At 33.0% G+C, this 49,944-nt stretch carries 44 protein-coding genes and 2 pseudogenes; 34 read left to right on the forward strand and 12 right to left on the reverse strand.

The window, feature by feature from the left end:
• Window positions 1–440 precede the first annotated feature (440 nt).
• Window positions 441–728 (reverse strand): hypothetical protein, encoded by a 288-nt coding sequence (locus ACZDYH_RS28265; protein ID WP_474887721.1) that lies wholly within the window; start codon window positions 726–728, stop codon window positions 441–443.
• Between the two features lie 315 nt (window positions 729–1,043).
• Between ACZDYH_RS28265 and ACZDYH_RS28270 the strand changes: the two genes are divergently transcribed.
• Complete coding sequence (locus ACZDYH_RS28270) at window positions 1,044–2,435, forward strand: ATP-binding protein (protein ID WP_474887723.1); 1,392 nt, start codon at window positions 1,044–1,046, stop codon at window positions 2,433–2,435.
• 67 nt (window positions 2,436–2,502) lie between these two features.
• Here ACZDYH_RS28270 and ACZDYH_RS28275 read toward each other — a convergent pair whose 3' ends face one another.
• From ACZDYH_RS28275 to ACZDYH_RS28305, 7 genes are all read right to left on the reverse strand, one after another.
• Window positions 2,503–3,429 (reverse strand): hypothetical protein, encoded by a 927-nt coding sequence (locus tag ACZDYH_RS28275; protein ID WP_474887725.1) that lies wholly within the window; start codon window positions 3,427–3,429, stop codon window positions 2,503–2,505.
• A gap of 9 nt (window positions 3,430–3,438) precedes the next feature.
• A complete protein-coding gene (locus ACZDYH_RS28280; protein WP_474887727.1) occupies window positions 3,439–4,422 on the reverse strand; it encodes an RNA-binding protein in 984 nt (327 codons plus the stop codon).
• 366 nt (window positions 4,423–4,788) lie between these two features.
• Window positions 4,789–8,118 (reverse strand): DNA translocase FtsK, encoded by a 3,330-nt coding sequence (locus ACZDYH_RS28285; protein ID WP_474887729.1) that lies wholly within the window; start codon window positions 8,116–8,118, stop codon window positions 4,789–4,791.
• 17 nt (window positions 8,119–8,135) lie between these two features.
• Complete coding sequence (locus ACZDYH_RS28290) at window positions 8,136–8,522, reverse strand: hypothetical protein (protein WP_474887731.1); 387 nt, start codon at window positions 8,520–8,522, stop codon at window positions 8,136–8,138.
• A 190-nt stretch (window positions 8,523–8,712) separates the two neighbouring features.
• Window positions 8,713–9,999, reverse strand: coding sequence for a replication-relaxation family protein (locus ACZDYH_RS28295; protein ID WP_474887733.1), 1,287 nt, complete (start codon window positions 9,997–9,999; stop codon window positions 8,713–8,715).
• Between the two features lie 437 nt (window positions 10,000–10,436).
• A complete protein-coding gene (gene repX / locus ACZDYH_RS28300) occupies window positions 10,437–11,744 on the reverse strand; it encodes a plasmid replication protein RepX (protein WP_016126060.1) in 1,308 nt (435 codons plus the stop codon).
• A gap of 40 nt (window positions 11,745–11,784) precedes the next feature.
• Complete coding sequence (locus tag ACZDYH_RS28305; protein WP_033689979.1) at window positions 11,785–12,114, reverse strand: hypothetical protein; 330 nt, start codon at window positions 12,112–12,114, stop codon at window positions 11,785–11,787.
• Between the two features lie 612 nt (window positions 12,115–12,726).
• Here ACZDYH_RS28305 and ACZDYH_RS28310 point away from each other — a divergent pair.
• A complete protein-coding gene (locus ACZDYH_RS28310; RefSeq protein ID WP_000564666.1) occupies window positions 12,727–13,332 on the forward strand; it encodes a MerR family transcriptional regulator in 606 nt (201 codons plus the stop codon).
• Window positions 13,333–13,505: 173 nt separating this feature from the next.
• Here the strand turns inward: ACZDYH_RS28310 and ACZDYH_RS28315 are convergent.
• Window positions 13,506–13,813: pseudogene (locus ACZDYH_RS28315) on the reverse strand (hypothetical protein).
• A gap of 1,049 nt (window positions 13,814–14,862) precedes the next feature.
• Here ACZDYH_RS28315 and ACZDYH_RS28320 point away from each other — a divergent pair.
• From ACZDYH_RS28320 to ACZDYH_RS28355, 8 genes are all read left to right on the forward strand, one after another.
• Window positions 14,863–15,978, forward strand: coding sequence for an RNA-guided endonuclease InsQ/TnpB family protein (locus tag ACZDYH_RS28320; RefSeq protein ID WP_033673640.1), 1,116 nt, complete (start codon window positions 14,863–14,865; stop codon window positions 15,976–15,978).
• Window positions 15,979–16,936: 958 nt separating this feature from the next.
• A complete protein-coding gene (locus ACZDYH_RS28325; RefSeq protein ID WP_001002944.1) occupies window positions 16,937–17,890 on the forward strand; it encodes a hypothetical protein in 954 nt (317 codons plus the stop codon).
• 19 nt (window positions 17,891–17,909) lie between these two features.
• Window positions 17,910–19,409, forward strand: coding sequence for a hypothetical protein (locus ACZDYH_RS28330; protein ID WP_474887736.1), 1,500 nt, complete (start codon window positions 17,910–17,912; stop codon window positions 19,407–19,409).
• A 16-nt stretch (window positions 19,410–19,425) separates the two neighbouring features.
• Window positions 19,426–19,875 carry a DUF5411 family protein gene (locus ACZDYH_RS28335; RefSeq protein ID WP_474887737.1) on the forward strand — a complete coding sequence of 150 codons (450 nt, stop codon included), beginning with the start codon at window positions 19,426–19,428 and terminating at the stop codon, window positions 19,873–19,875.
• Between the two features lie 24 nt (window positions 19,876–19,899).
• Window positions 19,900–20,295 carry a DUF4320 family protein gene (locus ACZDYH_RS28340; protein ID WP_044798381.1) on the forward strand — a complete coding sequence of 132 codons (396 nt, stop codon included), beginning with the start codon at window positions 19,900–19,902 and terminating at the stop codon, window positions 20,293–20,295.
• Window positions 20,296–20,549: 254 nt separating this feature from the next.
• Window positions 20,550–21,947, forward strand: a complete 1,398-nt coding sequence (locus ACZDYH_RS28345) for an S-layer homology domain-containing protein (protein ID WP_474887740.1) — start codon at window positions 20,550–20,552, stop codon at window positions 21,945–21,947.
• A gap of 137 nt (window positions 21,948–22,084) precedes the next feature.
• Window positions 22,085–24,436 carry a hypothetical protein gene (locus ACZDYH_RS28350; RefSeq protein ID WP_474887742.1) on the forward strand — a complete coding sequence of 784 codons (2,352 nt, stop codon included), beginning with the start codon at window positions 22,085–22,087 and terminating at the stop codon, window positions 24,434–24,436.
• 130 nt (window positions 24,437–24,566) lie between these two features.
• Window positions 24,567–24,728 (forward strand): hypothetical protein, encoded by a 162-nt coding sequence (locus ACZDYH_RS28355; protein ID WP_000358430.1) that lies wholly within the window; start codon window positions 24,567–24,569, stop codon window positions 24,726–24,728.
• Between the two features lie 186 nt (window positions 24,729–24,914).
• Here the strand turns inward: ACZDYH_RS28355 and ACZDYH_RS28360 are convergent, their stop codons facing one another.
• Window positions 24,915–25,100, reverse strand: a complete 186-nt coding sequence (locus tag ACZDYH_RS28360) for a hypothetical protein (protein WP_000353169.1) — start codon at window positions 25,098–25,100, stop codon at window positions 24,915–24,917.
• A 374-nt stretch (window positions 25,101–25,474) separates the two neighbouring features.
• Here ACZDYH_RS28360 and cpaB point away from each other — a divergent pair, with 374 nt between their 5' ends.
• From cpaB to ACZDYH_RS28440, 16 genes and pseudogenes are all read left to right on the forward strand, one after another.
• Window positions 25,475–26,335: a Flp pilus assembly protein CpaB gene (gene cpaB, locus ACZDYH_RS28365; RefSeq protein WP_474887744.1), complete on the forward strand. Its 861-nt coding sequence runs from the start codon at window positions 25,475–25,477 to the stop codon at window positions 26,333–26,335.
• A gap of 16 nt (window positions 26,336–26,351) precedes the next feature.
• Window positions 26,352–27,170: an AAA family ATPase gene (locus tag ACZDYH_RS28370; RefSeq protein WP_172852332.1), complete on the forward strand. Its 819-nt coding sequence runs from the start codon at window positions 26,352–26,354 to the stop codon at window positions 27,168–27,170.
• A 16-nt stretch (window positions 27,171–27,186) separates the two neighbouring features.
• The gene (locus ACZDYH_RS28375; RefSeq protein ID WP_000264602.1) at window positions 27,187–28,620 is read left to right on the forward strand and encodes a TadA family conjugal transfer-associated ATPase; all 1,434 of its coding nucleotides are present in this window, start codon (window positions 27,187–27,189) and stop codon (window positions 28,618–28,620) included.
• Window positions 28,613–29,545, forward strand: coding sequence for a type II secretion system F family protein (locus tag ACZDYH_RS28380; protein ID WP_474887747.1), 933 nt, complete (start codon window positions 28,613–28,615; stop codon window positions 29,543–29,545). Before ACZDYH_RS28375 ends, ACZDYH_RS28380 begins: the two co-directional genes overlap by 8 nt.
• A gap of 1 nt (window position 29,546) precedes the next feature.
• Window positions 29,547–30,413 (forward strand): hypothetical protein, encoded by an 867-nt coding sequence (locus ACZDYH_RS28385; RefSeq protein ID WP_016083178.1) that lies wholly within the window; start codon window positions 29,547–29,549, stop codon window positions 30,411–30,413.
• A 41-nt stretch (window positions 30,414–30,454) separates the two neighbouring features.
• Window positions 30,455–30,658 carry a hypothetical protein gene (locus tag ACZDYH_RS28390; protein ID WP_086405623.1) on the forward strand — a complete coding sequence of 68 codons (204 nt, stop codon included), beginning with the start codon at window positions 30,455–30,457 and terminating at the stop codon, window positions 30,656–30,658.
• Window positions 30,659–30,724: 66 nt separating this feature from the next.
• Window positions 30,725–30,928, forward strand: coding sequence for a hypothetical protein (locus tag ACZDYH_RS28395; RefSeq protein WP_000879962.1), 204 nt, complete (start codon window positions 30,725–30,727; stop codon window positions 30,926–30,928).
• Window positions 30,929–31,000: 72 nt separating this feature from the next.
• The gene (locus ACZDYH_RS28400) at window positions 31,001–31,207 is read left to right on the forward strand and encodes a hypothetical protein (RefSeq protein ID WP_017762535.1); all 207 of its coding nucleotides are present in this window, start codon (window positions 31,001–31,003) and stop codon (window positions 31,205–31,207) included.
• Window positions 31,208–31,279: 72 nt separating this feature from the next.
• Window positions 31,280–31,885, forward strand: a complete 606-nt coding sequence (locus tag ACZDYH_RS28405) for a WxL domain-containing protein (RefSeq protein WP_088021305.1) — start codon at window positions 31,280–31,282, stop codon at window positions 31,883–31,885.
• A 70-nt stretch (window positions 31,886–31,955) separates the two neighbouring features.
• Window positions 31,956–33,041: pseudogene (locus tag ACZDYH_RS28410) on the forward strand (DUF916 domain-containing protein).
• A 31-nt stretch (window positions 33,042–33,072) separates the two neighbouring features.
• Complete coding sequence (locus tag ACZDYH_RS28415) at window positions 33,073–34,998, forward strand: WxL domain-containing protein (protein ID WP_474887749.1); 1,926 nt, start codon at window positions 33,073–33,075, stop codon at window positions 34,996–34,998.
• Window positions 34,999–35,033: 35 nt separating this feature from the next.
• The gene (locus ACZDYH_RS28420) at window positions 35,034–35,579 is read left to right on the forward strand and encodes a hypothetical protein (protein ID WP_474887751.1); all 546 of its coding nucleotides are present in this window, start codon (window positions 35,034–35,036) and stop codon (window positions 35,577–35,579) included.
• Entirely contained in the window at window positions 35,576–36,199 is a 624-nt protein-coding gene (locus ACZDYH_RS28425) for a hypothetical protein (protein WP_474887753.1), read from the forward strand. The genes ACZDYH_RS28420 and ACZDYH_RS28425 overlap by 4 nt, the downstream gene beginning before the upstream one ends.
• Window positions 36,200–36,315: 116 nt before the next feature.
• Entirely contained in the window at window positions 36,316–36,477 is a 162-nt protein-coding gene (locus ACZDYH_RS28430) for a hypothetical protein (protein ID WP_176522195.1), read from the forward strand.
• Window positions 36,478–37,207: 730 nt separating this feature from the next.
• Window positions 37,208–40,168, forward strand: coding sequence for an SIR2 family protein (locus tag ACZDYH_RS28435; RefSeq protein ID WP_474887755.1), 2,961 nt, complete (start codon window positions 37,208–37,210; stop codon window positions 40,166–40,168).
• Window positions 40,169–40,878: 710 nt separating this feature from the next.
• Window positions 40,879–41,367, forward strand: a complete 489-nt coding sequence (locus ACZDYH_RS28440) for a hypothetical protein (protein ID WP_474887757.1) — start codon at window positions 40,879–40,881, stop codon at window positions 41,365–41,367.
• Window positions 41,368–41,486: 119 nt separating this feature from the next.
• On the opposite strand, the gene ACZDYH_RS28445 is transcribed toward ACZDYH_RS28440, so the two are convergent.
• Both ACZDYH_RS28445 and ACZDYH_RS28450 read right to left on the reverse strand, forming a co-directional pair.
• Window positions 41,487–42,701 carry an abortive infection system toxin AbiGii family protein gene (locus ACZDYH_RS28445; RefSeq protein ID WP_474887759.1) on the reverse strand — a complete coding sequence of 405 codons (1,215 nt, stop codon included), beginning with the start codon at window positions 42,699–42,701 and terminating at the stop codon, window positions 41,487–41,489.
• Between the two features lies 1 nt (window position 42,702).
• Window positions 42,703–43,548: an abortive infection system antitoxin AbiGi family protein gene (locus tag ACZDYH_RS28450; RefSeq protein ID WP_474887761.1), complete on the reverse strand. Its 846-nt coding sequence runs from the start codon at window positions 43,546–43,548 to the stop codon at window positions 42,703–42,705.
• Window positions 43,549–43,983: 435 nt separating this feature from the next.
• On the opposite strand from ACZDYH_RS28450, the gene ACZDYH_RS28455 reads away from it, so the two are divergent.
• The 8 genes from ACZDYH_RS28455 to ACZDYH_RS28490 all read left to right on the forward strand — a co-directional run bounded on the left by ACZDYH_RS28455 (window position 43,984) and on the right by ACZDYH_RS28490 (window position 49,780).
• Window positions 43,984–44,694, forward strand: a complete 711-nt coding sequence (locus ACZDYH_RS28455; RefSeq protein ID WP_017762542.1) for a hypothetical protein — start codon at window positions 43,984–43,986, stop codon at window positions 44,692–44,694.
• Between the two features lie 53 nt (window positions 44,695–44,747).
• Window positions 44,748–45,299 (forward strand): hypothetical protein, encoded by a 552-nt coding sequence (locus ACZDYH_RS28460; RefSeq protein WP_474887763.1) that lies wholly within the window; start codon window positions 44,748–44,750, stop codon window positions 45,297–45,299.
• Window positions 45,300–45,491: 192 nt separating this feature from the next.
• On the forward strand, window positions 45,492–46,805 hold the full coding sequence (locus tag ACZDYH_RS28465; RefSeq protein WP_474887765.1) for a DUF3854 domain-containing protein: 1,314 nt from the start codon (window positions 45,492–45,494) through the stop codon (window positions 46,803–46,805).
• Between the two features lie 111 nt (window positions 46,806–46,916).
• Window positions 46,917–47,828, forward strand: a complete 912-nt coding sequence (locus ACZDYH_RS28470; protein WP_474887767.1) for an Rpn family recombination-promoting nuclease/putative transposase — start codon at window positions 46,917–46,919, stop codon at window positions 47,826–47,828.
• A gap of 186 nt (window positions 47,829–48,014) precedes the next feature.
• Entirely contained in the window at window positions 48,015–48,179 is a 165-nt protein-coding gene (locus tag ACZDYH_RS28475) for a hypothetical protein (RefSeq protein WP_333724845.1), read from the forward strand.
• Window positions 48,180–48,641: 462 nt separating this feature from the next.
• Window positions 48,642–48,827, forward strand: a complete 186-nt coding sequence (locus ACZDYH_RS28480; protein WP_050822506.1) for a hypothetical protein — start codon at window positions 48,642–48,644, stop codon at window positions 48,825–48,827.
• 200 nt (window positions 48,828–49,027) lie between these two features.
• On the forward strand, window positions 49,028–49,363 hold the full coding sequence (locus ACZDYH_RS28485) for a hypothetical protein (RefSeq protein WP_000935868.1): 336 nt from the start codon (window positions 49,028–49,030) through the stop codon (window positions 49,361–49,363).
• 66 nt (window positions 49,364–49,429) lie between these two features.
• Complete coding sequence (locus ACZDYH_RS28490; protein ID WP_001233532.1) at window positions 49,430–49,780, forward strand: PrgI family protein; 351 nt, start codon at window positions 49,430–49,432, stop codon at window positions 49,778–49,780.
• Window positions 49,781–49,944 lie beyond the last annotated feature (164 nt).

The raw sequence follows: 49,944 nt of genomic DNA on the forward strand, positions 1-49,944 counted from the left end.
TCATATAATCTCTCCTCTAAATGAAACAAAAAAACACAATAGGTGTACTTTTTTATTTCGCATATTATTAGCCCCGAAGGTCTACGTACAAGTGATTCCTAACTTAAAGACAACACAAAAAGGGCTTCTTTAAGTCGATTAAAAACGTGCATAGCAAAATAAGCTATATATACACTAATCGGCTCAAAGAAGCCCTTTCACAATTGAAACAAGACACAAAACTTGCTTCTACAACTCAACCACAACACAATAAGGTGTGGGAATAAACGGAATCAATTAAACAATAAATATACGTTTATATTAATCTATTTTTATGTGATATTCAATTGTTTTTAATAGAATGAAGATAAGAAGGGACCTTCTATGCGGTTGTTATATGTATAATAATAGCTCCCTTGTTTCTCCTGCTGAAAATCCCCTCTTATTTTCAGTTCTTGGTATTAGTCCATGTACTGCATTTCAAAATAAAGTTTTTTTGGCTTTTGATTTTGATCTAGATAACAAAGTATTTCTTGAATAGTTTCCTTTCCAACTGCAACACTTTCCATGTAGGACATATTTTCGTTTTCCTGGATTTTTTGCAAAATAACGCTAGGTAGTTTGCCAGCGTCAAATACACCCATTTTACTTCCTAGTTTTTGTTCGGAAACAGCATCGTAGAAAATTTCGTTCACAATTACCTCGTTATCATCTGGATCGTACATGTAACCTCTTTGTATACGTAGCAATGTCTTACTCCTTTTCTATATATTCTTTTCCATAAATAATGTATATTTATATATATTATTTATGGGAGATGTATCGATAAATATTATTTCGCAAAATCGCTACTTTGTATAGGGGGGCGCTACGCGATATTTATCTTTGTTTGCCAAGACATTCTTAATAAAATTTGATGAATGTCTCCTATAGTTTTGATTTTTGGAACTTTTATAATGATATTCCATAAAATTCATGTGAAAATAAATAATTGAGATTTTTTTTATAAAATTGCAATTAAAGTGTATCTATTAAAATGTTGAGAATAAAAAAGGGAGGATACTATGCATATAAATTCTGTACAAGTAATTAATTATGGACCACTCGAAAACTTTAAAGTTAATTTTAAACCAAACTGTTTAAATATTATCCAAGGATTAGCTGCACGTGGAAAAACTCAATTATTTGGTGCTCTATTGATACCATTATTAGGTGAAAAAGTAGTGCTGAAATTTAGAAGTCCACATGTTCCTAATGCTACTATTTCTATTACAACTACACACAAAAATGTTACGCAAACAAACGAATTAAATTATATTGAAGACAATTTCTTGTATAAATTCAGTAGTGTTGGTGCCTTTAATAAAAATCCCATGGAACATCAAAAAGATATTTCTTACTATCATACCTTTGCTCCTTTATTTTTAAGTCCTGAAGAAACAAAGGTAAATTTATCTATTGATGAAAATGATATTGAATTAATCACTGATCTTATAATAAACGATACTGAAGCATTAAAAATGTGGAATGATATTGTTAATACTTTCCTCACTAAATATCTAAATGAAAAAGATAAAACCTTTTTACATATTTCACATGGTCTAGAGCAAATTTTAAAATTAATTAAGGTAGTATGCATTCATGCTAAGAATAAACTAAATTCACCTATTATAATTGATGGTGCATTTATGGCGTTAAGTAGTGATGCATCGAAGGTTATTTTTTCAATACTATCTGCTTATTCAAAAAGCACACAAATAATACTTTTTACCCAATCATCGATAGAAATAGCTAATAGTTATTTAGTTGCAAAGCTTCCTGAAGGTAGGAGGAAATTTCACTCTTCAATTTCTTATGATACTCGATATAATAGTAGATCTTTGATATTACCTAGTAAAAAATCTGCAGAGGATAATTTAAATGATGAAGGCCCTGTAATTGTAAGATATATTAAAAATTCAACATTAGATGCAGAAGAATATCGATATATGGAGTTTAAAGAAGTTAAAGGTGATAATCCTATAAGATCTATCTTAAGCGTTGTTGATCAATATGTTGTTGCATATTTAAATGAACGTAAAAAACAATTCCCAGGAAGAATCATCTGGGGGATAACGGATGAAGAAAGAAAAGTAGTTGGTACCAAATTAGCTTATAAAGAACGCGATGAGTTGAGGAGGGGTATTGTGGAACGCCTTGATCAAATTCAACCACCCATTCCCCCAAGTTCTTATAAAATAGATATAAAAGAAGTTTACGACTCTACCCTAAAACATGTAGAAGATACCTATGTTGTAGAGGTAATTGTAGAGACGGTTACTAGTAATGATTTATTTGCAACGGCTAAAAATGAAGTGTATATCAAAACTGATGGTGGTAAGAAAAAGTTAAACCATATTCAAATTCAGCAAGAAATTTTATTACGTAATCAGCATAAAAGATTTAATCTTAAGTAACCTTTCATAATCTGTTGAAGACAAACTAAGCCACCCTTTAGAGGAAGCGATAGCTTGCAAGGGTGGCTTAGTTTGTTGTAAATAACTTTGTATTTAATTGTTTGATTTTCCCTTCTGCAAGGGGCTGGTAAAATGCATGCTGTAATCCTTCTAAATGTAAGGTTTCTCCTATACATAGCAATACTTTACCAGGAATTAAATCGAGTAGTAGTTCATTATTAATTTGTTTTGCTTGTTTTTTAGTAGAAACATAAATAACTAGGATTGTAGGGTTATTCCCTAAATCTTTTATAACAACATCTTTTCCTGACTCTACGAAATCTTTCCAGCTGGCAATGATACGTTTTAAGCGTCCTTTATTATCTGTTAATAGAGTGGAGTATACAACGAAATTACACACTTGATCTGCTCCGCCTTGCACTGCAAAACTTAAAGGAGGGGTAAAAATTCCTTTACTAATAGATGGGTGCATAATATGTCCTAAAAATGATGGAGCGTAACGTAAATGACAAAGTAAGTCTATATCGTGCCAATAACGCAGGTGAATATATTTACCATGATTATCAATTCGCTCTGGAGCAAAGAAAAACATATTTCCTTGCCAGTACTTTAAGAGTTTATAACCATTATCGGATAACGTATATGTTTCTTCAAAGACCTCCATATCAAAAATCTCTACTTGCCATTTCTCAATTAGACGATAGTAAAGTAATCCTTGAAGTGCATCATTTATTTTCTTACGTGAATACTTACTTTTGAATAAATATAATAAATGATTGAATCGAACAGACATATGCACACCAATGAAAGTGAGTAATGCATATTGTTCTTCTGTTAAACGCTGCTTAAACTTAACTAATTCGTCATAAGAATGGAATACATAGGTTTTATCTAGTTTATGTATTCGATATATTTGAAGTCCCTGTACATCCTCATTTGATAAATGAGGAATTGAAGGAATATAAGTAGACAATTGTTTCTCTATTGTACGCATAATCATCCATTAAAATTGGTAAATTGACGAATTAGATTTTTTACTTTGACCTTGCGGATAATTTAGGATACGTACAGTTCCTCTTCTATTTTTAGCATCAATATTAAGCAGCTCACATGTAACGATTGTTTGATTAATCGCATCTTCTGGAGTTGGATTAGCTAGATTACGGCTCTTTAGTCCTTTAAACTGAATACCTGGTGCAACCTCAACGAAAATCCCAGCAATTGCATCTACACCTACAATTTTACCTATAAAGCGGTCACGGCGTTTGTTTAGTTCTAATAGCTTCTCCATTGGATCTGTTTCTAATATCTTTTTATTCCCTCTAAACTCATAGCGGCCATTCTTTTCTACTACTTTATCGATGACAAGTTCTACAATATCACCAATTACAATATCCTCAGAGCGAACGAATGAATGAGACCATTGTGAATACCTTACTCCTACTGTTACACCATGAACTTCAACTAGAACAGTTTGTGCAGATGGGATATGTCCCGAAACGGTTCCTGTGTATACTTTATTTCCTTCTTGTGTATCTACTTCTTCATATAGTCTTTTTTGAAGTGCTAGTTCTCCTGCTGTGATAGATACAACTGCAAAGTTGCCTTCTTCAGTTTTTTGGAAGTGTTCAATAATAACAGGCTTTGTTCTACCTACTAACCATTGAGGATTTTTAGGAATGTTTATACCTGCCTCTGTAATTGGACAATATGCTGTTGTATGAGAACCAATTTGCATTGTAAGCACTTGTATACGCTCAGACTTTCCGTTTTTAGTCGGGAATAGCTTTTCGGATACGACTGTAATTAAGCCTTTTCCTACAGTACGCTCACGTTTCATACGGGCTAATTCCTCTAGTTCATGTTCACGTACTCGCTCAAATTGATTAAAGTTTGTTTCTAACAGTGTTTCACCTTGTGGGTTCTCTGATTCAAAAGCCATTCCAAGTTCTTCTACAGTTTGAGTGTTTGTTTTTTCTTCTGCCATTACATTTTCCTCCTAGAACGTAAAAAAGGACACACCTGTACCGTTGGGATGGTACGTAAGGTGTGTCCTTCACGTAAATTATGTTTTATTTATATAGTTGTTAATACAAATATAATGGTATTTTTACTCAAATGCAAGAGTAATTTTTAAATCATAAATTTACTATAGGTTCATACCAGTTCTAGAATTACACCAATTTTGTCTAGATCCTTTCCCTACTTGGATAATAGCAGTAGAAAATTCCTTTCAAAAGGAAATCTAGAATACTTTTTCTAAGCATATTCCTCAATCTGATGTGTATTTACCAACCTCAAATTAAAATCTAGAATGCAGTCTTTCTAGATTTAATTTGAGGTTTGCAAACTATTAATCAAAGAGATTGTTTAATTCCTTACTCATTACGTTCGACGTTTTTTGCTTTGGCTTCTCAATTTTATTAAGCAGCGACTGCGTAGTGTTATTCTTATTTTTTTGCTGAGATTTTAAGTGCTCTTGGCGTTCTTTGTAGCTCATACGTTTATATTCTGGTTGCTTCCCATCATTTCTCGAAGAATCTTCCCTATTTTTTTCTAAGTTTTCATGAACTGTAATACTAATAGATTCATATACTTTTGCTACATCTTCATCAAGCTTATTTTCTTCCGTATGATTAAGCGTTTCTGCGATTGGGATCGTGTTGATTTCTACATATGTTTCGTCTGACTCTGTTTTTGTAACTGGAATTGAAGTAGATTCTATATTTATTTCTGCAGTTTCTATTATTGGAACGGGAAGTCTATCTGATCGGAATTCTTCTAGCAGTGGTTCAGTCTCATCGGGAATCCCGGAATAAATGATGGAATCCGTATTCCAATCTTGCTCTAGCATAGTAATAGATAATTCTTTGTTTAGTTCTGATATCTCCACGTTTATTTCATGGTATTCATCCATTAGAGGTGATTCTATATCTATGACTTCCTCTATTTCTTCGTTTATGACTGGTTCTGTTATTGCAGTGCTTATACTTTCTATATGTGTTTCCTCTTGTACGGTTCCTTTGTCTTCGCTTGGAATTGCTACTTTCTGTGAAATAGTATTGTCTGAAGTATGAGTATTATTAACACTTGGTTCTTCTGGAATACTACTACTATTTGAAATTAACACTTTACGAGGACCATCCCCTGTGTAAGAACTTACAACTAGATTTTGTTCTAACTTCTCAATACATTGCATAGCTTTCATATAGCCGATCTTGAATTTTCTTTGCAGAATAGATGGCGAGACTTGCTGTGATTCAATAATAAATTCCTTAATATCTTCATACAACTTATTTTCAGCTTCATCATCAACATCTCCCTGCTGATCCATAGTTGCAGGTTCATTAGATAAGGTTTCATTATGAGACTTGTGTTCCTTATAATCTTCCAATGATACAATGTGCTGTTGCTCTTCGGTTGTTTCTACAGAGCTATTTTGTTTCATCTCATCCTCTTGTATAGGCGGCAAAGGTTGTATTTTTTTCATGTTCTCTGCGTCTACATGCTTCATAGGATTTGCTTTTGCAATAGATTCATTAATAAGACGAAGACGTTCATTTTCCCAATATTGGCCTGTTCGCTCCTCTACCTGTATGAGTGCATGCACGAATTCTTCTTTAGGTACAAAGTTACTCGTAATTTGTTGGACAGGTTGCACATGGTTGTCTTGTACAATACGAGCTGCACAGATGAATGCACCTTGGCCCATGATATCTCCTGGTGACATAACAACTTCTTTTGCTTTCTGATAGGTTGATCCTAATCGACTAACAGGGTTGTCTTGCATAGGTGAAATACCTTGTTCAGATTCAGCCTCTTTAAATTCTTCTTTCTCACCAAACATATCCGAAAAGATTTTTGCATCATATGGTGTTACATCTCCAAATATCATTTTGTTACGGAATGAGCCTAGCAAGGTAAACATGTATTGCTCTGTGAAGTCGAGAGCTAATTGAGATAGTGTTTGGCTAGCAATTGTGAGAATTACTTTATATTTACGAGATTGTGCAGGGAATTCTTTAAACGGCCGTACAACAAAGTCCGGGAACTCATCGACAATAATATGATGGTAAGGTGAGACGTTTGGTTTCCTACGGAATACGGCATTCTGCATACTAAGTAGAACGAATTTCCCTAATACATTAGAAAGTTCTGCTAATTCTCCTTTCGCAGTATTCACAAGTAAAATACCACCTTGCTCCAAATGTATATCGAAATCAAAATCGGATTTCCCAAACAAAACACGCCGTATTAAAACGTTTGAAGCTAAATCTTTTAAGATATTTCGCAAGCCCTTTACATATTCCTCTTCTCTATCATAATGCATCGGTTGTCCGCGATATTTTCCTGATTTATAAACGGCCGGTTCTCCTTGGAAATCTGTTTTTTCACAGATGGTATTATTAAACCATTCATCAATACCTTTTATAATTTGATATTCGTTTTTTTGGTCACGTGAAGCTGCTCCACTTTGAACAAAATCATATAACTTTTCTACCTGTATTTTTAATAGTTTGTGCATACGGTGGACACGCTCTACATCGTCATACATGCTTATTAAATCATCAAAGGTGACATCTTTTTGTGGATTATGCAGTTTTAATAAGTAGATATGTTGCTTAAGGTGGTTACGCTGCGCTTGTTCAAAGAATGCATTGTTAGATTCAGACAAACCTTGAATAACCATCGCGAAAACTTCTGCTACTTTATCAACCGGTCCACGCAGAATGTTTATATTCTTGGTATCAGGATTGGTTGGATCAATGTAGTAAACCGAGCTTGCTGGAATCTTGTGTGCTTGCACCAGTTTATATACCTTTTGACATAAATCATTACTCGGTTCAATAACAGTTACCCCATTTAAAAAGGTCCCTTTTACTTCTTCTGTATCATAATCATTCTTTTTATACGCTGTTTCAAACTTATTTATAAAACGTACCATCCAGTGTAAATCTTGATTAATCATGGGAATAATTAAACTTGATGTTTTACCAGAACCGATTGGACCAATAATGATTCCATTTAGCGTTCTATCTTTCCCCTTAATACGAACCATCTCTTTATGCTCAATATGCGGTCCAATTTCTACGTCAGGGTATATTTGTTTTTCTTGGCTATTAAACCATTTTTGTAACTTGTGATTTTTATATTCGTATTTTTGTACCCACTTTAATATTTCTTCCCGGTAACGAACAATATGGCCACTATACCAAAGTGTAAATAAAATCATAAATACTGTAGGTAAAAATACAAAAATCATAGTGAGTGTATGGAAATTGCCTGTTAAGACATGACCTATGGCTTCATACTCACCAAAGTTAACATGTTTTGATTTATCCGTAAGATAAGGAATAACCTTTGCATGGATCGGAGCGGTTGCAAACCATAAAAATTGAATATCAACTGCAATATGAGAAGCAATTAAAATTATTAACTTCCCGTTCTTCACCTGTAAAGCAGGAATACGGCTGTAAAACCTAAAACTAAATTCTCCTAATAGTAAAGAGAAGAACATTAAAATGAGCGGTACATATGTAATTTCTATAGGATAAGACGGTGGTTCAAATGCATAGTAAAGTAGTTTTATGTAGTTTACTAAACCGAATCCAAACGAAAGAATAAACCCACTAATTAAACCAATTGTAGTAAATAGAGGTAATCGTTGTTTAAATGTCTCCATAATGGATCACCTACTTCTTATAGATATAGTTGAGCTTTATGTTTAAACTTAAATCGGTCATTGAATTCTGGTTTAAATTGTTCCTTTGATTTTTCAAAAAAGAATTTCGCTGCGTCTTCAGTTTGTTTTAAATATAAATCAATACTATCTCTTTCACAGAGCTGGTTATATTCTTCCTGAGAAAGTACCGCAATATTGACTTCTATTTTTTTATTCGTTGCTGTTTCAATGATTACATCATACCAGTAGTAATTTGGTTTTCCTGGGATTTGGATATCTTGCAGAGAAACACTAAACGTTGCCCCCTCTTCCGTCATATGGTTGAGGACTAGTTCAGGATTTTTAAACGCTTCTCTAGCAGAGAGCACTCTCCCAGTAGTAGTAGTTGCATATTGTAAATCCATGTTGATTTTCCACCTTTCTCCATATAAAAAAAGACAAGCGACACCCACTGTAAAAACAGCGGGTGTCGCTTGCCTTAATTCATATGCTCTGATTTGATTGTAGTTTTGAGTGTTTAGTTCAATTATTATTCTATCACCTTAAACAATAAAAATCAATAAAATTGTATAAAAGTATATAAAAAATAAACGATTAGAATAATTCAACAAGCTTGCGTCTTTTCGGATGTATGTTATTTGCAGTACGTGCCATGATCTGTTCATCCGCGTCGATAGTAACACTTTCATTTTGGAGGGATAGAAGTAGTACATTGTCATAAGTGTCCATTAAAAGTATATCTCTAGCCTTTTTGCGCTTTGGATAGATTACAACAAGTGGCACCCCCTCATCACCTTCCCTTCTTGAAAATACAACATCGTCTAATCTAGCAATCATTCGGTAATCATTTTCATTGCCAAAAATAAAGAAGAAATCTTGCATAGCATCTTTATCTCTTCTATACGTCCGTCTAAGACCACCATCTATGGTTTCCTTAAATGTTTGAACTTTTTCAACAAATGCGTAGCGCCAATCGGCATCTCCTACTGTACGTTGAGATAAAGGTAAAAGAATATCTTGTTCAAAGTTTTGATTATCATCTATTCCTAGAATGATATCTGAAATAACATCTCCAGCTTCTTTCAAAGAGCAGATGTACATATTTAGATTTGGTAGATTCATTAAAAGTTCATGATACTCTCGCATAGAAAATAAAAGATTTTTCATGCGTACGTATGGTGGTTCTGCATCTTCCGCAAGGAACATCGATTTATCATACATAACAAAAACAACAGTTATATTTTTAGTGTTTTTTTGTGCATATTCAATATATTTCCCCACCTTTTCAACTAAGGTAGCATTGGTTTCTTTGCACATATCCATTTCAATGTAAATATTTTTGTCTTGATATGAAATATGTTCATCGGGAATTAAGAGTAAACCTGCATCTTCAATTTCTGTTTTCTTTTGTTTTTGATGATATGAGCGAATATCTAGCTCACATAATATCTTATTCGTATTGGTCTTTTTCGACACTTCTAAAAGTGTGCGTACTAATATCTCTCGTGAGCAGAGTGTATGTAGTGAGAGTGAAGAAGAATATCTACGTTTTGATGATCCTACAGGAATCCTTCCTATTTCTTGAAGGTAATCAACCATTCTATCTTTTAAGGAGAATGTCGCACGTCTGGTTATACTATCATCTCTTTTATCAATTTTTTTGGTCAGGATAGCACCATATTTTGAGAAACGATTTAGTTTTGTAAACACACTATCCTCAGAAAAATCCCTATCTTCAAATGCACTATAAAGTTGAGTAATTTGTCGTGTAGTAAGTTGTCTTTTGTAATATAAAAATGTAAATACAAATATATCAGCTTCTTTTAAACGAAAAGATTTCTGTGTGCCTTTGCTTGTATATTTATACGTTTTACTTTTCATTATATGCAACTCCATAATTCGAATTTATTTTCAATAAATAACAACCATTTCTATATATCTTATTACAGCAAAATTTAGTTGTAAATTATTAAAAGTTTAAACTGAATTTGCGCTAATATAGATACTAAAACTCGTACGCTGAAGTTTGGATTACTTCTCTTGCTAAAAATACGCTAGAAATATTGATTTATATAGTCTTTTAGTTCTTTTAAAATTGTTCGGACGAAAGACATGTTTTAACCGAACAATTTATTAAAGGATAAAGTATACGAATACAATTGTTAGGACGGCCTAACAAATTATTTAAACTATCAAATTATGTAAAGCCGTATTACACATACAGAAAATATAATAGATATCATACTTATTCCTTGTAGTTTTTTATTGCTTTTGAAATAGAAAAAGACCGACAAAAATTATATTTGTCGGTCTTTTGTTTAGAATGATAATTTCTTCTTTGCTGGTTGTGAATCGTCAGCAATTTCGACTTCAGGTTCAGCACCAAAATTCAATTTTTTCTTTTTAGGTTTTTCTTCTTGTACTGAATCATCAAATGCAAAAAGTTTATTTAAAACAGCATTTGATTTCTTAGAATTAGCTTGTTCACGTTCTTCTTTAATTCTCGTAATCTCATCAATAATATCACTCACACGTTTTGGCAATGGTAGTCCTGCAACAACTGAATAGAATTTTACTATATCCTCTTCTTTTTTCGCTGTATGTTTATTAACATATGGAGCTATAGGACGTTCATCTACATATGGAGTTCTTTCTTTTAAGAAGTTTTCCATTTGGTTAAGGAAAGAGAAGTTATATAATCGACCTGCTCGTAGCGGTGATGTAACGATAGATAGAGCGCTCTTTTTAGCACTTTCTAGTTCTTCTCTTTCTGTATCGTATAAAACGCCTTTTTCTAGTGCGTTCCCTAATTGAGTCAAGTAACCTAGCGGGTTTTCAGTGTCTAATTGATTTGATTTTAGTTCTAGTTTTGCTAATGATAAAACGCCAGGTGTATTAATTACTTGAGCAAATTCACTCGCATCAAAATGTGTATCTGAAAACGGTGTAAATGATGAAGTTACTAAGTTAATCTCATGTAATGCATCAGCAATATATTTGTTACTATAGCTAGTATATTCGTTTGCTAAAGCACTTGGATTTTCCTCTTCAAATTTTCTATATAGTTTAGCGTTATCTATTAATACAATTGAACCAAAAGCTTCTTGGTTCATAGCAATACTACGAATGCGTGAAGTTGCATTTTCTAATACTTTTAAAGCCTCTGCATCACGCGGTAAAGTCAGTAATAAACCAAAATTGTAATCATGTTCATATAGCATTTCAATTGCCTTTAATAGAGCTCCAGTTCCTGTTCCTCCACCAAGGCCACAAGTAATCCAAATGAAATCACGATCTTCAAATTCCTGCTTAACTGCTTCGAAAATCTTTGTTTCATGCTTTACAAATGCTTCCTCACCAACCTGTGGATTACGAGCTGCACCCTGCTCATATCCTTCTAACTGTATTTTACGTACATTTCCCCCATTTTTAATCTCAATTTTGTTAAAATCTTGACTATTTGTATTAACAAGAATCGCACGATATGGGTATTTGTTATTTTTAATTTGAGTTTCTTTATTTGCACACTCCGCTGCGATTGCGCATCCACCCATACCTAGTCCTAAGAATCCAAATTTTAAACTAATATTTCCTTGGCTTTCGATTTCTGAAAAATTGCCTGCCATATGTATATCCTCCCTCAAGTATATATTTTAGTTGTTTTTCTCAACTCTTTTTTCTTTTTTCTAGTTCTTTGATCAAAACATTACCTAGATCTGTTACTTCGTAAACTCGAACGCGTCCAAATGGTTTAAAAGATATCAACCCTGCCCCTTCAAGTCGTGCAGTCATAATATCCAAAGAATATCGCGATGGAAGTATCTTTTTTCCTTCATAATCTTTTTCATTCTCAATTTGATATTCTTTATGATACTGATTGATACAATCCCAAAGTTTTTCCTTGTGCATTGCTCCCTCAGCATATAGGACACGTAGAGCCCAAATACCGTCATTTAAATTCTCACAGAGTACATCAATAATTTCATTGCTGTTCATTGATATATTAGACACTAATTTCACACCACCTTTAATAAAAAGCAAAATTTATGTATAGACACAAAAAGCAATAAAAATATTAAGGGATTTACTCCCGATATATTCACCGTAGATACTTCGGAATATACTTCCGAAGTATCGTATGTATTAACTATAATATATCTCTGCGTTTTTATCAAGAACCTTTTAATATCAACACTTTAAATACTTCCGTAATATTAACCGTAATATTACCTGGAGTATCCCCCGTAATAATAACAGGTTAAATTAACGTAATAATTACGATAATAAATTACTTTGTTTTTACCTAATAACTCTTATTTGTATTTAAAAATATGCAAAAATTAAGTGGCATAAGAGTAGATTAATTGCTTCTATGATGTGCTGATTTTGTAAATATTGAGTAATAAAACACGCTCACCCAACTAATCACTGCTCAATAACATAGGGATTTTGATATAAAACTCAATGAATGAGCAATGAATGATTGAGTGATCAAACGTTAAAAAAACCATGATATTTTATGTAATCTACAAAGGTGTTCTTTTCGTTTCTATAGAATTTTTATATAATGTATATAGGACAAGCATCATATAGTTAGGTGGTGAGCAAATGATTGATGAACAGTTAAGCGATGGTTATTATCGCGTATCTGAAGTAGCAACCATGCTTGATATTCCTGAAAGTACTCTTCGTAGATGGTTGAACGATTTTGATGAGTACTTGAACATAAAAAAAGAACGCCAACTTAAATATGTTCATGAGGATAGTATTGATACAGTAAAAAAGATTAAACATTATTATTCTGAGTCAAAGAAAAAGCACGAAATTGTTGGGCTTTTAGATATGGATCCGACGGTTATTCGAAATGTTTATGCTGAAGATGTTGACGGTGATGGTGAACCAAAAGAAACTTCATTAGTTAAAGCGCAACAGGTCAATCCAGACTTTATAGAAGCTTTGACTGAAAAAATTACTGAGGAAGTTACAGCTAAAGTGACTGAAGAATTAACAAAACAAAATATGGAATTCTTCGCTGCGGTGGCTAAACAAAGTCAGGATAATTTCGATAGAATCAATAAGCGCTTAGAGGAACGTGACGAAAAGTTAATGAGTACGATACGATTAATTCAAGAACAAAAAAGTGCTAATGCTCAGAGACAAGAAAATACTGAACAAAAAGGCGGATTTTTCTCAAAGCTTTTTGGAAAAAAATAAAAAGACTATCTTTTGATAGTCTTTTTATTTTGATTATCTTTAATATCATTTATAAAGCTTATTTCATTGATAAAAAATATGATTCTTTCAAAACTATTGTTTTAAACGGTAATAATCATGGCACTTAAGTATAGTTTACTTTGTTATTTTACAATACAAAGAGTTTGCTAATTTTATTTCTTCCAATCTTTAAAATCAGCATACTTTTTATATTCTTTTTCAATTACCCCCTTATACCATTTATTATTACTTTCAGGTCTAGATGATTTATTGTTATATTCATTAATGTCTCCGTCTGCATTTAGCCATTGAGGATTATTATAAGTATATTTATAGATGAATTGTCTAGCTTCTTTTAATAAATGAAACTCACCTAAATATAACTTAGGTTGCGCAACTCTGTACCCATATACGAAATAAGTTGTACCATGTTCTCCTAAAGTCTCAAAAAAGGTTTTTGCATCGAATCAATTTTCTCCATGTATACCCTCCTATATAATAATAGTTTCATTCTATTTAATTAGTAGAATCAAACTATTATTATGCGAAGTTTTTACATTAATCCTTAAAAGATAGTTTACCAACCAATCAGCTTTATTAGAAATTCATACTTTGTTTTTCTTTAAAACTCGCATACATAAACAACCACTCAATCATTCACTGATCAATCATCTTAAAATAACGAATTGATTGACTGGCGATTAATCAACTGGTTGTGAATTCGTTTAATATAATAAAATCAACCACTCAATCACCGCTCAATCTATTTGAAACAATATCAGTTTTCTTATATAAGTGAGTGGTGATTAATTGAGTGGTTTTGTGTGAGAACAATAAAAAACACCATTTACACACTTTAATTGCTATGTTTTCGTTAATTGAGCGGTAATCAGGCGGTTGGTCAGTGGATATTCAAGTTATTCTCACTTGTATTGGGTTGACTTTTGATTGAGCGTCGCTCAATGGGGTGTTTGAGTGGTAGTTTTCATTAATAATCATTTAACAAAGGTCATACTTTTAGAAAATCACCTTGCAACGATGAAAAAAACTATATATGATGTAGTTACTTTAATAATTTTACACTTTTCTAGATATAGATTTATTAATGATTAAATATTTGTAAAATTAAATAATATAATATAATAAAGCGAAAAAGGTTCATTAGCCTAATGAAATATCGCCAACTACTTCATTGTGGTAAACCGCACAAAATCCCAAAAGAAATTTCTAAACGACAGCGGTAAACAAAGTCAATAAAAAGGGGATTTCTTGCGTGTTTTTAGGCATTGTTTACCGTGATAATACATATACTACTTTTTTATGAGTAATATTTTGTATCCGTGGTATGACAGTGCCTTTTTCTGCTCTTTTGAAAGGAGTCAGCAACATTATGCATAGGCAAATGGCTTTTCCCAACAGAACTTTAAAGTTCATCTGAAACTTCCACCTTGCCTTCTCCTTTCTCTGTTTTGATTATTCACTTTCACTAAAAAATGATATAGTTAATTTAGGGAAAAGGTGGTGAATATAATCACTACAATCACTGCAAAAATACAAATCTATGTTTCTGATAAGCAAGCTGAAAGTCTAAAGATAACAGCTAGCGCTTATCGTAAGGCTTGTAACTGGTTATCCAAATATATATTTGAAACAAAAACTCTAAATCAAGTAAAACTTAACAATTTGTACTATAAACAATTACGCAGTCTATTCGGATTAAAAAGCCAAATGGCTCAATCTGTGATGAAAACCGTAACTTCTCGTTATAAATCGGCAAGGTCAAATGGAAATGAATGGTCCTTAATTGAATTTAAATTTCCAGAATACGACCTTGTATGGAACCGCGACTACTCTCTAACCCAAAATCAATTTAGCTTGAATACACTGGATGGTCGTCTAAGGCTAAATTATGAGCGTAAAGCCATGAAAAAGTATTTCAATGGCACTTGGAAATTTGGTACTGCTAAATTAGTTAATAAGTATAATAAGTGGTTCTTACACATTCCAATGACAAAAGACTTCCCCGAACCTGATCATATTAATGTTAACAACATTGTCGGCATTGATTTAGGAATCAATTTTCTTGCAACTACCTATGATAGTCAAGGTAAAACTACGTTTTACAGCGGGAAAATCGTAAAGCATAAACGTGGTGCATTTAAAGCTACTCGTAAACAATTACAAAAGAAACAAACGCCATCTGCTCGTAAAAAACTAAAACAAATTGGTTCAAGAGAAAACTGTTATGTAACTGATGTAAACCATCGAATTACAAAGGCACTCATTGATAAATACCCTAGAGGGACGATATTTGTTTTAGAAGATTTAAAGGGCGTTCGTTCTGCAACTGAAAAAGTGCGAGTAAAAAATCGCTATATCTCTGTTTCTTGGGCTTTCTATCAATTCCGTCAAATGCTTGAATACAAAGCCAAAATGAATGGACAGAAGGTAATTATTGTAGATCCAAAATATACTTCTCAAACTTGTCCTAAATGTGGACACGTAGAGAAAGCGAATCGAAATAAGAAACTGCACACGTTTAAGTGTAAAAATTGTCAATATCAATCAAATGATGACCGTATTGGTGCAATGAATCTACACCGAAAAGGGATTGAATATATTGGTGCAGTTACCACAGGAGTATAACTCTTGTGGTAGGGGCGAAGTCAACCGTCCTTATGTTCCACCACACAAAGGCAGGAGGGCTATGCTTGTTCGCACTGCTGGGTAGGAACAAGCGTAGTTGTGCTCTATGAGAGTAGAGACACTGTCGAACTTTGACAGACGCAAGCCCCCACTTCAAACGGATCGAAAGGACGTTAAGTGGGGGGGTGTTGACGGACGGATTTTAAAGAAAAAAGCTTATCTGTAGAAGAAAGACACGATGCAAGGATAAATTATTATAAGCAAAATGGTGTTTATCCTGACTTTATGTAATTTCAAAAAATAAATACAGCAGCCCTTGTTAAAAAATCACTTAAAAGCAAGGGTTATTTGGCATGTTCTTTATTTTGAAGACATGCTTTTTTATTTAGGAAAATATTTCTACGATCATTTTTACGCAAGTATATAAGCTGCTAACGCTACGTTTAAATACGATTCAGTGTGTTTATAATTCAATTCAATACTTGTGAATATCTTAATTATTTTATTATAGACTTGTGAATTATATGATGGGAGGCTTGTTTGTATTGGGGATATTACGATAGGGAATTTATCTTAATAGCAAGGAACGTATGTAATACAAGGCTTTAGAGGTATTTGCTAAATCCCTTTATAATTAATAATTGAGTTTAGTTATATATATTTCTTATTGTTTGTATATAAAATACTTGTCATTATTTATATTTAATTACTTGTATTTTCTTAGATTAGATACATAGAAAAATAGAAAGAAGGAATAAATATAAGTTTCCAAGGGGGGAATTAATCTATTGACTTTTAAAATTCATAGAGGTATTCTTATACGTGAACAACAATTAACTAAGAGAAATATACAAATTAATAGATTTAATTTCTAGCTAAACGGACACACCGAAGGCACATAACCTGCCATCGGTGTGTCTTTTTTTGTATAAATATCAAAAAAGGGAGAATTTGAACTATGAATGAAATTGTAAACATGAGTAAAGAGAGATTTACAAAGTATTGTGAGGGCAATGCAGCATTTGAGGAGAATATTAGTTGCATTATTAATCACTACTTTTTATTACTAGGAAATAAAGCAAATATATTACAAGAAAGAGAATTTAATAACGAAATTGAAGAAAAAACGTTTAAAAATAATGTAAAGCGTTTTGAAACTCTATTCCCTGCAGCTGTTAAGAATGCATTTTTAAAAGGGTATCAATTATGTCTAGAGTTTATACATCATCCTGAAACACAAATACCTGAGAATTTATATACTGATCCGAATTTTATAAAGGACATTCCTTTTGCCCTAGCAAATGCATCCGAATATGAATTGTACGAAATCATTCGAACAGATGAAACACAGGAATTTAGTGTGTTTGCTATACGAACATATGAGGGAATTCGTCCATTATTAGAACAAGTATTTTGTGAAGTTGCATATAGTGGTGCTGAATATGCTTTTGAACATGAACGATTAGAAAGAGGATTTGAATTAGTGAAAGGTGATACCACTTTATTAACCAAAGTTCCTGTAGATCGTTTCTTCTCAATTACGCCTTCTGTAAACGGAGTTGTTGTGCATGCGGAAGAGCATTGTGAGATTTGGACTTTAAATTGGAATAGCAAAGTAACCATTGATAATCCTTTTATTGAGGTTGCTGAGGTTACATTTATTCATCAAACAAAGGATATGATTCAAAAAAATATTGAAGATGGTGTTCTATACCACAGCTTTCTTTATCTTGATACACCTTTACATGAGATACAAGATCGATTAGAAATACGACTAAAACTAAATTCTGATTTTGGGGCTCCACGTTCAATGGAACAAGTCGAAATGGAGTATATTCTGAATGAGATTATTGGGAAGGTTCATCTTCAGACGCAAATTCCAATCGAAAACATGATTTTAATCCAACGTTAGAGTTTGTAGGAGGTTCACTATGGTAAAAAAAATCGTTTTAGCTATTAGCGATACTGTATATACGGCATATTTACGTGAGGATTTTATTGGTGCGGGATTTGAAGTAGCTGATAGTGATGTGATGCACATCAAGTATCTAGATGAAATTCTAGATACGGAACAGCCCAATATTCTATGTATTAATGACAAACGATTAAATATTGATGCGGGACATGAAGAGAAACGTGAATTGATTATCTTACAGAAATTAAGGGATATTCGCTTTAATCGGGATATTCGTATTGTGGTATTTACAGAGCGTGAAAATGATGATGAGTTTTTGGCGAAACTGATTTATTTAGGTATTTATGACATTTTTAACTCTCGTAAAATTGATATTGATAATAAAGTAATCCCGCAGCTGTTACAGGAATCGGATATTAAAAATGTAGCGGAAATTGTAGGAGCAAGTCAGGCACCACAACAAACAAAGTTGCCTGAGGTTCCTGTTGATGAGGAAGAAGAGGAAGCATCAAGTGAATTAGGGGAAGGCGGCAACAGTGAACCTGCCTCTAATTCCAACAAACTATTTAAAAACAAACAAAAGCGTAAGTCTGTTCCAGATGAGATGCCAAAATCACCTATTATAAAAAAACAGTATAAATTTGCTTTTGAGCCGGTATATGAAAAACAAATCGGTATTGCTATTCCGAGAAGAACAATTGTTGTGGCCAGCATGAACAGGAGAAGTGGTGCAACTTTTGTTTCACATCTTTTAGCAGCTTACTTAAATGAACTACAGATTGATGTGAATTATATAGAGAATCTATATGATGATGGATATACGTATCCTTTATTAAAGGGATATACAGAAGCACCAGAAAATTATCGAAGTGAATTTATGTTGCAGCGGTATAAAGAGATGCTACAGAAGGAATCTGATATATTATCAATTCCAAAATGGAAGCAAGGAAGAATAAATTATATCGTAAAGAATCCTATAGTGGACCAAGAGCTGAAAAACGAGACAGAGCAAGACTTTGATCATTTTATTAAGGTTTTATTGGCCAACCAAGAAGCACCTATATCTATTATTGATGCAGGGAGCGATTGGGATAAAGATTTATACCATGAGATATGTGAAATGGCAGATTACATATTCTTTGTAGTGGAACCAGATTTGCATCAATTGCTAAAGATTGCGCATCCTCTTACACAAAAAGAAAGAAAGTTAGTTTCTTATTTAGCTTTAGAGAAAGCGAGGATCATTGGGAATAAGTTTTCTCCTGCACTTTTAAGGCATGAAGTAGTAGAGGAATGTTTTGGAGATAAGGTATTAACTGCTTTACCACCATATGATGTTGAGGATGTGTTTGAATCTCAACTGAATAGCAGTGCGTTACTATCTAGTCGGAATTATTATAAAGAGCTAGAAGGAATACTGAAGGGAATAGCTGAGCTACTGCTACCAAATCAATTATTGAACCAAAAGAAAAGTTCCATTTTAAGTGGATTTCGATTTCGAAAGTCTGAAAGTTAAAGGAGGATGAAGAGGGATGCAAAAGTTTATTATTGCAGCAAGTATGTTGTTGTTATTTGTAGGTTGTCTATTCTTTGTAACTGATATGGTGATTGGAGGTACAACACATACTGATAATAAATCGTCTTTAGAAAGGGGAGGCGAGATAGCTTTGGCTAAGTCTGTAAAAGTAGGTACTCTGCGTGCAGAAGAAGAAATAGCTATTGATCCAGAAAAAGCGAAAAAAGAGTTTGAAAAAGCGTATAACGATAATGCGGATTTTAAAGATCCTGCTTCAAAACGTAACTTTACTGTCCATGATGTACAGGAGAAACCAGCAATGATTGCTGTCGAAGGTGATGCAGAAGCTGCTAGCTATTTTAAGCAATTTGATGAGAAAAAAGAAACAATAAAGAGTAAAGCAAGAAGTATTATTATCTACGATGCAAATGCAAAAGAAGAACAATTAGGTGGTAACGTAAAATAAAGAAAAAGAGTAGGTGCATTAAGAATGCAAAATACAGTAACTACAGCTCTATTCCTTACACTTTCTTTATTATTAATCAGCCTTTTACCCGAAGGTGTTTTGTATGGAATACAGTTAGTGAAAGCACATAACTTTGCTTCTGATATGGTTGAAATCGCAGAGAATAAGGGTGGATTTCAATATGATTACAATGGAAAAAGGGTGGATTTAGTCCCTGGGATAGAGAAAAGAATGAAAGAAGAAAAGATGGATGGCTGGAAGTATGAGTATACAAAGGGACGCATTGATCATAGTCAACCTCTTTCTTTTAAGGTGAAAGCAGAACACCATTTCTTCATATTTAAGCTGATTGGGGTAGATGGCATAAAGGCTCCGATATGGGCGAGTAAAGATGGATTGGGACAAGTGTATTTTAAATAATGAAAATTCTAAGACTTGTACTATAAAAGACTATGCTGAAAAGTATAGTTTTTTTGCTAGAAAAATATATTTATAAATAAAAATATAAAAATACTTTACAAGCTTATTTCTATATGGTTATATTTCCCATTTGGAAAAGCGGTTATAAAAAAGTTAATTAATAAATTTATATGTTAAATTATCTGGATTTTATGTTTAAATTAGGTACAATAAAGGAATCTATGAAAAAACTAATATATTTGGAGGAACAAACAATGGCAAACAAATTTTTAAAAACAGCAACAGCATTAACAATTATGGGTACATCATTACTAGGAGCAGGAGCATTTACCGCTAAGGCTGATAAAACAGATTCACTAAAATTCAGTGATGTTCCAGCAAATCACTGGTCTACGAAAGCAATTTATGATTTAACAAATCGTAAAGTAGTACAAGGTTACGGAAATAATATCTTTGGTTTTGGTGACAATGTAACTCGTGGGCAAGTTGCTCGTATGATTTATATGTACGTTAAACCCGCAGATGCAGATGCTAGTTTCAAAAATCCATTTACAGATATTAAAGGACACTTGTTTGAAAAAGAAATCTTAGCACTTGCTAAAGCAGGACTTGTCAATGGATTTGGTGATGGGAAGTATGGTCCAGATGATATTTTAACTCGTGAACAAATGGCACAAGTGCTTACAAATGCTTTTAAATTTAAGGCAACGAAAACAACAAAATTTGCAGATGTTGATAAAAATTCTTGGTCTTACGGTGCAATTAGTGCATTAGAGGAAAATGGGGTTACAATTGGTACAGGAGATAATATGTATTCTCCAAAAATGTTTGTAACACGTGAAGCGTATAGTCAGTTCTTATATAACTCTATTAATGCAGTAGAAAAAGAGACTAAACCAGAAGTGAAGCCAGATCCAAAACCTGAAACAAAACCAGAAGAAAAGCCAGAAGTGAAGCCAGATCCAAAACCTGAAACGAAACCAGAAGAAAAACCAGAAGTGAAGCCAGATCCAAAACCAGAAACAAAACCAGAAGAAAAGCCAGAAGTGAAGCCGGATCCAAAACCTGAAACGAAACCAGAAGAAAAACCAGAAGTGAAGCCAGATCCAAAACCTGAAACAAAACCAGAGGAAAAACCAGAAGTGAAGCCAGATCCAAAACCAGAAACAAAACCAGAAACTAATTTACCAACGAGTTTAGACAAAGTTTTAACTACAGATGATGTAGTTTATAATCCGATTGCTATGGATAATCCAATTTCTCAAAAATCCATTTCTACACAAGCGCAAAACATTATTAAGAGTGTAAATAGTAAATTTGGTACTAACCTTAAATATGCAGATTTAAATGGAACTATTAGAATCCTTGATAAAAATATGTACTTGCCAGCAGGTACAATTGGTGCGCAAGTTTATATTGATGCAAATAATGAAAACGATTTTAAAATTATTTTCTTAGATAATAATGAAGCCACTATTGAGTTAACTAAAAAATGGGTTACCATGTTAAATTCTGATTTAGTTTTAGATAAAGAAATTCAGGAAAGTGTAGATGCTCAATCAATTAATAACTATGAAAAAGGTAAATATAAAATTCGTGTAGGCCATTCTACAGCAGATCACATGATGTATGTAGAAGTAGAGCCTAAATAATCATTTAGTATTTACAGGTCGAGTTGAATATTGTATAATTATATAAGTTTAATATAATAATAAATACGTAAAGGACAAACCTTACGTACCTTACCAAGGTACAGGTTTGTCCTTTTTTTGCGTTTAAGGAGGATTTTATGAAAATGAGAAAAGGATTATTATTGACTTGCGCATCATTAATGTTGGCATTACCATCAGTTGCAAGTGCGGCGAATAATGACATACCATTTTTTGATGGCAGTAAAAATTCGATTTTAAAATCTGATGAATTGCAATTAAGCGGTAATTTGCTTAGACCGGGTAGTGGCTATAAATCAAAAGAGTTCAATTATAAAGCTGACTTACATTTTCCTGCCGTTTACAATGGCTCTTTCAATTGGGGAAATCCATGGGAAAATCTAGTCCAAAATGAAGATACATCGGATCCTTATGTTCGAATTTCAAATGATGGGTACATTAACAGTGCAGTTGTTGTTGGGGATCGAATGGTAACAGAAGTTGAACAAGTTACGAAAACTGTTATTAAAGATAAGTATTGGGGAGAACCCAATTTTGTTTTGGGGAATTTGAAGAAACATGATATTAAAAAATTTAATGGTCCTAATGTTACATTAGGAAAGTTTTATTGGATTAGGGATATAGCTTACCTTTCTGGTGGTTATGCAGGAGCTGGTGGTGTAGATAGTGTGAATAGGTATAGCTTGTGGTATGTACGTACAAGTAAGCCTAAGATAATTGATTTTAAAGTTATGAGTGGAAAAAAAGATGTACCTGTGAAATTTGCGTTTAACGGTTTTGAATATGTCAGCAAGGGAAAAGGATATAACGATAGAGATCCGAATGGGACAACAGTAAATCCATATCAATCAGCTGCTGGAGAACGGAACCGAGTTAAATGGCTGTTAGATATTACAAAAGATGGCGAAACTGTGCATCATCAAGAAAATTATTTACGTTCAAATCCACAAAAAGATAATCAAAAACCAAATGAAGGTGATGCAGGGGAATTTAAGTCAGAAGAATTAAAGTGGCAGCCACAAATGTGTGGCCGATATACTGCGAAAATTAAAGTTCTTGATGCTGTTCAGAGGGAATCAAACGAGAAAACTGTTGATTTCACTATAGATGATAACTGTGGTACTGAAGTAACACCTAACCCAGATCCAGGCGATGAAGAAGACTTTAAATATAAAATTGATTTTTCTAGTGACAGAATCGAAGGAGAAACAGCAAGAGAAGGAAAGAATATAAAAACAAGAATAGATGTATCACGTGACAATTTTAAACCAGAACGTGACCAATATAGAGAAAAGGTAAACAACAATATTAATAAGTCTCAACAAGAAGTAAATAGCTCTGAATCGGAAAGAGATAGCGCTCAATCTAGTCTAAGTTATTGTCGCCGTAATCCAATTCATGAAGTAGATGCCGAGGGAAAGGATCACTTTTATGATAGAGACTGCTCTTGGGAAGAAAATAAACTAGATAGTGCGGCAAGTAAGCTAGATAATGCAAGACAGAAGTTAGAAAAAGAGAAGAATAAAATTAAAAAGTTAGATGTATTAGAAGAAAAATATACGAATCCTGAAACAGTAGTTGTGTTAAAACATAACGGACAACAAGTAGCTTTACAAAAGGTAAGATTAACTGAGGGAGAAAAGAAAACCCTGAACCTTGAATGGCAACATAAAGGTAAAGGAACAATTCAAGCGGAAATTAACCCTGCTGGTAATCGTATAGACATCGAAGAAATTACGTACAAAAATAATCCTATTAAAACAGCAATCTATGAGCCTTCAAAAGAAAAGGCAATGTGTGGTGTAACGAGTGTAAAAGGTGTAGTAGAAACAGTAAGTGAACGTGTATCAAAAGAAGATATAGTTGGGAAAATGTATTATGAAACTTTGACAGGGAGTATTGATAATTTAGCTCCTTCTAAGCTGCATTCTGGTTATGGATTTTCGTATGAAGTAAACGGAAAATATAAAAATGAATGGAATGCAAATTACCCTGGTGTATTTGCTGCTGCTAAGGCACAATATCCATTTGCAGACGAAGGATTAAAGGATACTCAAGATTTAGAGAAGATAGAACTTAAAGATAATACAGCGAAGTTCCTACCTAAAAATATGTATTTATCTGAAGCAACAGGACATGTTTTTGATAGTAAAAGACCTACTAAGTCTTTATATTGGGATGGACAAGAGAAAATCATTGATGGTGGCCAAAAATGGTATTCACCACTAAAGACAAAAGACGGTGTATATACCTTTAATGTAGAAACAGCTCCAGCAGGTATCAATGAAATGAGTTTATGTTTAACTGGGCAAGTAGAGATTAAGGGTGTTGCGTACGATGATTTCATAAAAAGAAGAGTATTTCCTGATGATCCATTCCCTGGAGGAAGTGGAGTAGGATGGAACTGGGTAGGGAAAGAGGAACTACTTCATAAACTGACGGATTGGTATTACATGAAGACTGGGAAATAAACATAAAATATAGTATAATTAGGTGAGTCGACACAATAATATATCCATCTTAACTAGTAGCTGAATGGATAAACCAAAGGCACATCCCTTAATGGGATGTGCCTTTTTTTCATAGAAAGGGGAAATTAGAGTGGATAAAAAGAAAAAACAACGTGTTAGACGTGTGATTATTATGGGGGTTGTCGCAATAATTGTATCGCTATACATTGGAAGCGAATTTCAGGATCGGAATGGGAAGAGTTATGCTCCTGCAAAGTATTTTGAAACAGGAACGAAGTTGATTTCGTTTTAATAATAATCTTGTCTCTTTTACTTACTATCGTGGATAAATCTGCATGACATGTACTATAGTTGATGTTATAATATGTGTAGAAGTATTATAATAATAGTTTTTGCATAAACTAAAGAAGACGAAGTGCTGGTAACACTTCGCCATATGTAACTGCTACCGCAAGGTGGTTGGTTACTAAAAATTTAGTTATTTTTTATTGAACCACCAAGTACGTTTGCGGCGTTGGGTGGTTCTTTTCGTTTTTCGTCGCTTTTTTTGTCTTTTTTTCCAAAACGTTGATAGGTATTTTCCTATATGTTTTGCAAAAAACACAGCGACTTCTCTAGCAATTACTTTCAGAATTTCAATTGCTATCATGAAAAGAATGTCCATATTGTCACCTCCTTTCTCCATAAAATAAAAGAGAAAGGAAAGCAACCGACCACCCTAAAATATTCAGTTACATTATATTCATTATACCATATTTGAGTGTGGGTTAATAGCTTAAAAACCTTGATATGACAACGTTTTTAAGGATTTTTGAGTTTTCGTGTCAGAGTTTTGAAATGGCAAAAATAATATTTTTTTTAGAAATGATTGACATGAAACTCCATATATCATAATATTGAAATTGTAATATTAAAGAAACCAAATCCAACATTTTCATATAGACTTTAGATTAGCTAAAAGGACACACCTAAGGCGCATTATGCCATAGGTGTGTCCTTTTTTTGCGTTTAAAGGCTACATAAGGAGGAATATAAACATTGAAGCCATCTAAGTTTCAAAAGAAGCAGATTGCTGCGGTAGGTTTAGCTGCTGCAACAGTAGCGGGTATCTATGGGTACAATCATTTCGCAGTCGAAAATGCAGTAAAACCAACGAAAGTTGTGGTAGCAGCAAAGGATATACCTGCGCATACAGAGATTAAAGAAGAAATGCTAGTGGAACGAACATTACCTGGTGATGGGATTCCTCCAAATGCATTACACTTAAGTAAAAAAGAGGTTATAGGTAAGTGGACAAATGATGGGCAGCCCATCACCGAAAATAGCTATCTTTTTAAAAATAAAGTAGTAAAGAAAGAGGAATTAGCTGACTCTGCAATTTTAAATTTGAAAGATGGAGAAGTTGCATTCCCGTTACTCGTTGATTTGGAAACAAGTTCAGGTAATAGTATCATTCCTAATACCTATGTGGACTTGTATTTCAAACAAGTTGTGAAAGACGGAGAGAATGAGAAGGTTGTATTCGGTGGTCTTTTCCAACGTGTACGTGTGACTGCTGCAAAAGATAGCAATACAGAAGATGCATTTGTATTAGAAAAGAAAGAATCAAAAGAGGAACAAGAAGGAAAACAAAAGCCAAAGGTAACGCGATTATATACACTGGCTGTTTCACCTGAACAGCTTCAATACTTAAATCGTGCAAAAACACTTGGAGATGTAATTCCTGTTGCAGTCGGACAAAAAGTAGAACAAACAGGGAAAGAACTAGAACCAGCTGAAGGATTCTCGCAAATATCTGATCAAAAGAACATTTTAGACTATATAGAGAAGCATTCGACCAATCCAATTTCTAAAAATGTAAAAGAGTATGTAGCGCAGTATCTGAACGAATCTAAGTAAGAAAGGAGTTTTTAGGATGGATCGGCAGGTAAAAATCATTGCCTTTTATGCCACAAATGAGAACGTAGGAAAAAGTACGTTAAGTATTACGATGGCAAATGAGTTAGCTCATCTAGAGAAAAAGGTGCTTTATGTAGAAGCGGACCAAGTAAGACCAAGTTTTGCGGTTGGAACTGGTCTTAGCCATGAGAGTAAAAACATGCTAGAGCTCGTAAGAAAAGAAAATGAATATAATCTTTCGCAGTATATTTGTACCAAGCAAGATTTGTTAGAGAAAAAAGTGAATCCAAGATTGATGCAAAAATTGCACGATAAGATGGATTTTCTGGTATTTCCATCAGGTTATAGTTTGGCTCAATTCCCAGAGATTCAAAACAAAGAATTGTTTGTAACGACATTTATCGAATCACTTGTAGATACAGAATATGACTACATCATTCTATCGGTACCAACTGAATTATCCGAGGTGCTAAGTTATCCGATCCTATATCAATCAGACCTTGTTGTTCATGTGCTAAATGGCAACCCTCGTGGTGCAATAGCAATTAAGCGAGAATTACAATTAATAGAAAATGCAAAGCTAACATTACCTCGAATGATTCATGTGCTAAATATGGCAGATGAGAATTATGTAGAAGATATTGAAAAGCTTTCTTCTCAAAAAATTGCGGTGACAATTCCGTATGACAGAGATCGTACGAGTTACGAATGGGGGATGCAATTTGGTTCCCCGCAAATTAATACAAAGGTCCATCACATTATGGAAGCAGCTGGTCTTGGTATTCCATCCCAGCAATCCTCTATGAAAAAGGGTCTCTTTGGTTTACGAAATTAAAAGGGGGTCAAGGAGTATGTGGGGCTATTTACAGGAAAAACAAATCGCCTTAAAGCGAAATCGAGTGGATTTATATCACTTTGGTTACATGATTCGTTCTAAATCAGCTCGAAAGTTAGGAACAACTACAGCTCAACAAATTAAAGATATAACAGATGAAATTCGTGCATTTTTAGTAAAAGACCATCGTGATATCCTAAGTGAATCCTTTATGAATAAAGAAAAGAGAGCAGCTGTAGAACAAATCATTAAAAGCTTTTTATTGAGTAATCAGGTTGTCATTTCAGAGGTACCTTCTGAACAGTTACTAAATATGGTGTGTGACGAAATTGTGGGGTTTGGGATTATAGAACCTTTAAAAGAAGATAAGGATGTAACGGATATTTATATCAATGGCACAAAAGAAATCATTTACGAAAAAATTGGAGAGGGAGAATGTACATTTCCTTACCGATTTGAGACGGAAGAAGAAGTAAAAGCTCTAGCTTATAAGATGGTAAACAGTACATCAGAGTCATTAAATACAGCAAAGCCGTATGTGGACTGTGTATTTCCATATATACGTATCAATATTGCGTTAGATGAACTTGGGGGACTCGGAACAACAATAACGATTCGTAAGAATGCGGATCACCTTCGTGCTTCTGAAGAGCGGATGTTATCTACCAATCAAGCGTCAAAAGAGATGTTGGACTTTTTGGCTGCCGCCGTGAAAGCCAAAATGAATATTTTAGTTGCTGGAGCTACAGGTACCGGAAAATCAGAGTTTATGAAATATCTTGCTTCTCACATTCCGAAAGGAAAGAAAAAAGAACGTACTCTTGTAGTAGAAGATAACCCTGAATTATATTTGCATCGCATTTTTCCGGAACATCATTTTGTTCCGATGCAATGTAGGGCATCGGAAGTAGAAGAAAATGCAATCGACTTTGATAGATTGTTAACAAATGCTTTACGTCAAGGACCAAAGCGATTAATTGTAGGGGAATCGAGGGGGAAAGAAGCGTTAAAAATGATTAACTTCTTCCAAACAGGACATCCTGGTTTCACCTCTGTCCATGCAAGAAGTGCAAAAGAAGCAGTTAGACGTTTAATGCTCATGTGTCTGCAAAGTGGTGCGAATATCGATGCCCAGTATTTATATGAATTAATCTCACAGACATTTGATGTGATTGTCTTTTTAGAAAAGAAAGATGATGGAAATCGCTATATTACAGAGATGATTGAGTTATTGGATTATCAAGATGATATACAGTTCAATCAGCTTTCTCAATTTATCCCTTCGGGTGAGGAATATGATGAAATGAATGAAAGAGTAGGAAAGATTCATGGAGATCATATCATTACAGCCAAGATGTCAGCTGAAATGGAGAAGAAATTCCGTTCTTCTACTGTAAATCCAGCTCTTTATGCATCATTCCTTTCACAACAGGAGGTGCAGTATGCATAGTTTATTGGCTTATGGATGTATATTTTTAATCTTTATTAGTGTTGGATTGCTCGTTTTACTTTTTACAAAATCTAAGGGTTCTGCTCTCTCTCAATTTGTACAAGAAAACGAGAAAGAAGAAAGGCGCTTGGAATTAAGAAATATTAAAGGGATACGAATGTATCTACCACAATCCGTTATCCAAGAAGCTCAAAAGTACGAATGGAAATTGACAAAGAGTATGTACTGGATATATACGATTCTTTCTGGGATGAGTATTGCAGCAGTATTCTATTTTTCTTTTGGTAGAGATCCTTTTACGCTGATTACCGTTTTATCTGGGTTTTTAGTTCCAAGGTTTCTTCTCTATCGAAGAAAAAAACGTTACTACTTGGTTGTCATTGACCGTCTTTCTATCTATATGAAAGCAGTAGCAAATGCACTTCAAATTAGTAACAATGCAAAACGGGTGTTAGTTCAGGTGAAACCAATGATGCATGAAAGCATTCAAGAAGAAATAGAAAAAGTTTCTCTTTTATTAGAAGGTGGAACCACAATGCATCGTGCATTTAGAGGATTCAATGAAACGTTTAGCTTTAGAGAATTGGTTTTCTTCCATGAAATGTTGGAAGTGTGCAGTCGAGAAGGTGGAACAAATTCAGTACAAGTCCTACTAGATATTGCAGAAGATTTTGAAAAACAAAAACTATACCTGGCAAGATTGCGTTCTAGTTTGTCGCAAGCACAACGTGCTTTTGTACAGAACTGCTTAATCGTTATCGCCATGCCAATTGTTATTATGTTGATGTCAAAAGAAGCATATGGATTTTTAGCAGGTTCTATGATGGGGAAAATCGCGTTAGCGGTAAATATGTTCATTGTCTTTTTCTTAGCAACCCGTGTAGAAAAGATTGCAAATTATAACCCAACAGAAAGAGGGGAATAAGGTGGCTACGATTTTAGCTGTAGTGGTATTCGTTGTCATGTATTGGGTATTCTCTACCTTTCTACAAAGTAAAAAAGACAGCGGTAGCTTACTTGCAAACTATGTAGAAAATGCAAAACGAATTGAAAAGAAGAATTTAAATCAAATGATGCTCGCTCCCTTCCAGTCGTTATCACATAAGTACCTGACAGAAGAAAAGAAAGAGCAGATTCAGAAAAAATTAGAAGAAGCTGGCCTGGATACGAAACCTGAAGAATATTTAAAAATGAAGGTTGCATATCCCATCATTTTCACCTCTGTTTTCTTGATATGTACGGTGTTCCATGATTACTACTTATTTAAAGTGGGTGTTTTAATTTCACCGCTGCTTTATTTCTATCCTGATTATCTATTAAAGAGAAGAATCAAGCAGGCGATAGAAGCTAGGAAGTTCGAATTACCAGAGTATCTAATTCCTATGCTGCAGTTGTTAAAAACACATACAACATTAGAAGCAGTAAAAAAGGCGCAAATATATGCCGGAAGACATCTTCGTCCGTATGTATCTACACTTACAGCGGAATTAGAAATGTATGCAGGATCGGATCAACCATTTCGAAACTTTGCAGCAGCCTTAAATAGTCCAGAAGTAAATACCTTTACGATTGCATTGCAACAAGCACAAAAAACGGACAAGGTACAGAGTCTTCGTATTATGGACGCACAGATTAAAATGATGCGTGAGTTAAAACATGAGAACTATAACCGTCTCATTCAAAATAAACCAATGGAAATGAATAAATTTAATGTCGCAGTTATTGGATGTATTGTGATTTATCCAATGGTGATTGTTATTCAATCTTTAATGCAAGGATTTGCAAGTTTATAGAAGATATTATCAAAAATGGAATAGGTAAAGGAGCAAAATATATGTTAACGAAAATGAAGAATTGGTTAAAAAATGAAGACTCACAATTATCATCAGAAAATGGTATGTTAATCGCTTTGGCGGTGATTATCGTATTAGTAATTGGCCCGTTTGTATGGAAAGCAATCCAAGGTGGTTATGACTCAATTCTAGCTCGATTTACAAAAGCATCAAGCAATGCAGATGTGAATTCTTGGAACAAGTAATAGAAGTTTTAAATGAACGATGTTTATTACGTATAGCTCAAATAAATGGATAAGGGAGATTCAATCATGTTAGCAAAAATGAAGAGTTGGTTAAAAAATGAGGATTCACAGTTATCATCAGAAAACGGTATGTTAATTGCTCTGGCGGTGATTATCGTATTAGTCATCGGCCCATTTGTATGGAAGGCAATCCAAGGTGGTTATGATACAATCCTGGCACGATTCACAAAAGCATCAAGCAATGCAGACGTAAATTCTTGGAATAAGTAATTAAAGATTTAAATAGATAAGTTCTAATTTTAGTAGATTCTTAAAATCGATATATAAAGGAGACGAAATGAAATGTTAGCAAAAATGAAAAGTTGGTTAAAAAATGAAGACTCACAATTATCATCAGAAAACGGTATGTTAATCGCGTTAGCGGTGATCATCGTATTAGTAATTGGCCCGTTCGTATGGAAAGCAATTCAAGGTGGTTATGATACGATCCTGGCACGATTCACAAAAGCATCAAGCAATGCAGATGTAGATTCTTGGAACAACAAATAAGTTTTGGATTGAAAATAAGAGGGGGCGTGTTTCATATAGCTCCCTCCTTTTAAAACATAAGGAGGTATTATGATGAGATTCAGTAAAGTAATGATTCCCTCATTAGCAACATTGGCCCTTGGCATGTCACTAATGGGTACACCTGCAAGTGCAGCAACAACAGCTGATACAAAACTAAATCAAAGTATAACAGGTGGCGAACATAATATTGCCGTTACACCAATTAGTAACTTTAACGCCGTAACGCTAAGTGGAGAAACGCAAGTGACACATGCAAATCCTGGTGTGCTAACAGTGACAGATGCAACTGGTTCAGGGAATGGTTGGAGAATCAATGTAAAAGCAGATCAATTTAAAGTAAGTGGAGATGCAAAATCAAATCGAACACTTCCAAAGGGTTCCTTAGTCTTGAATAGTGGTGGTGCTGCTATTACAAAAGTAGGAGGGACAAGTTCACCAAATCCGGAGTTTAAAACAACTAACTATATTATAGACACAGATAATCAAGTTACGATTTTAAGTGCGAAAAAAGATGAGGGTATGGGTAAATATAATGTTAGTTTCCATGATAAGTCCCTAGCTTTAACTTTAAATCCGCATAGTACGTATGTTGAGAATAAAGCTGGTGCTACCTCATATGAGTCAAAACTGACATATTCTATTGTAACAGGACCTTAAAAGAAAATTATTATACAGAAGGGAATCACGTATGTATGATTCTCTTCTGTACATAGAAAGAAGGGGCAGAATGAAAAGCTATGTATATAAAATTTTAATTAGTATTTTGATCGCGATTATATTCATTTTAAGTGTAAGCCTAAAACCTTTTAAAGTTGTTTATGCAGAAGAAAAACAAGATAGTTTACCGTTTGATGTAAGCATTCATGTCCCAGATAATCAACTAGGTGATATAAAAAATTATTTTAATTTACAGGTAAAAAAGAAACAGAATCAAACAGTAAAATTGGATGTACACAATAAAGCTAATAATCCAATCAGAGTCAATGTAAAAGTTGCCAACGCTCTCACCTCTACAAACGGTGGTATTATGTATGTACCAAATCGTGAAGTCTCACAAAGTATATTAATAGATAAAGATTTCTATATGGATCAGTATGTTCAAGCTCCTGACGCTGTTTCCTTAGAGGGGAATCAAACGAAAACGATTGAGGTACATTTAACGACACCAAATCAAGATGGCGTATTTTTGGGCGGATTATTATTTGAGTTAGCGCAAGATACAAAAGCACAGAATCTTGAAAAAGACGGATTGAACTTCTCTGTACATAATCGCATTGAATATGCGGTAGCGTTACAATTGAATAATTAAGAGACTGAAAATTCAATTAATAAAACACCTCTTAAATTAAATGGCACAACTGTTGAATCTTATCCAACACAACCACAAGTCCATGCACTTATTCAAAATACAAATGCAAATATTGTAAGGGATGTAGCAGTTTACTATGAAGTTTTATCCCAGGATAAATTTATCTTTCATGGTAATATTTCAGCATTCAATGTAGCGCCAAAATCCAAGGTAGGCTTATCGATCCCATGGAAAGCGAAAGAATACAAAGATGGAAAGTATACACTAAAAGTCACAATAAAAGAGAATGGTATATCCAAAACATATACAGAACCGATACGTATAACTGCTTCAAATGTGACAGAGTATGCGGAACAAACAGGGGCAGTAAAAGTGTTGCCTGGGTATTCTAATCAAATATATATAATAGCGGCTGGTGTTTTTATATTAATCGTTTCAATGTTTGTATTTGTATGGTGGAGAAAGAAACATGCAAATCAGAAGGAGGAAAAGAAGGCATCTTAGATAGTATAGAAATGGAAATGGGGGAAAAACAGTGAAATGGGGGAAGGTTCTTACTTCAATCATACTTTTAAGTATATCGTGCTTATTTATTGATTTAAAAGATAACTCTATATTGGCTGATCAAGTAGTAAAACAGCAAAATGGTATTCCAACCCTCACTGCAAATGGAAAAGAAAATGAAGTGAAGCTAGAATGGGCGATTGATATCTTAGAGCAGGATGTATTATGGAAAATTGATTTTAATAACCCGAAAGAAGTCAATTTGATGAGTGGTTGGGGGGAATTTTACGGGAATGGGAATCAAAGTTTACAAACTGAAGTCTTTTATCCAGGTGGCACCGATACTAGCGGATACAAAGTATTTGATACAAAATCGGGAGGTAATCGAGTCTTATATCCTTATACAGTAAGAGAGAGTTCCATTGCTGTTTTTAAGCGATTAAACGTACCAAATAATGCTTATATTTCAGCAACATTTAAAGCAAAGTCACAAGGATTAGGGAGAATTAGTTTCTATGGTGACGGAAGCTGGGAAACAGGGAGAGAATTTGATTATTATAACGCTACTGTTTTAAAGGATGTTCCAAGCGGTTCAAAAGAATTAGAAATTAATAATATCTCTTTGTTTCCAGAGAGGGAACCCGGTACCAACATACCAAGGGATAGAAGACATATAACTTCGGATATAAACAAAGATGTGTATCAAGATTCTCCCATGATAGATAAGGTGATACCTTACCAGGATGGTTCTGGAAATGGCAAGTTAATATTAAATAGTCCTATTGTGACTCCAATGAAACAAGGGGATCGACTAAAAACAAGAAAATGGGCAGCGCCTATCCAATTACCGAATAATCGTACAGTCACAAAGAATGATACGAACAAAGACATAAATGGATGGTCTACATTTAGTATGAATACTCAAGTTGCAAATAATCCGTTTTATATTACTGAGCAACGAGGCGTAACTTTTTATATGCTTGCCTATTCAGAAGGGATTACCTATGTGGATGAGTTAAAAGTGGGGTATGCATCAGAAGCAGAAGTATATAGGGGGAATCAGCAAATATATAAGGGCAGACTCTCTGACTATGTAGATAAAGAAGCAAAAGATCAAGCAGTACCAACAACACCAGAAAGCTTTCAAATTGAAAATAGAGAACTGAAAGAAACTAAAGTAACGTTTGCACCTGCGAAAGATGAGGGGAGTACCTATCATTATAAAATTCGTGGAGTTGGTAGGAATGGCGTCTCGGACTTTTCTAAGGAAATTCCTGCAACTGTAACAAGTGGCGTAAAGGGATATGAATATGTAGTGAATGATAAATCCGACACATCACTTGATAAAGTAAGTGGTGTTCAGTTTACAAATCAGACTAGCATTCAGTTTCTGACTAATTATGCAAAACCACAATATGTACATATCCGAACGGTAGATAAAGCTGGAAATAAAAGTGCGACAAAGCATATTTTGACCACAAAAAAAGGACAGGTAGACATGCTCACTGTGCCAAAAAGTGTAGAGTTCAGCCCGATTCAATTAAATGGAGAAAAACAAAATTCATTTGGCACATTAGATAAACTCACTATACATGATAGTCGAAATCAAGCTGATGGATGGAGATTGAATATGACTATTTCGCAATTTACAGAGTCGAACATAGCAAAACAATTGCCAAAGGGTTCTCTATCCTTAAAAAATCAAGTGAGTGTAACAAAAGTAAAAGGTCCAGAGACAGGGAAACCTATTGTACAGATCCCAAATACACCTATTGATAATGGGGCAGCACACACTATTATCCGGGCTTCGAAAGATGTAGCAATTGGAGAATATCAAGTCGATTTTGGACAAAATGGATTACAACTGCAGTTAGATCCAGGGACAACTTATGTAGGGAAGGATAGGCAAGCCACTTATACATCTACGGTCACTTGGTCTGTAGTGAGTGGACCGTAATAATCCATTAAAACCGGAAAATAAGGAGAAAAATTATGAGTATATATGTAATAGGAATACTAATAGGATATATGACCTTGAATGTATTTACTGATTTGAAATATAGAAAAACGAAAAATATATGGCATCTATTATTCTTAATTGTTGGTATAGGAATCACGTATTTTGCCGGAATAAGAGCAGGGAAAGAGATTGCAATTGTACTAGTCATGGCCTTAGCGTGTGGTTTATTGCTAGAGACATTTAAATTTTCTTCACCTGGTGATACCAAAATGCTTGTGGTGGTAGCCTTATATGTTAGCAATGTAGTAGAAGAATCGGCTATGCTTACAGCCATTACATTAACAGCTTTCCATTTACTATTCTTTTGGATTGCTAGTGTGTATCGATTAATTAAAATTTTAGGGTTTGTAGGAGCGATTAAAGACCAATTGGAGCATGCTGCTTCTATATTTGGGGCAAAACTACCAAAAAAAGAAATCAAGCTGATACAAAGCTTTCCAGGGGCTTGTTCTATTTTATTAGGAGCAATTGTGTATGTTGCGTTCACTATCTATCAAAACGGAGGCATGTTAGCTTGAATAGTAGAATCATTCATCAAAGAGAAACATATATTTATTTCACGATATTCGCACTAGTAGGGGTACTTATTGCAAATATGTTTATTCATATGGTGTTTATACTAGCGTATCCGTTACTTATCGGATTAATTGTACAAGTTGTTCTGCTTCAGAAGATGAAAAAACCTTTTTATCGGAGCGGAAAAGAATTAACGGAACAGTTAAAACTAAAGAATATATTTCTAGTAGAATCAAATATTTTAGGGGATGAAGAAGGAACCGTCTATGAGGTGCATCAAATGCCTTTTGGATTCTCTAATGGATTAATTAATAAAGATAAGAGTTATAAAGTCATAAAACAAGAGTATGATAGAAAGGTCAAAGAGGATCTAACGAAAATTGCAAAATGGCAAGTTACCACAAAAGCTAGACTTGTTACGACAACACATTTTCGTTTGTATGCAATTTGGCAGAAAAATAGCACAGGCTATCAATTGAAAAAAATAGACGATTGTATTGATCCATATGCCAAGATGAACCTCATTCAATGGATGATTGCTTCATTCTGTACGACTGGTCGTATTAAGTACGATAAAAAACCGAAAGAGTGGGCTAGCTATGAATGGATTACTTTAAGGTAAATAGAAAAGACAGAATGTAAAACTTCTGTCTTTTTTTATTTAGTTCTTAAAATATGAAGGGAAAATGAATATATTAAACAGTGTAATAGATAAAACATTCGAAGGAGTAGATTTAATTGACTAATTTACCAATGATTTTTGGAATGCTATTTTGGTTAGGATGGGCATTATTCTGCTGTTTAGCTCTTTTTGTAGCAAAAGATGAAAATAAGTATTTAAAAAGCCTATTGTTTAGTATGTTTATGACTATGTTATTAATTAAGGTGGGAGGATATTAATAGAGGGGGATCAAGCTCATTTTCTATTATGTCAAATTAGTAGTTTCATTTCGTTAAAAAGAGACCTCCATATAAAAATGGAGATCCTTTAAAATGACGATGAGATATGACTCGATATCTCGTGTAGGACACTTTAATTATACATTATTCCAATAAATTAGAAAAGAATGTACAACAAAGGCTAGACTTGTTACGACAAACCATTTTCGTTGGAATCAATTAAATCGACTGCGACAAGTATTTTTGAAGGCGTGTGAGCAGGTTAAAACAACGAACTGTGTATTCCCATTAGAATTTCATTATGATGAATCCGAATGTGTAGAAGAATGTTTTTATTTTTGCCTGTGGGACAAGTGATATCCATACCCAAATAGACTGAAATCAATAAAGGTGAAGCCTCCTAGTTTTGGAACAAGAACATTGCTCGTGTTCCAATTTTCATCACTTTCTCTCCCTCATTTCCATTAGAAAAAATGTATATTTTCTACATAGTTTAAAACATTTTTCAAATTGAACAGTTTAGCAATCGGGCACTCTAGCTTAAGAAAAGATACCACAATATGTTGAGATAAAATCTGAAAATGTTGATGTTAACGAATAATAAAGTTGTTTAAATATGGAAGTTCAATAACTGTTCACTTATAATTAATATAAATGAACGAATAATTTTTTATTTAGAGATAACTTATTTAGTTTTCATTATTACTTTTAACAAAGGGAGAAGTAAGTCATGAGAGATAGGTTTATAGAAACTAGTATAAAAAAAATAAAAGAGGCTAGTAACAATAATAAGCTAGTTGTTTTTGTTGGAGCGGGTGTATCAGCTAATTCAGGTGTTCCTACATGGGGAGAATTAATAAATGAATTAGCAAGAGAACTCGGAGAATTTAAGATAGAGAACTCTTCAGATATGTACCTTAAAATAGCGCAATATTATTTTAATGAAAGAGGGGAAAAAGAGTATTTTGAAAAGTTAAATGAGATTTTTTTGACGAAAAAATATAAACCTAATCCAATTCATAATGAGATTTTTAAACTTAAACCAACGCATATTGTTACTACGAATTACGATACGTTATTAGAAGAAGCTGCATTAGAAAATGGTCAGTTTTATCATGTAGTAAGGCAAGAATTAGACTTACCTTACAATAATTTAAATAAAACTATATTGAAAATGCACGGAGATTTTGAAAATGGAAATATTGTTTTAAAAGAAGATGATTACTTAAACTATTCTTCTAATTTCGCTTTAATTGAGAATTATTTAAAATCTTTGATTGCTACAAATACAGTACTATTTATTGGATATTCCGTAAGTGATCCTAACTTTAATTTAATTTTCCAATGGGTTAAAAATATTCTTAAAAACCATTTTCAGCCGGCATATTTAATAGAAGCTAGTAATAGTTACTCTAGGATGGAATATGAATATTATAAAAATAGAGGAATAAATATCTTATACTGCGATGGGATATCTTCTGATATAGAAGTGAATAATATATTTGAAAAAGATAACTGGAGAGGCAATAAACTATTTGATATTTTAAATTACTTTAATAGTTTTAATAAAGTGAATGACTTAACTGGAGTAGAAGAAATTTATACGAAACTAAGTTGCTTTGAGAATTTAAATTTTGTTATGCCAGCACAAGTAGTCAAAAATCTCAAATTAAAATCAGTAGGATACGATTTATATGGAGACAGAAATATATGTAGCTTAGAAGATAAAAATGTATTATTAGATGTATTTAATAATGCTGAAGCATATAAAAATAATAAGTTATTTTTAAAAATATGTAACCTGTTAAAAAAGGCAAATGTATATGGAGTATCTAGCGATAGAAGTGTAATTTATCAATTAGATGGAGGAAATGAGTATATATTAAGTGCTCAAAAATCAATTATAGAGAATGATAGCTTGATAGGTGAAAAAGAGCTAGAACTTAGAGAAAACAATTACTTTTCTATGTTAAAGCAAGCTTATCGGGATTACGAAAATGATAGATACTATGATGCATATAACTATTATAAAACTATTTCTAGAAATGCGTTTAATGATAAAGAGTACTTAGTTTACTATATTTCTGAATTCAACAGGAAACATGTAGGTTATTTTATGTCTAATTCGTTTGATAAAATTGATGATGAAGTAAAAAAAGATATAGAACAGATAAATTTAGAGGAAATCTATAATAATTTGCCCTTTAAAGAAAGAAAAAGTCTTGAATTTATAAAAGAGTTGCAAGATTTTAATCTGATTTATAAAATTCAAAATAAATTAAGAAGAGAAGTAAAAACACTTCAGAAAACAAAGCGTACTATTGAAAAAGGCGGAATGGCATTTAACAGTTCACTCCAAAAGAATTTTAATATAATCAGTGATATTTGGATGTTTATAAAAATCAATTATTTATGCTTAGATAAATATTTAGAAGTAGAGGCGTTATACTTGGACTTTATAGAGGGAGTATTTGCGAGCTATAGTACTCAAACTGAAAATAGTTCAAAAGGATTTAGTAATGTAGCAATAAATAAAATAGAGCAGCTAGATATTTTTAGTGTATATGTAATAATTACAAAGTTAAAAACAAAGGATTTTGAAAATCTACTGTATGATTATGATATTAAAAATATTTCACTTAACAATGATGCTGTAGAATATATTATTAAAGTTGTAGATAAATTCGTCCCGAATTTTTACAAAGAAGAAATTAGAGATAAGAAAGAACATTATTTGTTTAATTTATTGGTGTTGTTATCTAAAGTAGATTTAGAAAAAAATGTTGCGAATCAAATAGCCTTAAAACTTTTAGGATTGATATGTAAAAATACATATCTAAATGAAATGAAGTATTTGAATAGTTATATAGTGTCTATAGCGAAGAAAAATTTAATAGATCAAGACGTAGTTATAAAATTCTTAGAAAGGTATTTAGAGGTATCATATGATAATCCGAAAATAATAGAATATGATACTGATAATTTATATGAAAATTTAGCTAGCATTTATAAAAAATATGATAAAAAAGAATTCATTTTAAAGGATAGTGTGCTTTTTAAGCATTTTGAATCAATAGACATGGAAACTATAAATCAGAAGTATAATGAGGTATATAGAACTTTAATAGATTTACTTTTACCTATTCATACTGCTATGAGTAATGATATAAAATCTAAATTGAAAGAGTTAATAATTTCTTTGATTAAGGATATTGAAAATAAAGAAACAGAGATAAATTATTATGAATTAAATTTTTATTTTATATCTGCCTTGAATGATCTAGTATCTTCTAACGAAAATATAAATCGTTTAATATTAGAAGATGCTAAAAAGAAGAAACTTTTTTATGAAAATAATAATTTTAAACCAAATCATGATCCAGTAATAAGAAATATTGATATAATAGTAAATTTATATAGACGAAATTTTATAAGTAAAGAAGAAATTAAATCATATATTCATTTATTTAGAGGGGTAAGTGAGTATTTTGACTTTATATTTTATGATGAAGATGTCGAGCTGAGCAAATTAGATTATATATATTATTTGAATCAAAATGAAATCGATAGATTCATGGAAAATGAAAAATTTAAGGCTGAAGTTCATAAATTGTTTGATAAAAAACTTGAGCAGCGATTAAGTAAAAAAGAATATGATATTTTTAAAAAAATATATAAAGATAAATTTTAAACAACCTTAACTCTAACTGTCGATTTGAAAGCCAGGTGGTTCTTTTATTTCTAAGAACAAAATTAAACAACTTTACTATCTCTGCACAGTTGTAGAAAATGCGGTTATTTATGATACAAAAAAAAGGATAGATAGAGCATACTTTCTATTGCTCACCTATCCTTTTAAATTTATCTCTAATAATGTCTCACATAATATACAAATTCAATAATCATAAAAATTTATAATTAATATCTTGACTTTTAATGATATAAATCGCTTTATATTTCTTATTTTTATATTTAGATTTTGAAGGTGTATCAATAGGTATTGTAAGAGGAAATAGTTAAAATGTTCAAAGGAGAAGCTTTATCATGGCTGATGAACTCATAAAATTAAAACGATTATTATAAGAAAAAATAATAATAAAAGAAGGGTTTGAAAAATATAAGTTTATAAGTATATCTTTTAATGCTGCTTTTTTTATCCGAAAAAGAATATTATCAAGTCTAGATTTGGTTTCTAAGGCATTAAAAGTATTGCAAAATAAGAGTTAATAAAAAGTCTTGCTGCTTAAATTTTGGCACAGAAAAAAGGGGAAAGATAATGGCTTAACAGTTTAATATAGGAATATAAATTGTTTTAATACTTAAATTAAATTGTATAAATACCCTAATTATAAGGCAGCTTTGTCAGGAAAAGAAAATATTGTTTTTTAATAAGGAGTAAAAATGAGTGTCGATATAAAAATAATATCTGCTTTTATCTCAGTAATAGTTTCAGTTCTTACTTTTTTAATTATTCATTTATATATAGAGCCTAAAAAGGCAAAAAGAAATTTTAAAATGGAGCGGTTAAAAAATTTATATGCCCCCTTGTATACTATAGTGGTGTCTAGAATTAATTGTGTTAGAGAGTTAGGGGTTGCGCAGAATCGAATTTTATTAGGAAACTCTCCTAATAAAAAATACTTAAATCGAGAATATATGGAAAAGTTCATATTAGATAATTCTGGTTACGCTAGTGACGACCTAATTAATGCTTTTGTAGATTATACATCATCAGAAGGGAGCATTTCACACGAGGTCACTGTCAATTTGGTCACTGTTGTAGTAAAAGAATACAATAAGCTAAAAAAGGAATTACATATTGAATATGATGATGCAGAGTTAAACACAGGTATTCCGAATGTAATAAAAGAATTTAGAGAAATTAGTTAATCAAAATTATATTTAGTGATTTTAAAACCAAAAAAAAGAAATTTTAATGCATAAAAAACAAAAAAAGAGGGGGGTATCCTACTCCTCTCTTTTTTCATATTAATGAATATATAATGCATTTAAAAGATTGATATAGTCTCAGCTTGGTAAAATTCATTTAAATCTAATTCAAATGAATTTGCTTCTTGTTCACTTGGGAAATAGATTACACTTCGGAAAATCCCCTTAGTGTCTATGGATTTGACACGTAAAATTAGTTTGTTTTCGGTTTTAATAAAGTCGTGAGCTTTAAGGTGGAAGAAACCAACTATGCTTGGTAACTCTAAGGTAACATTAAAGAGTTGTACAGTCGTTAATTCTCTAAATTGAAATGATAGTCCTTCAGTTTCTAATAGATCGTTAATGTTAGCCCCTGAATAGTTAGTAAAAGAGATTTCATCCATTACTATAAATTCTTTAAAAGGTCTATTCTCAATTAAAGTCCGGTATAATTCTTCAATTAAAATTACATCATTTATCTCCAATTTAGAATTTGGTTTGAAGTGTACATTTAATTTTGTTTGTAGTGAAAATACTTTTTCCCAAACTTTTATTGTTTGTTCTATAGATTTTATTTCATTTTCATTTTTCTCTCCTGAAATATTTTGAGTACTGATTGCAATTCCGTTTAGTTCAATTTCACCAGTTATACAAGCCTGATATAACTTTAAATTTTCAAGTATTTCATCAACTGAATTTATACTGTCCAAATCTATTTTAAAGTTAAATTCAAGTTGTTGTTCAACTTCATCAATAATATAAGAGATTTCAAATGAAGCTTGGTTAATACTTTGAAATAAACTTTTTTGTAAATCAGGGTATGGTTGCCTTTGAACAAGAAATTCCTTCGATATACCATTACCTTCTAATATTAATTTAAAAGGAGCGGGAAATGGATTAGGTGGTATCATCCATTGACCATCTTCTACTAACTGATTTTCTCTAAAAGGGAAATAAATTAGTTCGTTAGGTTTAAACTCATTATTATTTAAAAGAACCCGTGTTTCCTCACTTGTTTCTATTTTTAATGGACGCTGGATTCGATACATAAATTGTATTAATTCCAGCAAGTTAGAAGGGGTGAAGTTTTCAGGTAAGTCGTTAGGTATTTCGATTTTTAAACCTTTGAAGGTAATTGGTCTATCTGTAGTAGTAATCCCAACGGCACCGTTTCCTAAATCCTTATAATTGAAACCTTCGGGCAATTTTTCATTTAAAGAATCAAGGATTTCTCTAGGGATTCCTGTATTGATTCTGTTTTTTTTAAAAAAAGCATTTTCAAAATTAGCAAACATATTACCAGTCCTCCTGTAATTCATTAAAAGCTAAAACTTTAGAAATAAGTGTGTATTTTTGTATATCACTTATTTCATCCATGTTTTCTACTATAAACTCAATTAATTCTGCTCTATCATTTGAATCCTTAACAATAATATATTTAATTGCATCAAGCTCAAAATTTAACCATAAATTTGAACACTTTGTAATCCCATTTGAATATACCTGATAGCTATTGGGGTTCATTTGTTCAGGATCTAGAACTAGCGGTAAGTCTGTCCCAGCTTCCAATACATTAGGAATAAACCTCCACTCTCTTTCATCATGAAAATTTCTTGTATGATATTCTCTGTTAACAATCATGTCCCCCTCGAGTGGTTTCATATAAAAGAGATTATGTAACAAATAATTGTTATAACTACTATTTTTTTCTCTTACCTCTAGTGATTGTTTTAATGTATCAGAAAATATATTACTAAAATCCTCCCTTAGAGGAGAATATGGGTTAATATAATGAATTGGTTGAATTCCTTTTTGTATTCCCCACTCTTTACTTAAACCAATCCCGTAATAACCGTAATTTTCCATATGTGGTACCAGTTTGTTTAAATGTATATCACAGAAACAACTCATAGGAAATGCAATCTTATCAACACCATTTATATTCAAATAGTCAATTTTCTCCTCATAATAGCGAGGAAGAATAGCCATTTTTTCAATAATTTCTTTTAGGAAACGGAGTTCTCCCATAAACTTAAATAATACATTTGCGCTTTGAATAGGACGAGTAAATGAATTTTGTTTACTGGTGGTAGGTACTTCATCTAACTTAATGACTTTCAATTCTTCCTTAGTATCTATCATTTCAATTCCTCTCATCATAATTATTTGTTCAATATTTCCATTATACGATAGTCGGTTATTGGAAATCTATTAATTATATTTATTGAATGTTATTGGATAAATACTTGAAAATAAATAAAGGTTTTATTAATATGGAATTATATTTAATGTTTAATTGATTCCGTTTATTCCCACACCTTATTGTGTTGTGGTTGAGTTGTAGAGAAGCAAGTTGCGTCTTGTTTCATTTATGAAAGGGCTTCTTTGAGCCGATTAGTGTATATAGCTTATTTTGCTATGCACATTTTTAATCGACTTGAAGGAGCCCTTTTTGTGTTGTTTTTAAGTTAGGAATCACTTGTAAAAAGGTAGTTAGATTTAGGTATACAAATAAAAAACACTGTGAGAAAAAACACAAGATTTGTGTTTTTTTTGCTTTGGAAGGGGATCATTATAATGAAATACGAACATGCAATTACACTAGATAAACCATTACTATCATTAGACGAGATAATAAAAATTTTTCAGAGGAATGAAGTTACTCAACCAATTCGAAAGCGTGATTCTAGCATTAGCTATGATACAGAAGATTATATTGCAGATAAAATGACAGCCTTACACATCAACTCTGATGAGTATTACAATACGATTTTTTTACCAATTTTAAACCATGATTGTGAAGAAGATTGTTATTTTCCATTTGAAAGGAAGTACTGTTTAGAGGTGTATGGCTATCCATGTACGTTAGAAGATGCGTTTAAGGAATGGGGTCTTTATATTATTAACAAAATGGATTGTACATTAGAAACAGTAATGTCTGAGTATGTAGAGGTTACAAATCCTTTATTTGATCCGACTGTAGAAGAATTGGCCAGAATTATTAAATATAACAAAGAGCGTACTAAGGAGTGTAGTAGATTATTTAATATATCTCTTGAACCATTGAAGAAATTATTAAAGGAGTCCCCCCATACCGTTATTGAGATCATTCAAAACATTGAAATGGAGGACATATCAAAACTTCCTACACACTTAGGTGTTCAATTTGCTTATAGAAGGGAAACGAAAGAACTTTACATGTATTATGGAGAAAAACATTTGCCGTGGCTTTATCGAGTATTACTTTTTCTTCATATTTTTGAGTTATCTATTCTAAGTGTAAAGTGATCAATTGTTGTGAAGTAGAAAAATAATAAATATATAACCAGGAGGAAAATTAAATGAAAATGAGTTATGAAGTATCTATATTTTGTTCTGCACATCCAGATGATTTTATGCCAAATTTGCGTGCATTACGAATGAGAGTTACAAAGGAAGAAGCATTTTGGGAACGAGATTGTTATCAGTTTTCCATTAAACCATCAAACTTGTCACAGCGAGCAGCGAAACAAGCAGGGGAAATCAATTTGTATCATGTCTATTTCAATGGATGTATACGAGATTTCCTTTTTTTATTGGAGCGATGCTTTAGAGGGACAAGTTATCGCTTTACTGCAATCCGCGGTTTCCTAGAAATAGAAGGGTATTCCCTTAAGAAATGGAAACCGATTCTACACAGCCATTATGTAAAGCCTGCAGATGTGGATTGTCTTTTTAAGAAGGATGATCTAGCTATGATTGTGCATCATAATGGAGTGTTAGAAGTGGTTAAGCGTGCAGAAAAAGGTGAAGAATTAAAAAAAGTAAACTTTCTAAATGTAGATAGCTGGTTACAGGCGCTAAATCCGACAAAAGAAGATCTATTTTCTTTAACAGGCGTGAGTGTATCTTAATGAGTAATTTGCAAAAACATGTGAAAGTGTACAGACAGAGGGAATGACAGAAATCCGTAGTTAAAAACGACTATGAATTTCTGTCTTTTTATTTTATTGATGAACAAAAAGAATATCTAAATAGAAGTATAAAAAGTTTAATGGAAGTATCTGTTCCATATATAATAAACAGTATACAAGGAGTGGGGAATAATGAATTATAACATTCAAAAAGGTCAATTTCGTTTAACGAGTGCTTATCCAAAAGGTAGCTGGTGGGAATTTTACCGTGTTACGTGTCCGATTTGTCATGATACAGGTAATTGCATGCTGCATGTTTCGCAAGAGAAGGTAGCATGTACACGTGTAGAAAGTAAATGGATTTATGGGAAAAACACGGGTAATCCAAGCTACATTCATTACATAAATGGAAAAGATAAGTATCAATTACCTGAGGCGGATGAAGTTCAGATTCATGCTAAGAAAAGTAATGAAGAATTAGATGTGTTTAATCGTAAGTTAATGGATTTTATACCATTGCAGGAGCATCATCATACACATTTATTACGAGATAGAAAAATGAGCGAGGAACAAATACAAGTACGTCAATATCGATCTTTCTTAAAACAACAAATTGTGTTAGAGAAGGATAATACGTATACGACTGTTTGGGAACAGCTATTTAAACAGATGGGGAATAAAAACTGTTGGCAGGGGGTTCCGGGCTTTTATGAGATGAGGAAGGGTCAACTTTCTCTTCGTTTGATGTCAGGATCTCCTGGTATATTGATCCCTTTTCGAAACCAGTACAATCAAATTGTTGGATGGCAGGTCCGTGTGGATGAAGTGAAAAACTCCGTTCATGTGAAATCGGCATCTCCTGGAGTTCAAGCGGAATTAATCGAGCAGCCTAATGTTGTAAAGATAACTAAAAATGGTGATTGTATCTTTGAAGGCGAACTAGAAGTAAGCAAAAAGGTAGAGATTCCATTTCAAGAGGGACAAATTGTTGTAAAGATCCATAAAGGGCAAAAATACCTGTGGCTCTCATCAGCAAACAAAAATCAAGGGACTGGTGCAGGTGGTAGTGAAAATCCACTTCCTGTACATGTAGGGGTACCAAGTTCTCATTTAAAACATTGGAATTCTGGTACATTGCATCAAACGAAATCAGTAATGATCACAGAAGGACCTATGAAAGCCGATTTGATTGCTGATTTGATTTCAGAGAGATTTAATAAAGAGGAGATTTCTGAAATAGGAACAACGGTTCTTGCGATTCCTGGTGTAAATGCTTGGCGAATTGCTATGCCTGTATTAAAGGATATGGGTATAGAAAATGTCTATTTAGCGTTTGATGCCGATTTAGTAGAGAATCAAAAAGTAAGGAAAGCTCTTATAGACTTTGCGACAGAGTTAAAGCGAGTGGGCTATAACGTAATCATAGCTGCATGGAACCCAACGCAAGGTAAGGGGCTGGATGATACAATGCAAGCGGGATTTAAACCTGTATTTCAGAGACTGTGAAAGTTATAAAGTAGGTTGATATTTTTATAAATAGGTAGATTGAAAAAGATAGAGTTTTTAATTCTATCTTTTTCTTATATCCAATTAACTAAAAGAAGGGTAGAAGAGAATATGAATACATCTATGAAAAAAAATCTAGTGAATTTACGAGTTGATTTTGCTTTTAAGCGCTTGTTTGGAGTAGAAGGAAATGAGGAGATACTCATTGGTTTTCTTAATGCGGTATTAAAATCCTCTTTAGATGAGGAAATTATTTCTTTGCATTTAGATGATCCGCATCTTCCAAGGGAACAAAAGGATGATAAATTGTCTATTTTAGATTTGCGAGCTACCCTTAATAGTGGTATAAAATTAAATATAGAGATACAGGTTCGCGACAAAAAAGACATGATCGAGCGATCTTTGTTCTACTGGGCTGGCATGTATTATTCTCAAATGACTCAGGGGATGAAGTATACAGAATTAAGACCAACTATTTGTATTAATATAGTGGATTTCATTCTGTTTCCAGGAGAAGAAGACTTTCATAATGTCGGTGTAGTCATGAACAAAAAATCGAAACACATAATTTCAGAGAATATGCAATTGCACTTTCTTGAGATTCCAAAAGTAATTCGAGAATGGCAAGAAGATCGAATGGATCCATGGGAGGATATATTAGCACGTTGGCTATTATTATTTCCTGCTTATGAAGATGAGAAATTAACTACAATCCTGGAGGGAATCGCGATGGAAAAAGATCCAGTTTTGAAAAAAGCAATAGAGGATTGGGAGCGTTTAAGTAGTGATAAAGACTTTTTACGCTTATATGAAGCGAGAGAAAAGGCAATAAAAGATAGAATATCAGAAATAGAGACGGCAGAAGAAAAGGCCGCGGAAAAAGCAGCGAAAGAAGCTAGAATAGCAACTAAGATAGAGATGATTCACAATTTAATTAATGTCGGTGTACCTATAGAGAAAGTAGCGAAAGCCACTGAATTAAGTGTGGAAGAGGTTAATGAAATTCTAAAAAATAAAGAGTAAATATAAATGATATAAAACAGGTAATTGTGATTACAAACAATTACCTGTTTTTTTATTTTTGATTGATGCCCATTTTGTGATTACAACTATATTTTTTCTTGCTTTAGGATTCCCTCTAATTTATAACGAAATTTATTAAGTTATAATGAAATTAAGAGAATATATGCGAAGGAAGAGGAAATTAATATGAAGGTAACCAGAGATACGCTACATGAAATATACGATGCGTTGCAATCTATTTTAAATAGTAGTGAAATAATAATTAACCCTATAGAGGCAGCATTAAGAAAAGCGAAAAAAATAGAAGTTGTTTCGGTTGAATTAGATTCATTTTTCGAAGAGAAAGAATAATTATATACTTACTGTGTAATTTTTACATACTTAAGGGGTGTAATATTACAATTGAACTACTCACCACTTAACGTCCTTACGGACTGTTTGAAGTGTGAGATTCCTGTGAACACCGATGTATCCACCGGTTATCTTAGCAGGCTCTGCCCGTAGTCCTTACGGTGAAAACATAAGTATCTTGTACGTTGACTCACCACGCTTCCTACTTTAGCTTGGTTTTCGCAACTTCAGCAAACGTGGGTCGAAAGAACGCTGAAGATTTTACGGTTGCAACGTTTTTCTGCAACCAACCCCATATCTTCAGTTTTCAAAGAGCAATCTGTACAAGTATATGGTAGCAAACATGTTGGCTTATGCCAACCGACATTCATCTCCCACCTAAAATTGGTGTTTCACACCTTCACGCTTTTGAGGAAGGAGTCTTCTGTCGGAAAAAGATAAAGTCGTTAGAGGTATGTTAATATGCAAAAGAAAAAAGAAGGTTATTATGTACATGTGTATACACTGAGAGACAAAAGTACAAAATCAATAAAAATAAAACCATCGCGCTCATTGAAAGAGGAAATGAATGTTTTAGGTCTTACGGACAGTGATATTTTTCAAATTCAAATGGTATGGTACGATCCAAATAAAGTGGATAAAAAGTAATGAATGTGTAAATAAGGGGTTGTATTTTTAAAATCGTATTGATATAATATAAACGTAATAAGATTTTACAATGAAATATAAAATTAATCAGTTCGCATATAAGAGAAGACCTCAATATGCGCCATGTCCTTAGGGGACGTGTGCGTGTATTGAGGTCTTTTTGCGTTTAGCGAGCAAAAACATCCGGAGGTGCAGGAATTATGTTGAATTGGTTGTCTGCAAAACTTATGACAACATCAGTAGGAGATTTCTTACTGGCAAAAAATAGTTTTTCGAAAGGGCTTGGTGGTAATGGTGGTGGCGGTAATGCTGAAACCGTTCAAAAAAGCATGAACACTTTGGTGAAAACCTTAATTGGTTTTGGGGGAATTTGGGTGGCAGCTTGCGTTGTATTTGCAGCTATTAAACTATCTGGAGCACAAGGGAAGAACCCTGAAAACCGTACACAAGCTATGATTGGTTTAGCTTGTGCGGCAATTGGAGGCTTTGTCATGATCAAAGCTTACGATATCGCTGCTTGGGTGACAACAATCTAACATAAGAGTTTGTACAAGCTCTCCTCGATTTGGGGAGAGCTTCTCTTATACAAGGGAGGAAAAAGAATGAGAAAAGTAACTGTTCCTGTTGATATGACTTCGGAACAAAAAACACTACTAGGTGTGCTGAGCAAGCGCCAATTGATTTATCTATTGGGTGGCGGAGCATCCCTTTATTTATATGTACCATTTTTATGGCGACTATTCGCACCTATTGATGCAGTAGTAGCATTTTTTATTTGCTTAATTTTAGCACTACCAACGGTAATAGGTGTTATAACATTTGCGTTTATATATAAAGAAAAACAACACATGTATCTAGATAAGTATCTACTTATCAAAATGCGTAGCCGCTCTGAAAAAGGTAAGTGGAGAAAAGGGTACGAGCCAACTACATGGGCAAAGGAGAACTTATAAATGTTAGAAATGATATATTTTGCAGCGATAGCCATTGTAGGATTTTTCTTTTATCGAAAAATGAATGGAAAACCGCTGTTTGGTTCTAAGAAAAAAGGGAAAAAGCAAGGTGGAGTAGAGAAACACACTACTGAAAAAGCTGGAAAGAAAAATAAAAAAAATAC

Source organism: Bacillus sp. EB V-12, assembly GCF_056158125.1.

Excerpts from the sequence above, each read along its gene's own strand:
- ACZDYH_RS28270 (WP_474887723.1), top strand. The coding sequence starts at position 1,044 with ATGCATATAAATTCTGTACAAGTAATTAATTATGGACCACTCGAAAAC.
- ACZDYH_RS28275 (WP_474887725.1), bottom strand. The coding sequence starts at position 3,429 with ATGCGTACAATAGAGAAACAATTGTCTACTTATATTCCTTCAATTCCT.
- ACZDYH_RS28280 (WP_474887727.1), bottom strand. The coding sequence starts at position 4,422 with ATGGCAGAAGAAAAAACAAACACTCAAACTGTAGAAGAACTTGGAATG.
- ACZDYH_RS28285 (WP_474887729.1), bottom strand. The coding sequence starts at position 8,118 with ATGGAGACATTTAAACAACGATTACCTCTATTTACTACAATTGGTTTA.
- ACZDYH_RS28290 (WP_474887731.1), bottom strand. The coding sequence starts at position 8,522 with ATGGATTTACAATATGCAACTACTACTACTGGGAGAGTGCTCTCTGCT.
- ACZDYH_RS28295 (WP_474887733.1), bottom strand. The coding sequence starts at position 9,999 with ATGAAAAGTAAAACGTATAAATATACAAGCAAAGGCACACAGAAATCT.
- repX (WP_016126060.1), bottom strand. The coding sequence starts at position 11,744 with ATGGCAGGCAATTTTTCAGAAATCGAAAGCCAAGGAAATATTAGTTTA.
- ACZDYH_RS28305 (WP_033689979.1), bottom strand. The coding sequence starts at position 12,114 with ATGAACAGCAATGAAATTATTGATGTACTCTGTGAGAATTTAAATGAC.
- ACZDYH_RS28310 (WP_000564666.1), top strand. The coding sequence starts at position 12,727 with ATGATTGATGAACAGTTAAGCGATGGTTATTATCGCGTATCTGAAGTA.
- ACZDYH_RS28325 (WP_001002944.1), top strand. The coding sequence starts at position 16,937 with ATGAATGAAATTGTAAACATGAGTAAAGAGAGATTTACAAAGTATTGT.
- ACZDYH_RS28330 (WP_474887736.1), top strand. The coding sequence starts at position 17,910 with ATGGTAAAAAAAATCGTTTTAGCTATTAGCGATACTGTATATACGGCA.
- ACZDYH_RS28335 (WP_474887737.1), top strand. The coding sequence starts at position 19,426 with ATGCAAAAGTTTATTATTGCAGCAAGTATGTTGTTGTTATTTGTAGGT.
- ACZDYH_RS28340 (WP_044798381.1), top strand. The coding sequence starts at position 19,900 with ATGCAAAATACAGTAACTACAGCTCTATTCCTTACACTTTCTTTATTA.
- ACZDYH_RS28345 (WP_474887740.1), top strand. The coding sequence starts at position 20,550 with ATGGCAAACAAATTTTTAAAAACAGCAACAGCATTAACAATTATGGGT.
- ACZDYH_RS28350 (WP_474887742.1), top strand. The coding sequence starts at position 22,085 with ATGAAAATGAGAAAAGGATTATTATTGACTTGCGCATCATTAATGTTG.
- ACZDYH_RS28360 (WP_000353169.1), bottom strand. The coding sequence starts at position 25,100 with ATGGACATTCTTTTCATGATAGCAATTGAAATTCTGAAAGTAATTGCT.
- ACZDYH_RS28370 (WP_172852332.1), top strand. The coding sequence starts at position 26,352 with ATGGATCGGCAGGTAAAAATCATTGCCTTTTATGCCACAAATGAGAAC.
- ACZDYH_RS28375 (WP_000264602.1), top strand. The coding sequence starts at position 27,187 with ATGTGGGGCTATTTACAGGAAAAACAAATCGCCTTAAAGCGAAATCGA.
- ACZDYH_RS28380 (WP_474887747.1), top strand. The coding sequence starts at position 28,613 with ATGCATAGTTTATTGGCTTATGGATGTATATTTTTAATCTTTATTAGT.
- ACZDYH_RS28390 (WP_086405623.1), top strand. The coding sequence starts at position 30,455 with ATGTTAACGAAAATGAAGAATTGGTTAAAAAATGAAGACTCACAATTA.
- ACZDYH_RS28395 (WP_000879962.1), top strand. The coding sequence starts at position 30,725 with ATGTTAGCAAAAATGAAGAGTTGGTTAAAAAATGAGGATTCACAGTTA.
- ACZDYH_RS28400 (WP_017762535.1), top strand. The coding sequence starts at position 31,001 with ATGTTAGCAAAAATGAAAAGTTGGTTAAAAAATGAAGACTCACAATTA.
- ACZDYH_RS28405 (WP_088021305.1), top strand. The coding sequence starts at position 31,280 with ATGAGATTCAGTAAAGTAATGATTCCCTCATTAGCAACATTGGCCCTT.
- ACZDYH_RS28420 (WP_474887751.1), top strand. The coding sequence starts at position 35,034 with ATGAGTATATATGTAATAGGAATACTAATAGGATATATGACCTTGAAT.
- ACZDYH_RS28435 (WP_474887755.1), top strand. The coding sequence starts at position 37,208 with ATGAGAGATAGGTTTATAGAAACTAGTATAAAAAAAATAAAAGAGGCT.
- ACZDYH_RS28440 (WP_474887757.1), top strand. The coding sequence starts at position 40,879 with ATGAGTGTCGATATAAAAATAATATCTGCTTTTATCTCAGTAATAGTT.
- ACZDYH_RS28445 (WP_474887759.1), bottom strand. The coding sequence starts at position 42,701 with ATGTTTGCTAATTTTGAAAATGCTTTTTTTAAAAAAAACAGAATCAAT.
- ACZDYH_RS28450 (WP_474887761.1), bottom strand. The coding sequence starts at position 43,548 with ATGATAGATACTAAGGAAGAATTGAAAGTCATTAAGTTAGATGAAGTA.
- ACZDYH_RS28455 (WP_017762542.1), top strand. The coding sequence starts at position 43,984 with ATGAAATACGAACATGCAATTACACTAGATAAACCATTACTATCATTA.
- ACZDYH_RS28460 (WP_474887763.1), top strand. The coding sequence starts at position 44,748 with ATGAAAATGAGTTATGAAGTATCTATATTTTGTTCTGCACATCCAGAT.
- ACZDYH_RS28465 (WP_474887765.1), top strand. The coding sequence starts at position 45,492 with ATGAATTATAACATTCAAAAAGGTCAATTTCGTTTAACGAGTGCTTAT.
- ACZDYH_RS28470 (WP_474887767.1), top strand. The coding sequence starts at position 46,917 with ATGAATACATCTATGAAAAAAAATCTAGTGAATTTACGAGTTGATTTT.
- ACZDYH_RS28475 (WP_333724845.1), top strand. The coding sequence starts at position 48,015 with ATGAAGGTAACCAGAGATACGCTACATGAAATATACGATGCGTTGCAA.
- ACZDYH_RS28480 (WP_050822506.1), top strand. The coding sequence starts at position 48,642 with ATGCAAAAGAAAAAAGAAGGTTATTATGTACATGTGTATACACTGAGA.
- ACZDYH_RS28485 (WP_000935868.1), top strand. The coding sequence starts at position 49,028 with ATGTTGAATTGGTTGTCTGCAAAACTTATGACAACATCAGTAGGAGAT.
- ACZDYH_RS28490 (WP_001233532.1), top strand. The coding sequence starts at position 49,430 with ATGAGAAAAGTAACTGTTCCTGTTGATATGACTTCGGAACAAAAAACA.